Below are 45,236 nucleotides of genomic sequence, written 5' to 3' on the forward strand. Positions count from 1 at the left end.
GATGACGATATCCTGCTTGGCGATGTGCTCGGCGGTCAGGGCCGCCTGCTTCGCTTGGTATTCCTTGGACATTTCCTTGGCATAGCCGCCGGCCGTCTCGGCCTGCTTGAACTCGTCATCCTCGACGGCAATGAACTTGGCGCCCAGAGACTGGACCTGTTCCTTCACGGCGGGACGCACGTCGGTGGCGGTGACCACCGCGCCGAGGCGACGCGCCGTCGCGATGGCCTGCAGGCCGGCAACACCCACACCCATGATGAAGACCTTGGCTGCCGGCACCGTGCCGGCGGCGGTCATCATCATCGGCAGCGCGCGGTCATATTCGCCTGCAGCGTCGATCACGGCCTGATAACCGGCGAGGTTCGCCTGCGACGACAAAACGTCCATCACCTGCGCACGCGTGATGCGCGGCATGAACTCCATCGCAAAGGACGTCACGCCCGCCTTGCCTAGGGCGGCGACCCCGGCATCGTTGCCGTAGGGGTCCATGATGGCGAGGACAGCCGCGCCCTTTTTGTAGTTTTTCAGTTCAGCTTCGGTTGGACGACGAACCTTCAGCACGACATCGGCCTTGGAGATGTCCGCCGCCTTTCCGATCGCGGCTCCGGCCTTGGCGAAATCGGCATCGGGAATGCGGGAGGCGACGCCGGCTCCGGCTTCGACGACAACCTCGAAGCCCAGACCGGCTATGCGTTTCACCGTGTCAGGAGACGCGGCCACGCGCCCCTCGTTCGCATCAATCTCGCGAGGTATGAATACGACTTGTCCCACCGCATGATCCTTTCGGCTGGAACTCTGTTCTTTTGCGAACACCGGCCGAACGGCCGGTGCCGTCCCATGCAGAATGGGAAGATCTTATCGGAGAATGAAACCGCCGACCGCCAGGATGATCACGAACAGGATCGTTCCCGAGAAGAACCCGCCGGCAAAAAAACCGAAGGCCATGGCGATGAGCAGCGCGGCGCAGAAGAGCGATCCATATTTGGCGAGCGCGACGAAGCCTGCGTAGGTTCGCTCGTGCTCTGCATAGTCCATCTGGGCACCCAGTTCGACAGGACCAGTCGGCGCGTGATCAGCCATCAGTATTCCCCTCCGGAAACGTCTAAAGCGCACATAGCGAAAAGCGCCGCCGAGGGCAATGGCGCTGTTGCCGCATGGTGAGCGAGAACAGCGTCAAGATAAAGTTGAAGGCGAGCGGCGATCCGTGCCGTGAATTCGCGTTGCATGGACTAACCGGAAGCGGCTCAGCCGGCCAGGTTCGGAAAGAGCCCGAGCAGTCCTGCGACGATCAGGTAGATCGCGATGATGTAGTTCAACAGCCTGGGCATGATGAGGATCAACACGCCTGCAATCAGTGAGATCAGTGGTGTCAGCGTTATGGCGGAAATGGTCATGGTCTGCCTCCCATCTATCGCAGCATTCAAGATCAAGAGCCTTCGTGTCGGCGGTAAGGCGGATAGTGCATAAATCTCAGGGCATAAATCTCAGGCGGCTTCGCGGAAGTACTTCGCTGTCGGCAGGATCGTCAGTGGCGCGAGTTCGCCGGGCTCAGGTGGTGCAAAGAGCATACGCCGTTCGGCCGCGGTCGAACGAAAGAACGGAAACCGCGCATAGTAGCGATCTCGATTGGCGTAAGCGTCGGTGCGAAACAACACCACACGCCGTTGAATGCCGGGGTAGGAGCGCAGTTCGCTGATCTGTTCGGAATAGTAGACGCGCCTGTAGAAGCCGGCATGGTCTTCGCGCACGGTCGAAAGGCCGTAAGGGGCCTGGAAATAAAAGCAGGCCATTCCTGCCAGGCGCAAAGTCACATAGGCAAGCTGCGGATAGACGCGGGTCCAATCTGGATCCGAGGCGAAACGACTCATGCAGACGAACGTGTCGCCCGCTTCAAGCATGGGGTAGATAATATCTCCAAACGCCTTGGTCGAAGGAGACAGCGGCGTTTCAAGAGTGACGTGATGGATGCGCATCGTACCGACGAGGCGCTGCTCGACGTAGACACCGAAACGATAGACGTTCGGCACTTCATCCAGCTCATCGCTGATCGTGTGGCTGATGTTGTCCGAAACCATATCGCTGGATCGGAAGGCTTTGTATCTGAGGCGATAGATATCCTCTAGGTCTTCGCCTTTGTCGCAGCGCCGGTATTCGGACTTGCTGAGGAGCTCGAATACCTTCTCGCTTAAGCTCGTCCCGCTAAAGGCAACAGCCTTTGACCCACCGGCGCCGCCGCCCGGTTCGTCCTGCGTACTCATAGCACTACCCCGTACACCCACCGCGGTCGGGAGCCTATGCAACAGCGCTAACATGTAAAGTTCAAAATGCGCGCGATTCCATTTACCGTTTGTTAACCTTAACGCCGCACCTCGGCTCGGATTGAACAGCCTGTGACGTCGGCCAAATATCAGTTCGCGCCCACCTTTGAACGCGCTGCATCCACATTCGGCCGCTTGCGCGGCTGAGGGACAACCTCGACAAAGGGCCAGATCGTGCTCGACATCGTCTCGATGCCCGAGGCGCTCAACGCGGAGCCGAACAGGAAGCCCTGCACGAGATCCGGTTCGATCTGCTGCGACAGGATCTTGAGTTGCTCGAAGGTTTCGACACCTTCGATGGTCACGCTCAATCCCAGCGAACGCGACAGGCTGACGATGCCCTTCAACAACTCCAGTGAACGTGGGCTCTGCGCCACATCCATCAGGAACGATCGGTCTATCTTGACCTTGTCGAGCGGCAGTTTGTGCAGATAGCTCAAGCTCGAATAGCCGGTGCCAAAATCGTCGAGAGCGATACGCACGCCGAGCTTCTTGATTTCCTGGATCAGTTCGCGCGTCTGTGCCTTGTCGTCGAGAAGCGCGGTTTCGGTCACCTCGATCTCGAGGCGATTCGGCGCGAGCTTTGCAGCTTCGGTTGCAACCCGCACCCGCTCGACAACATCGCTGTCACGAAAGTCCTTGGCGGAAAGATTGACCGAAACCGAAATCTGCTCCGGCCATTTCGCGCATTCGGCGCAGGCGGCTGTCAGCACAAGCTCACTGATTTGCGAAATGATGCCCATCTCTTCCGCCAGGGGAATAAAGATGGCCGGCGAAATCGGACCCAGGTCAGGATGATCCCAGCGGCAGAGCGCCTCGCAACTGACGATGCGCATCGTCTCCATCGCAACGATCGGCTGATAGACGATGCGTAGCGCGTTGGCCTCGACGGCTGAGCGCAGATCGGCCTTCATCAGCTGCCGGTTGCGGAATGCGGCATCCATGGAGGCTTCGAACAATCGCCAGCCGTTTTTACCGAGTTCCTTCGCCTTGTAGAGCGCAAGATCCGACTTCACGATCATTTCGTCGACTGTGGTGCTGTCGACACGAGAGAGAACAGAACCGGCACTCGCCTGGACGCGCAGCGCATGCCCAGCCACGTCCACTTCGCCCTGCAATCCGGCGAAGATGCGTTCAACCAGGTCGGACAGACAGCTCTCATCCTCGACCCGGTCGAAATACAACATGAATTCGTCACCACCAAAGCGGCTGATGATGACGCCTGGCGCCGAAAACACCGATAGTCGTTCTGCAGCGGCATAGATCAAACCATCACCAACCGGATGGCCGAGCGTATCGTTGATACTCTTGAAATCGTCGAGATCGATCACGACCAGTCCGCACTGTCGGCTGCGATCTCCTCCCGACATCGCCTCGCTGACCAGTTCGTGAAAATACGCCCGGTTCATCAGCCCGGTCAGGCTGTCATAACGTGCCATGAAACGGATGCGCTCTTCGGCAGCGACGCGTTGCGTGACGTCCTCGAAGGTAATGACACCGAGTTCCTGCGAGCCTTCGCGCGCCGAGAATTCGTAATGTTGCCCGTTGGTCAGGGAGACAAGCACCTTCCTGTCGCGCCCTTCGCGCAACGCGCGGGTCAGCTGGGCCTCGACATAGCGGCAGTCCTTTGCAGCCAGCAGGCCGCCCGCTACGCCGCGCATCAGCAAAGAGTGGATCGAACGCCCAAGAAGTTGATCCGCCGATTTGAGCGACATGAGATGAGCCGCTTCGGCATTGGCAACCACCACCTTGCCCGCGGGGTCAAGCATGACCAGGCCATGCGACATCGTATTGAGTGCACGACCAAAACGCTGAAAGAGGCGGGTAGCCTTTTTTTCCTCGGTTATCGCAGTAAAGAGCACAGCACGCATCGCGCGAGCGAGCTTGCTGATGGCGAACATGAACGGAATGATGAAGAGGCCGAGAACGACGTTGTAGAAGTCTCCCTTCATGATCAGGCCGATTGCGATCGGCGCAACGATCGAGAGCGTCAGGATAGCGACCATCTTGATCGAACCGAAGTTGCGACCGGCGATGGTAACGGTGGTCGCCAGCACCATCGAGATGGCAGCGATCTCGCCGAACATATCGGGCACGACATGAACGGCGACGAAAGCGAACAATCCGATGGCAAGCCCATGCGCCGTGCCCGCAATCACATAGTAACGCTCCCATTCGAGCGCGGAGCGGTAGGTCTCGATCGTGGTCGGATCAACCCGGCGAATAGCCAGATAGCGACCGAGGCTGACTGCAGTCATCAAGAACGCGAGCGCGACATAGATCGGCGCGCCGGTTTTTAGATAGACAAGGAGAGCAACCGCGCCTTGCGTGAAGGCGCCAACGATCAGCAGGCTGGCGTCGTGAAAAAGCGAACGGACGAAGCCAACGTAGACGTCTTCAGAGATGTCGTCGGGTCGATCTACATTCATGGCCTAGGCGCCGCACCAGCCAACCTCTTGCCACAGCCGCCTTAAGAAAGGCTTAGAATACCTAAAGTTAGCTGTGTCGTCGTCGGCATGCAAACGCCATTATTCCACTTCTGATCCAGCGGATCATTTTTCGGATCGTGACATCTCATTCGGCGGCTTGCAACCGGGCTTCTTCAGCGCCCGTCAATCGCTCGATCAGCCTTGCCCGTTCGCCCGCCGTCTTCTCCATCGCGGCATGCCTGACATGGCCATAACCGCGCACCAGCGACGGCACCGAAGCGAGTGCCACCGCGGCCTCGATCCTGCCGGGTGTGAGTGAACGGGCGATCAGGTCGAGATCATCTTCGAACTGCTTCAGCAACCGCCGTTCGCGACGGCGCTCGATCGTGTAGCCGAAGAGATCCAAGGCAGTCCCTCTCACACCTCTTAGCGCTGCCAGGATGCGAAACCCCTTCATCATCCATGGACCGAAGCTCGACTTTCTCGGCCTCCCGTCGGCATCGCGGCGGCCCAGGATCGGCGGCGCCAAATGAAATTCCAGCCTGTCGTGGCTCTCGAACTGCTGGGACAGCGAACGCATGAAGGAACCGTCCGTGTAGAGCCGCGCGACCTCGTACTCATCCTTGATCGCCATCAGTTTGAACAGATTGCGCGCTGCGGCTTCCGTCACGACGGTTGAGCCTGGAACCATCCTGTTTTCATGCGCCCGCAGTGCGGCGACGCGATCGGCATAACGCTTGCCGTAGGCAGCGTTCTGGTAAGCCGTGAGGAATGTCGTGCGTCGAGCGATGACCTCATCCAGAGTTTCGGCAACCGGTTGCGTCGCCCTGCCCTGCCGCTCGACCTGACTGCGCACGAAATCAGGATCGTGTGCCGCGCGCCGGCCCCAGCGGAAGGCAGCCACATTCATCGCCACCGCTTCGCCATTCAGGTCGATCGCCTTTTCGACCGCCTCGGCCGACAACGGCAACCCGCCATGCTGAAAGGCGAAACCCAGCATGAACATGTTGGCGCCAAGCGAATTGCCGAACAGCGCCGTCGCCGTCCGGGTCGCGTCGAAGAAATGCGCCTTGTCCTCACCTGCGGCCCGGCGGATCGCCTTCTTCAGCCGCTCTGTCGGAAGCGAGAAATCCGCCGTACGTGCGAATTCACCCGGCATGATCTCAGCTGTGTTGGCAACGAAAATCGTATGCCCTTCCCGCGCCGCCGCCAGCACCTTCTTGGCGCCAGAGACAACCAGATCGCATCCCAGGATAAGATCGGCCTTGCCGGCCGAAACGCGGATGGCGTGGATATCGTCCGGTGTGCTGGCGACACGCACATGCGTGAACACCGAGCCGCCCTTCTGTGCAAGGCCGGCCATGTCGATCATGCCGCAACCCTTGCCTTCCAGATGCGCCGCCATGCCGAGGATCGCACCGACGGTGACGACGCCCGTACCCCCGACACCATCGATGATGGCCGCCCAGCCATCCTTGCCCAGCGCAAAAGCCGACGGCAAAGGCACGCCTTCGAGAGGATCGGCCTTGCCGGCGATACCGACGGCCTTCCGGATCTTTGCGCCATGCACTGTGACAAAGGACGGGCAGAAGCCGTTCAGGCAGGAAAAATCCTTGTTGCACGACGACTGATCGATCTTGCGCTTGCGGCCGAATTCGGTCTCGACCGGCTGGATCGAGACGCAATTGGACTGCACGCCGCAATCACCGCAACCCTCGCAGACCAGTTCGTTGATGAAGACGCGTTTGTTTGGATCCGGAAACGTGCCGCGCTTGCGCCGGCGGCGCTTCTCGGCGGCGCAGGTCTGGTCATAGAGCAGTACCGAAACGCCTTTCACCGATCGCAACTCGCGCTGGATGCGATCGAGATCGTCCCGATGATCGATGGTCACACCAGTGGGGAATTCAGCACGTCCGGCATATTTGTCCGGTTCGTCGGTGACGACGGCGATCCGGTCGACACCCTCCGCACGAACCTGGCGCGCGATCATGTCGACGGTCAGCCCGCCTTCGTGCGGTTGGCCACCGGTCATCGCCACCGCATCGTTGTAGAGGATCTTGTAGGTGATGTTGGTACCGGCGGACAGAGCGAAGCGAAGCGCCAGCGTCCCTGAATGGTTGTAGGTGCCGTCGCCGAGATTCTGGAAGATATGGTCGCGTTTGGAAAACGGTGCCTGGCCAATCCATTGCGCACCCTCGCCGCCCATGGCGGTGAAGCCGATGGTTGAACGATCCATCCACAAGGCCATGAAATGGCAGCCGATTCCCGCTGCTGCGATAGAGCCCTCTGGAACCTTGGTCGATGAATTGTGCGGGCAGCCGGAACAGAAGAAGGGTGTGCGCGAACCGATATCCTTGGTGTCGGCCAGCATCGCCTGGAACTGCTTCAGCTTCGAGACACGCTGGGTGATTTCTTCCGACGGGCCGATGGTCTTGAGGATGCGCTCGCCCAGCGCGATGGCGATCTCGTTCGGATCGAGCGCGCCCTTGGCGGGGAACAGCCAATCGCCGCGCTCATCCTTCTTGCCGACGATGACTGGTTGATTCGCGGTGCCGTAGAGGTTCTCGCGCAGCTGAACTTCGATCAGCGAGCGCTTTTCCTCGACCACCACGACCGTTTCCAGCCCGCGCGCGAAATCGGCAATGTGCTCGAGATCGATTGGCCAAGGACAACCCACCTTGAACAGGCGGATGCCGATTCGGTTCGCCATCGCCTCGTCAATGCCGATATCTTCAAGCGCCTGGCGCACGTCGAGATAGCTCTTACCGACGGTGACGATACCCAGCTTTGCCTTTCGCCCACCGGAGTAGATGATCCGGTTCAATCCGTTCAAGCGGATGAAGGCTGCCATGGCCGCCCGCTTGTCCTCATGCAGCCGCGCTTCCTGACCGAGCTGGTCGAGCTCGTTGCGGATGTTGAGACCGCCCGGCGGCATATCGAATTCAGGCAGGACAATGTTCAGGCGCGCCGGCGATGCGTCGACCGATGCCGTCGATTCGATGTTGTCCTTCACGCATTTGATCGCCGTCCAGGTTCCGGCGAAACGCGACATGGCAAAGCCGAGCAGGCCGTAGTCGATCAGTTCCTGCACGCCGGCGGGATTGAGCACCGGGATCATGGCATCCACGAAGGCGAACTCCGTGGCATGCGCATTGGTCGACGATTCGGCGTTGTGGTCGTCGCCCATCAGGGCAAGCACGCCGCCATGTTTGGACGAACCCGCAAGGTTGGCGTGGCGGAAGACGTCGCCGGAACGATCGACGCCGGGCCCCTTGCCGTACCAGACTGAAAAGACCCCGTCATACTTGCCTTCGCCGAGCAGTTCAGCCTGCTGCGAACCCCAGCAGGCTGTGGCGGCAAGTTCTTCGTTGAGGCCGGCCTGGAATACGATGTCGGCATGCGAAAGCTGGTTTTTCGCCCGCCACAGCTGCAGATCCAGCCCGCCGAGCGGAGAGCCGCGATAGCCGGAGACAAAGCCCGCGGTGTTGAGGCCGGCCAGCCGATCGCGATCGCGCTGCATCAAAAGCATGCGCACGACGGCCTGGGCACCCGAGAGGAAAACACGTTCCTTGGAAAGATCGAATTTGTCGTCGAGCGAGACGTCGTGCAGCGTCATTGTACCTTCCCGTGCGAAACCGTCCGGATTCGCTACAGCGACTGGATCGGGGCGCAGTCTTTCCACCTCGACCGGTGACGTCAATTCAATTCAGTTGGATCAGCATCAACTTCGGCGTCCATCCACGACGCCTTCAATCCGCTGAGACACCACTTCACCAGCCCGCGAAACGCTGCGGCCTGAGCCAGCTTTGACGCGGGTTGCCGTCTCCGGAAAGCACCGCATCCACCAGCCAGCGTGCGGTTGCCGGCGCGGCATGCATGCCGATGGAACCCATTCCGCCGTGCAAATAGAGGCCCTCGACCGACGTACGCCCGGCCACCGGCAACCCGTCCGACAACATCGGCCGGTTGCCTGGATAGACATTTTTCACCGCAGGCGAACCCAGCCCCGGGATCATCCGCAGCGCCCGGGCGGCTATGCGGCTGGGCATATCGGTATTGCGCAACAGGTCTCGGAAAGCCGGCTGGACAGACGCGCCAAGGCGAGCGTCGCCTCCACCCATTGGATTGAGGCAGATCGCCTCCACGCCTGGCCTGTCGTCGCTTTGGGCTGCCACATCCGCCAACCCTGCCAGCGACAGGCGACCCAGTTCGTCCTGATCGGGCCAGGTCAACTCTTCGACGATCCAGGGTAACTCGAAATCCAGTTTGCCGAGCTGGATCAGCCATCCGCGCCCTGCTGTGAACGGGAGCCCCGGCAGTGGCCCGTCTCCGACCGTCCGACGCAGCATGTCCGACATCCAAAGACCGTTGGCGATGAACACCATGTCGGCGGCCAGGATACCGTCATCCGTCAGAACCCCTTGCACCTTGCCGCCGCGCGAGACGATCTGCGCCACCCGCAGGCCGGTCCTGAAACGAGCACCCGAAAGACGCGCCGCATGGGCGAAGGCGTGCGTGGCGCCCATCGGCTCCAGCGTCCACGCCCGTTCGACGAAATAGCCGCCGGCCACCCTGAAGCCGAGCCGCGGATGATCGCGCGCCAGCTCAGCCCCGCTCACCTTCTCCATACCGACACCGGCCTCACGGTAACGCCCTGCTACCGCATGCGCTTCTTCGAGACTGGCATCGTCTTCCGAAATCAGCAGATGACCGATCCGCCCGAACTCGAAGGGAACCGGGCCGTCGGCAAGTTCCGCATAGACCTCCACGCTCCGATCGAGCATCTCGACCACGGGGCGCTGCGGTCCCGAGAGAAGCGTTCCGGTGTTTCGCCCGGATGATTCCGCAGCGATGAGGCTCTGCTCGATCACCGTGACGCCAATGCCTCGCATGGCCAGCTCATATGCCAGGGTGCAGCCCGCGATGCCGCCACCAATTACGATCGCTTCCGTCGTTCGTTTTGTCATTCTCTCCTCCATTCGTATTCTCGTATACCGTATACGAAAACTGATTTGACGAACAAGAGGCTTTGCGGCACGACAGGCTTCACATTCCGGGATGGTTGCATGGATAGGCTGGGAAAGATCGGCGAAGGCAGGAGCGTCAGGCCGCAAACGGCGGCGGATGGCGTTACAGCGATCCTGCGCGAGGCCATCGCCACCGGCACTTTGGCGCCTGGCGCCGCTTTGAGACAGGACGAACTGGCCAAGGAGTTTGGCGTCAGCCGGATGCCGGTTCGCGACGCGCTGCGGTACCTCGAAGCCGAAGGCCTTGTTGCCATCCATCCGACCCGCGGCGCGGTGGTGGCGGCAATGAACGCGGTTGACATCACTGAGCTTTATGCGCTGCGTGAATTGCTCGAAGCTCAGGCGTTAAGGCTTTCAATGCAAAAGCAGAATCCTGACAGCCTGCGCCAGGCCGCCGGCGTCATCGAGCAACTCGATCGCGAAACCGATGTCGGCCGCTGGGGCCAACTCAATCGCGAGTTCCACCTGGCGCTCTATCGCGATTGCGGCAACCGGCGCTTGCTGGACCTGATCGAAGCGCAGCATACCGCCTCGGACCGTTACGTTCGTATCGTACTGTCCAACCTCGACTATCGCGAACGGTCGCAGGACGAACATCGCGCCATGCTCTTTTCGTGCATGCAAGGCGACGAGGCAGCGGCGGTCGGCCACCTGATCCGACATTTCCGCGATGCCTGCGCGGCCCTGCTCGACTACATGACATCGCGCGACCGCTAGCGCGTCCTCCCGAAAATCGGCATCGGGGGCATGTGTCAAATCAAAGTGCTGGACCCTAGGCTTTCGGACAGGCGGGTTTTTCTGCGCCCGGCAGCCGGCCGTCCGGGTGACCGGCCAGTTCCGGATTGAGCTCATAAACGGGGCCGGTCACCAGAGGTCGGTCCGGCAGCACGCTCTGGTCCTCTGTCGAGATCAGCGTCGTTTGCAATGTCTGCAGCAGCTTACCGCCGAGGTCTTCGATCCTGATGGAGACGGCATAGGGTTTGTCCTTCACCACACATGTCAGTGCCGGGCTGGTAAGGGTTATGTGCCGCATCTTCGGCCAGACAGGCTGCTTCACGACAAAGGGGGCACCGCCAGCGGGGTTTTCGAAGGTTGCAACCGCCACCTGTCCTTCCTCCATCGGCCGCAATGGATTGAGTGTCACGACATAGGTGGCGCGTGCCAGCCGATAGTTGAATTCGAAAAGACGCCCTGACACCGCGAAGTATTGGCCATCGTCGGACTGACGGCAGGCGCCGAGGACCAGCATGGCAAGCAGCCCTGCCCCCAAGGCGAACATCCGGCCGTTGCTTGCGATTTCTCTAGCCACGATCGGCCTCCCGCGTGTCCTTGCGGCGGTGATAGTGACGGCTGGCTTTACGGCGATTTCCACACACCGCCATGTCGCACCAAAGCCGGCTGGAATTGCGGCTGCGATCCACGAACAACCAGCGGCAATTGGCACAGATCCTCAAACGGCGCATCGTGTCGCCGCCAAGCAACGACAAGGCGGAAACAGCCAGTGCCGCCTCGAAGGCGAGCGGCGTCGCAGGGTCACCGAACGGGCGTTTTTCTCCTCCGATCTTGCCCCGGGCACCGGCAGTGCCTTTGGAGCAGGCCGCCAGGAAATCCGACAAATGATTGCTTTCGAAGGAGCCTTCCAGGACGGCCTCGCGGAACAATCGGTCGGTCGCCTCGCGAATCTCCAGCACCACCGGCGCGATCCGTTCCGGTTCGCGCGCTTCCAGGCGTCGCCCCCCCAGCTCAGCGGCCCTGAATGCACCGGCAGCTTCCGCAAAACGGGCGATCTCGGCCCTGTCCTCGAAACGATCGAAGCCGCGGTATGGGTCACCGCGCAGCACGACCGTGTTGGCCGTGTCGAGTGCGAGCGCGCCACCCGCAAAGCGGTGCTGGATCCAGGAAACCGTCATGCCACCAACCTAACCAGTAATATCGGTTTGACAAGTTAGAATCAGAAGAGCAGCCTAGCGATGCCTCGGATGGTCCGCGGCCGGTGGCTTGGCATGCTCTATTTTGTCCAGCAGGTCCTGAACGGGCTGCATTCAGGCGCGCTCTACGCGCTCCTGGCCTTTGGCTATGCGCTGACCAACGGCATCCTGCACCGGACCAATCTGGCTTATGGCGCGCTGTTTGCCTTCTGCGGGCAGACGATGATCCTGGCTGCCGTGTTCGGCTATCAGATCCTGTGGTTGACGCTGCCCGCCACCATCCTGTTCGCGGCCGCATTGACTTTTGTCTATGCTGCGCTTGCCAGCCATCTGCTGGCACGCTTCCTGTTCGAGCCGCTAGCCGACCGCTCTCCCAATGCGATCGCAGCCGCGACGCTTGGCGTGGCGCTGGTTCTGACCGAGCTTGCCCGCATCTCGGCCAATACTCATGACGTGTGGCTGCAGCCGATGCTCGGCACGCCCGTGGTCTTTGCCGAGGCAAACGGGTTCAAGGCGACACTGACCGTAATTCAGCTCGTGAATTGCGCCGTCGTCGCGCTTTCCCTCGTTGCCGGCTCCTTCGCGCTCGCGCGCACAAGGTTCGGACGACTATGGCGCGCCGTCTCCGACGACCCGCATGCAGCCGCCATATGTGGAACCAACGTCCGTAAGGTTTTTCGCATCGCGGTCGTTGCTGGCGGACTATGCGCGGCACTGGCCGGGATACTTGCGGCTCTCTACTACGGCAATCTTGGCTTCGGTGCCGGCCTGATCTACGGCCTCAAAGTCCTCTTCATCACCGCCGTCGGCGGTTACCTGTCTCCGACCCGAGCAGCGGGGGGAGCCGCTGCCTACGGTTTGGTCGAATCGCTGTGGACTGGATACTTTTCAGTCGAGTGGCGCGACGCTTGGATGTTCCTCTTCCTGGTTGCAATTCTGGTGCTTGTCGGCGCCGGCCGCGACGACCGCCGGACCATCTGATTTCATTAAACTTTCGTCGCATGACGCCGCTCACGCCTTGCGAAAGTTGGGGGCTGGAATAATTCCAGCGCTCCGACGCCTGGTGGTTGTGTTGACCCGCGAGCCAGACGCGGCATACCGTTGGTCCACGCAGGCGCGGCGCAAAAAGGGGAGCGGCACGCCCTGCCCGTCAGGGAGGTTTGTATGGAAGGGCTTCTGGCTCTGTCCCGAGGTATTGATCGCCTCAGCGAATTCATTGGAAAATGGATATCCTGGCTGATCCTGGTGTCGATCCTGGTCAGTGCGGGCAACGCCATTATCCGCAAGGTGTTCAACATCTCGTCCAACGCCTGGCTTGAACTGCAATGGTATCTGTTCGGCGCCGCCTTCATGCTGGCCGCCGCCTATACGCTCAAGCAGAACGAGCACATCCGCATCGACATCGTCTACGGCATGTGGTCGCGCCGTGTGCAGCACTGGATCGACCTGATCGGCCATCTCTTCTTCCTGATGCCGTTCGTGCTTTTGATGGTCTACATGTTCGTGCCGTACACCCTGCATTCCTTCCGGTCGGGCGAGATGTCCACCAATTCCGGCGGCCTCATCATCTGGCCGGCCAAGGCGATCCTGCTGGTCGGCTTCTTGCTTTTGGCGCTCCAGGGCATTTCCGAGATCATCAAGAAGATCGCCATCATGCGCGGCGACATGGAAGACCCCAATCCGTTCGTTTCCGTCCACGAACAGGCCGAACTCGAAGGCAAGGCGCTGGCCGAAGAGGTCCATTCGTGATCGAGTTCATTGCGCAGAACATGGCGCCAATCATGTTCGCTTCGTTGATCGTCTTTCTGCTCTTCGGTTACCCGGTCGCCTTTTCACTGGCGGCAAGCGGGCTTGCCTTTTTTGCCATCGGCGTGGAGCTGGCGCCGTTCTCCGGCGGTTCGATCAATCTTTCCTGGCCGCTGCTGTGGGCTTTGCCGGAGAACTTCTACGGCAACAGGGTGATGTCGAACGATGTGCTGCTGGCCATCCCGTTCTTCACCTTCATGGGCATCGTGCTGGAGCGCTCCGGCATGGCGGAGGATCTGCTCGATACGGTCGGCCAGTTGTTCGGTCCGATCCGCGGCGGTCTCGCCTATGCGGTCATTTTTGTTGGCGCGCTGCTGGCCGCCACCACGGGCGTCGTTGCCGCCTCCGTCATCGCGATGGGCCTGATCTCGCTGCCGATCATGCTGCGCTACGGCTATGACAGGCGTGTTGCATCCGGCGTCATCGCCGCATCGGGCACATTGGCGCAGATCATTCCGCCGTCGCTGGTGCTGATCGTGCTCGCCGACCAGCTCGGCCGCTCCGTCGGCGACATGTATGCCGGTGCGTTGATTCCCGGCCTTGTGCTGACCGGCATCTACATGAGCTACATCCTGGTGATGTCGATCATCCGGCCGAATTCGATGCCGGCACTACCACTGCAGGCTCGTACGCTGGGCCACGGTGTATGGTCGCTCATTGCAGCTCTGCTGGTAGCTGGTGTCATTGGCTACCTCGCCTTCCGCTATCTGGAGCCGACGCAGGGTACGGATGCCGATATCCTCGCCGCGACCATCGCGGTCATCGTGATCTATGTCTTTGCCGTCGCCGACAAGACGATCGGCCTCAACGTGATGTCCAGGCTGGCGCAACAGGTGGTGATCGTACTGATCCCACCGCTGGCGCTCATTTTCCTGGTGCTCGGCACCATCTTCCTCGGCATCGCCACGCCGACGGAAGGCGGCGCGATGGGTGCGGTCGGTGCGCTGATCATGGCCGGCTTCAAAAGGCGATTGACCCTCGATGTCATCAAGCAGGCCCTCGCCTCGACGACCAGGTTGTCGTCCTTCGTGTTGTTCATCCTGATCGGCGCCCGCGTCTTCTCGCTCACCTTCTACGGCGTGAACGGCCATCTCTGGGTCGAGCATCTTCTGGTCTCGCTGCCGGGCGGTGAACTCGGTTTTCTCATCGTCGTCAACATTCTCGTCTTCGTGCTGGCCTTCTTCCTCGACTTCTTCGAGCTGGCTTTCATCATCGTGCCGCTGCTGGCACCGGCCGCCGACAAGCTCGGCATCGATCTCGTCTGGTTCGGGGTGCTGCTGGGCGTCAACATGCAGACGTCCTTCATGCACCCGCCCTTCGGCTTCGCGCTGTTCTACCTGCGTTCGGTGGCGGCCCGCGTGCCTTATCTGGACCGCATCACCGGTAAGCAGATCGCGCCGGTGACGACCGGCCAGATCTATTGGGGAGCGGTGCCTTTCGTCTGCATCCAGGTGCTGATGATCGCCCTGACCATCGCCTTCCCGCAGATGGTCATGCACTACAAGGGCAAAACCGTCGACCCGAGCACGATCGAGATCAAGGTGCCCGAACTCCCGGGCATGGGCTTGCCCCCGCTCGGCTCGCCTCCTGATGCCGGCGCAGGCGCCACACCGGCACAACCCACTGCGCCGGGTACGGATCTGTCGCAACCGCCGAATTTCGGCGGCGATCAGCCGAACCAGCCCGCGCAGCCGGCACCGGATCTTTCGAAGCCACCGAGCTTCAACTGACCCAGCCGAACGAATAGCCGCCCTGCAAAAAAACAAACCCCGGAGCTCGCTCCGGGGTTTGCGTTCAAGGGTGACTGCCGTCAGATCTTGCCGCCACGCTGCTGCAACATCATGAAGGTATCGAAAGTGTATTCCGACACTTGCGCCCACAGATAGGCATCGCGCCGGAACCCGACCTGGCTGTCATGGATTTTCTTGAAAGCCGCATTTGCCGCCGAGATTTCCGCGTAGGTTGCATTTGCCGCATCGAAACAGGCAGCCAGGATATCCTGGCTGAACGGACGCAGTTGCGCGCCTCCGGCCACAAGCCGTTTCAACGCAGCCGGATTCTTCTGATCGTAACTCGCCATCATGTCGCAATTGGCGGCCTGGCAAGCGGAAGTCAGCGCCGCCTGATAAGGTTTCGGCAACTCGTTCCATTTGGCAAGATTGACCAGGAGATTGAGCGTTGGACCGCCCTCCCACCAGCCAGGATAATAGTAATAGGGCGCGACCTTCTGGAACCCGAGTTTCTCGTCGTCATAAGGCCCGACCCATTCGGCCGCATCGATCGTACCTTTTTCCAACGCCGGATAGATATCGCCGCCGGCGATCTGCTGCGGAACCAGACCCAGCCTCTGCAGGACCTTGCCGGCGAAACCGCCGATGCGCATCTTGAGGCCCTTGAAATCCTCGACCGTCTTGATCTCCTTGCGGAACCAGCCCCCCATCTGCGCGCCGGTATTGCCGCAGGGCAACCCATAGAGCCCCTGCGTGGCGTAGAACTCGTTCAGCAGTTCATTGCCCTGATTGTAATACAGCCAGGCATTCATCTGCCGGTCGTTGAACATGAATGGCACTGCGGTTGCCAGGGCATAGGTCGGGTCCTTGCCCCAGTAATAGTAGGATGCCGTATGACAGCATTCGACTGTACCTGCCGCCGCGGCGTCCGCCGCCTGCAAGCCAGGCACCAATTCACCCGAGGCAAAGACCTGGATGTCGAAGTTGCCGTCCGTGGACTCGCGAACATACTTCGCCATCGTCTGCGCGGCGCCGAAGATCGTATCCAGCGCCTTTGGGAACGACGATGTGCATCGCCACGAGAGCTTCGGCAGCGACTGCGCCACCGCCGGCGCAGCAAGGCTTGCCGCGACCCCGATAGCCCCCGCTCCGGTCAGGCCTGCTTTCTTCACGAATGAACGACGATCCATTTCGCTTCCTCCCTCGCCTGGATCCTGGAAGCGCCGAAGGGCTTGTTTTTTAAGTCGCCCAGACGGCGCTGGCCCCATGATGCACGGCACCTGGACCAAGTCCAGCAGCGCGATTGCACCGCACACGAAAAAGGCCCGGAAGCAATGCTCTCCGGGCCCCATTCTTCAACCTGTAGTCAGATCAGAGCTTGTTGCCGCGCTGCTGGATCATCATGAAGGTGTCATAGTTGTATTCGGCCACCTGCGCCCAGAGATAATGCTCCTTGCGGAAGGCCTTAATCGAATCCCAGATCTTCTTGAAGTCGGCATTGCCGGATTCCATCTCGGCATAGACCTCATTCGACTTCTCGAAACAGGCCGCCAGAATCTCCTGGCTGAAGGGCCTCAGCTTGGCGCCCGATGCCACCAGCGATTTCACCGCGCCGGGATTCACATAGTCATACTTCTGCAGCATGTTGGCGTCCGCGGCCTGAGCCGCAGTGTGCACCAGCGACTTGTAGTTTGCCGGCAGTTCTTCGAACTTCGCCTTGTTGAAGAGCAGATGGACGGTCGGTCCGCCTTCCCACCAGCCGGGGTAGTAGTAATAGGGTGCGACCTTCTGGAAACCGAGTTTCTCATCGTCATAGGGACCGACCCACTCGGCGGCATCGATGGTGCCCTTCTCCAGCGCAGGATAGATGTCGCCGCCGGCAATCTGCTGCGGCACGACCCCCAGCTTCTCGACCACCTTGCCGGCGAAGCCGCCGATACGCATCTTGAGACCCTTGAGGTCCGCGACCGTATTGATTTCCTTGCGGAACCAGCCGCCCATCTGCACGCCGGTGTTGCCGCCCGGAAGGCCATAGAGACCCTGCTTGTCGAGGAATTCGTTGAAGAGCGCTATACCACCGCCGTGATAGTGCCAGGCATTCATGCCGCGCGCATTGAGCGCGAACGGCACCGCTGCCCCCAGCGCCCAGGTCGGATTCTTGCCCCAATAATAGTAAGTAACCGTATGGGCGGCCTCGACCGTACCAGCCGCCGTCGCGTCAGCCGCCTGCAGGCCAGGAACGAGCTCGCCGGAAGCGAAGACCTGCACCGTGAAATTGCCATCGGTTGCTTCCGAGAGCATCTTGGAAAACACTTCGGCACCGCCGTAGATCGTATCCAGTGACTTCGGGAAGGACGAGGTCAGGCGCCAGGTCACTTTCGGATTGGATTGGGCGATAGCCGGGGCCGCGAGTGTCGTGGCGACGGCCGCCGCTCCCGCACCGGTGACACCGGCTTTGCGGATGAACGAACGACGATCCATGAAGTTCCTCCCTTTTTTGGATCAACGGGCGAGTATGAAAATAAAGAAATTTCTCGATTTGGCGGGTTGTACCGGGCACGACAATACACGCCGTTCCCACCGTGTCCAGCGAGCGCCAGGGCCTCTGGCGCAGCCTTTTCCAAGCTCTGCGACTATAGTCTAACGGCAGGATCGTGCATGGCTTGCATGTCTTGGCGAGGCCATAAACTTGTCGTGGAAAAGCGTCCCGGCATCGCCTATTTTATAGGCATTCCAGCTTTGGACCCTAACGGAACCCGTACCTAAAATGCAGCAGCCGCTCGTCGCAGTCTCGACCGATGTCCGCCAGTTCGACAACTACACCTGGCACGCAGCACCTCGGCAATATCTGGAAGCGGCAATCGCCGGCGCTGGCGTTTTCCCGGTTCTGGTCCCTTCCTTCGGCGACCGGCTCGATCTCGATGAACTCCTGTCGTCCGTCGATGGCGTGATGATGACCGGCTCGAAGTCGAACGTGCACCCTTCGCTTTATGGTGGCGACGCCAGCGAAGCCAATGGCCCCTACGACCCCGACCGTGACGCGACGACCTTGCCGTTGATCCGCAGGGCGATCGAACGCGGCGTGCCGTTGCTGGCCATCTGCCGAGGCATCCAGGAGATGAACGTCGCCCTTGGCGGCTCGCTCGCCACGGAGATCCAGGAGCGCGAGGGCTCGCTCGACCATCGCGCCCCGGTTTCCGATAATCAGGACGAACGCTTCGCCATCCGCCAGAGCGTCAGCATCAAGCCGGGTTCGTGCCTTGCGGGTGTCTTCGGTGCTGGCGAAGTCATGGTCAATTCCGTGCATCGGCAGGCTGTCGACCGGCTCGGACCGAAGTTGCAGGTCGAGGCAGTGGCGACCGATGGTACCGTCGAGGCTGTTTCGGTGCGTGATTCCCGTTCCTTCGCCGTTGGCGTTCAGTGGCACCCGGAATATTGGGTGAAGAGCGACAGCGTTTCACAGCGCGTCTTCAAGGCTTTCGGCGATGCCGTACGTGCACATGCCGCCGCCAGGGCTGCAACACGCGCTGCCGCTGAATAGACAGCTTTTCATAACAGACGGGCATCGTCGGTGTCGGCTGTGCGCGCCTTGCGGTGCGGCTATACACACATCTCAACGACCGGTTGGCTGAAGCGCGATTTCCATCGCATTCCATTTTTCGGTTCGCTACTGTAGGCCGGGCTTGAGGGTTACCGGGTGGCATTCAGCGCGACCGAAATTGCCGGGCATCCGGCTCTGCATCGCAGCATTCGCAGCCAGGCGAAGGCTCTGCTGGCCGCCCGTGAAAGTTCGCCACGGCTCGCGTCTGTATTCGCCACACAGCAGCGCTGGCTGATGGCGCATGCAGGATTGGCCATTTATTTTCGCCAAGGCGCGTTGACGACCGCGCGTTTCCTCCAACTGGTCGAACAGCATTCCGTGGCCAGCCGAAATACGGCCGACGCCTTCATGAAGGAAATGCTCAAATACAACTATGTCGAGCCTCTGCCGGACAACACCGATCGCCGCTCGATTCCACTGCGCCCAACCGTCCAGACGCTTCAAATCCTGGCGGCCTGGGCAATGATTCATCTCACGACATTGGACGAGCTCGATGGCGGCGGGCGGCTGGCAACTTTTGCTTCCAGATCTGATGCACTCGCCCGGCTGGAACCTCTGATCGCCGATGGCCTGCTCACGTCGGGCCCGGTACGCGCCCCTGAAAAGACCTTCTCGCTGTTCACCTGGCTAAACAATGGTGGCGTCGTCATGGAATGGCTCATCTCGGGTGTGGATCCAAGCCTGGCCGATCGAGACCACATCCCTACCGGAGTCGTTTCAATTGGCGAATTCGCCAATTGGCTGAAGCTTTCGCGTACACATCTGGCGCGCAAACTGCGCGAGGCTGAAGACCTTGGCAGCATTGGTTGGCTGGGCCAGCGCGGCCACTCCGTCATGTGGATGTCGCGCGATTTCTATCGCGAATATATGGACGCGCAGGCGGTGAAGCTGGCTATCATCGATCAGGCATTCGAGCAAAACCTGGCCAGCATGGCAGCGTGATCGACCGAGACCTGGTTGTTTACTTGGCCAACTTCTCGGCATGCCAGTTGAGGTGATCATCCATGAAGGTCGAGATGAAGTTATAGGAGTGGTCGTAGCCGTCCTGCATGCGCAAGGTGAGCGCGATGCCAGCCTTCCCGCAGGCATCTTCCAGCAGCCAGGGACGCAGCCCCTCATCGAGGAAGCCGTCTGTTGTGCCCTGATCGACCAGCAGCTCGGGAAAGCGCTTGCCATCCTCGATCAGCAGCGTTGCGTCACAGGCACGCCAGGCCCTCTCGTCGCTACCGAGATACTTTTCCAACGCCGGCTTCGACCAGCCTGCCGTCGTCGGCTGCACGATCGGCGCGAAGGCCGAGCAACTCCTGAAGCGATCCGCATTCCTGAGTGCGACGGTCAATGCGCCGTGACCACCCATGGAATGGCCGAATATCCCCTGCCGCGCCATGTCTGCCGGGAAGTTTGCGGCAATGAGCGTCGGCAGTTCCTCGGTGAGGTAGGAATACATGCGATAGTTCTTCGCAAACGGCTCCTGCGTGGCATCGACGTAGAAGCCGGCGCCCTGGCCGAACTGCCAGTTGTCCTTCTCGTCCGGCACGGCCTCGCCGCGCGGGCTGGTGTCCGGGCAGACGATCATCAGGCCGAGCTCGGCGGCCAGGCGCCGATATTCGCCCTTGTCCATGACGTTGGCATGAGTGCAGGTGAGGCCTGACAGATACCACAGCACCGGCACCGGGTGATCCTTGGCCTGGGGTGGCACGAATACGGCAAAGGTCATGTCGCAGGCGCAGGCGTCCGACGCATGCGAATAGACGCCCTGGACGCCGCCATGCGACTTCGACGTGGAAACGGTTTTCATCGGTCCTGTCTTCTCAATCCATCTGGTGTTGGGAACGCCTGCGAGCCGCGCCCGACATCAAGCCGGGCGCCCCGACGCAATGCGGCTGTGCGGATCAGTAAACCACCACGCTTCGGATGCTCTTGCCTTCGTGCATGAGATCGAAGCCCTTGTTGATCTCGTCCAGCTTCAGCGTGTGAGTGATCATCGGATCGATCTCGATCTTGCCGTCCATGTACCAGTCGACGATCCTGGGCACATCGGTGCGGCCGCGCGCACCGCCGAAGGCCGTGCCCATCCAGGTACGGCCCGTCACCAGTTGGAACGGGCGCGTCGAGATCTCCTGGCCGGCACCGGCAACCCCGATGACGACCGACTTGCCCCAGCCGCGATGCGCCGCCTCCAGCGCCTGGCGCATCACCTTGGTGTTGCCCGTGCAGTCGAAGGTGTAGTCGGCACCGCCGATCTGGTCGGCGCCGCGCTTGGTCAGGTTGACCAGATAAGGCACGATGTCGCCATCGATCTCCTTCGGATTGACGAAATGCGTCATGCCGAAGCGCTCGCCCCAGGCCTTCTTGTCGTTGTTGAGATCGACGCCGATGATCATGTCGGCACCGGCAAGTCTCAGCCCCTGGATGACGTTGAGGCCAATGCCGCCGAGCCCGAACACCACCGCGGTCGCGCCCTCCTCCACCTTGGCGGTGTTGATGACGGCACCGATGCCGGTGGTGACGCCGCAGCCGATGTAGCAGATCTTGTCGAAGGGTGCGTCCGGGTTGACCTTGGCCAGCGCGATCTCGGGCAGCACCGTGAAGTTCGAGAACGTCGAGCAGCCCATATAGTGGAAGATCTTTTCCCCACCGATCGAGAAGCGCGAGCTGCCGTCCGGCATCAGGCCCTGGCCCTGGGTGGCACGGATCGCCGTGCACAGGTTGGTCTTGCGCGACAGGCACGACGGGCACGAGCGGCATTCGGGCGTATAGAGCGGGATGACATGGTCGCCCTTCTTCAGGCTAGTCACCCCCTTGCCGACATCGACGACGACGCCGGCGCCTTCATGGCCGAGGATCGCCGGGAAGATGCCCTCCGGATCGGCGCCCGACAGCGTGAACTCGTCGGTGTGGCAGATGCCGGTCGCCTTCACCTCAACCAGCACCTCGCCCTCGCGGGGTCCCTCGAGATCAACTTCCATGATCTCAAGCGGCTTGCCGGCTCCTACGGCTACTGCGGCGCGGGTTTTCATGCTTCTTTTCTCCAAACAGACTTTTTGGTCGGGCTTGCGCCCAACGGATTCGCTCACACCGAACGACAGTGCCACTCGGCAGATCCAGGCTCAAGCTAGAGCCACGGTTCACCGAAAGCGGTCGTGTCAGCGACGCATCATCGCACGGATACGAAACGGTCGACCCGCTCTGACGAGCATAGTCGATTGTTAGCGGAGCGTGGACGACAGGACCAGCCCGGCAGACACAGTTGATTGGTGGGGAGCCACCCCACCAACCGACAACCTCGGCAAACTGTTCGGGTCAGGCGGCTGCGCGGTGTTCTGACACCAGCGGCGCGCGGAAGCGCTTCAGCCGCAGCGCATTGCTCAGCACGAAAACGCTAGACAAGGCCATGGCGCCGGCGGCCAGCATCGGCGACAGCAAGGTTCCGTTGACCGGATAAAGCAGCCCCGCCGCCACCGGCACCAGAGCGGCATTGTAGCCGAAAGCCCAGAACAGGTTCTGGCGGATATTGCGGATGGTCGCCTTCGACAGCGCCAGAGCATTGGCAACACCGGCGAGATCACCCGACATCAACACGACATCCGCACTTTCAATGGCAATGTCGGTGCCCGTACCAATGGCGATGCCGACATCGGCGGCGGCCAATGCCGGCGCATCGTTGATGCCGTCACCCACGAAGGCAACCCGGCCGCCATCACGGGCCAGCCGCCGCACCGCCTCGACCTTGCCATCGGGCAGCACCTCGGCGACCACGTCATCGATGCCGATCTGACGGGCGATCGCTTTGGCCGTGTGGCGATTGTCTCCGGTCACCATCACGACCTTCAGACCGAGCGCATGCAGCGCCCGGATGGCGGCAGGCGTCGACGATTTGATGGGATCGGCGACCGCGATGATCGCGGCAAGTTCGTCATCGATGGCGGCGTAGAGAGGGCTCTTGCCCTCGTTAGCCAACCGCTCGACCACAGGAGCGAAGGCGGAGACGTCGAGACCAAGCCGTGCCATCAGCCGATCCGCTCCGATTTCCACCTGGCGATTTCCGATCCAGGCACGCGCGCCGAAGCCGGGTATGGCTTCGAAGTCGCTGGCCGCCACCGGTTTCAGGCCACGCTTTTCAGCAGCCCTTACGATCGCCTCGGCGACCGGATGCTCCGAGCGCGTCTCGACCGCGGCGACGAGGTTGAGCACTTCGGCTTCCTGGAAGCCGTCGGCGACGATGAAGTCGGTGAGTTCCGGCCGTCCCTCCGTCAAGGTGCCGGTCTTGTCCAACGCAATGACCGAGGCGTCGCGCAACGTCTGCAACGCATCGCCCTTGCGGAACAGAACCCCCATCTCGGCTGCGCGCCCCGTGCCGACCATGATCGAAGTCGGCGTCGCCAGCCCCATCGCACATGGACAAGCGATGATCAGCACCGCAACGGCATTGACGAGAGCGAAGGACAACGCCGGATCCGGCCCGAAGAAAAACCAGACGCCGAAAGTGGCGACGGCCGCAGCGATCACCGCTGGCACGAACCAGGCCGTCACCTTGTCGACCAGGGCCTGGATCGGCAGCTTGGCACCTTGTGCGGTCTCGACCATGCGGATGATCTGCGCCAGCAGGGTTTCGGAACCCACCTTGGTTGCGCGGAAGGAAAAACTACCGGTCTTGTTGATGGTTCCACCGACCACCTCCGTGCCGATGCCCTTGGCGACCGGCACCGGCTCGCCGGTGATCATGGCTTCGTCGACGAAAGAAGACCCCTCGACGATCTCGCCATCGACGGCAATCTTTTCACCAGGCCGCACCACCACGATGTCGCCGGCCCGCACCTCCTGCAGCGGCACTTCGACGGCGAGGCCGTCGCGCATCACACGAGCCGTCTTGGCCTGCAGACCAACCAGTTTCTTGATCGCTTCGCCTGTCCGCCCCTTGGCGCGGGCTTCGAGGAAACGTCCAAGCAGGATCAACGTCACGATGACGGCCGCGGCCTCGTAGTAGACATTGGCGGTGCCGGCCGGCAGCACATCTGGCAGAAAGGTCGCAAAGACCGAATACGCCCAGGCCGCACCAGCACCCAGCGCCACCAGCGCATTCATGTCAGGAGCGCCCTTGAGCAACGCCGGTACACCTTTGGCAAAGAAACGCAGGCCGGGACCGAACAGCACCAGCGTGGTCAGCACGAATTGCAGCCGCCAGCTCCAGACACCGAACGTCGCCATCACCCAGTGATGAAACGCAGGCACCAGATGCGAACCCATTTCCAGCACAAAGACCGGCAGGGTCAGGACGAGCGCAATCGCCAAGGCCCGTTGCAGTGAGGCGATTTCCGAAACGCGATGATCGATTTCGCCGCTGTCAGCGGCTTTGGGCACGATCAGTCGCGCTTCATAGCCTGCGGCAAGCACAGCCGCCTCAAGGGAAGATACCTCGACCGCACTGGCTACCGTGATCACGGTCGCCCGTTCAGTCGCAAGGTTGACGTTGGCATTGGAAACGCCGGGCACGGCCTTCAGCGCGCGTTCGATGCGTGCCACGCAGGAGGCGCACGTCATGCCCTTGATCGTGAGCTCGATCGTCTCGCTGCGTGCTTGATAGCCGGCACCTGCAACCGCGGCCAGTACGGGGCCGAGATCCGGCTTGCCTGAAAAGGCTACCTCGGCACGCTCCGTCGCCAGATTGACGTTTGCGGAAGCAACGCCTGGCGTCGCCGCGATGGCTTTCTCGACGCGGCGCACGCAGGAGGCACAGGTCATGCCTTCGATCCCGAGCTGAAAGATTGAACCGGCCTTCGGCGCGGTGACGGGGAACAATTTTTGGGGAACGGCGTTCATGGCTGCAACTCTCTTGCTGAGTGGTTGCCCAGGGAGATAAAGCTTCCAGTCATGGGAAGGTCAAGAGGCTTCGCGACGTGTGACATCGCAGAAGCAGCGCCCTTCGCTGCCTGCAAAAAAAGGCACTTGACCTTACCATGACGGGAAGGTGCAGACCGTAAAGCCTGATTTTTGATGAGGAACAGGCGCGAGATGGCCGCAGAACACGGACAAGTTTCGGTAGCGCGGGGCGACGACAGACCCTGGCGACGTGCCGGGAGATTGCAGGAAGGGCCGTCGACCGATCGATCAGGCCTTGTCGGCCAAACCGCCCACGGTGGCGATGACTTCCTCGGCCATGCGCTTGAAACGGGCACTCGGGCCTTCCTGGCCCTCGCTTTGGCGGCTGATCCGCGCCCCTTCCAGCAAAAGACCCAGCATGTCGGCAGCCAATTCGGGCTGATCGAGGCCCGCGCGGGCACAGAGCTTTGCCAGACAATTGCGGTGGTTCTTCTTGACCTCTTCGATCACTCGTTTGGCAGGATGATCGTCGTCGGCCAGTTCGACGGCGGTGTTGGCCATCTCGCAACCGCGCCAGTCGCCGCTGATGCACTCGGCCGCATTCTCGATCCAGCTGTGCAGCTGCGCTTTGGGATCGCCGGGGTACTGGCGTTCCAGCTCATCCCATTTCAGATAGGATTCCTTGGCGGCGCGCTGCAGGCATTCGACGATGAGATCGTCCTTGGAAGCAAAATGACGATAGAGCGTCATCTTGTTGGTGCCGGCTGCCTCGGTGATCGCTTCGATGCCGACGCCACGCACGCCGTGCTGATGAAACATCTCGCGCGCGGTGGTCACGATACGCTCTCGCGGTCGAGCACTCACACGATCGTTGTGTTCACTATTGTCAGCAGTCTGAAAAATTTGATCGCTCATGGCTTGACGTCGGTGTTACCGGTCAGTAACTATCTGGCTGTTACCGAGCGGTAACATTTCAAATACCCTCCGTCAAGGTCGACCATAGGCCAAGTCGGACAAGATGATGGAACAGGGTGAAGGCCAAAACAAGGTCTTCGCCGAGCGCTCTTTTATTGCCTGGATCAAAGCCGGGAGACGAACAATGGCATTCTATTCCAAGGCCCTGACCATTGACCAGTTGCTGAATGACCCGATGACGCTCGCCGTCATGCGGGCCGATCACGTCGATCCGGCTTCGCTCAAAGCTCTTCTTGTCCACACCGCCGCGCGACTGCGCGAAGCCGACGATCATTCCTCTTTGCCAAGCAGCGATCCCGCCTTCCTCCCCAGGGATCCACTTGCTGTTACCCGAAAAGCCGTTTGAACATGGTCAATTTCTTTCTCCAGCGGCCGATCTTCGCCTCGGCGATCGCCATCATCATGGTGCTCGCCGGGCTGATCGCCTATTATCTTTTGCCGGTTGCACAGTTCCCCAACATCGCGCCACCTCAGGTCGTCGTCAGCGCCAACTATCCGGGCGCCAGCTCGCAGGTTGTCGCCGACACGGTCACGACCCCACTCGAGCAGTCGATCAACGGTGTCGAAGGCATGACCTACATGTCCTCGGCAAGCTCGAATGACGGCTCTTCACGCATCACCGTTACCTTCGATGTCGGCTATCCGCTCGATATCGCGGCGATGGACGTGCAGAACCGCGTTTCGCAGGCCGCCTCCTCCTTGCCGGCAATCGTCAACCAGGCCGGCGTCACCGTCAAAAAGCAGAACCCAAGCTTCGTGCTGATCGTGAACCTGACCTCTCCCGACGGTTCGGTCGATCCGGTCGCGCTCAGCAACTATGCCTATCTGCAGGTGGCGGATCCGCTGAAACGCGTTCCCGGCGTTGGCGACGTGCAGATCTTCGGTGAGCGCCGCTACTCGATGCGAGTCTGGCTAGACCCGGACAAACTGGCCAATCTCGGCATCACGGCCGTCGATGTGCAGAATGCGGTCGCCGAACAGAACGTCCAGGTTGCCGCAGGCAAGATCGGTCAGGCTCCGGCACCGAGTGGCACTGCGTTTGAAATGCAGGTCAATGCCACCGGCCGTCTCTCCGATCCGAAGGAATTCGGCAACATCGTCGTGCGTGCCAATTCGGCCAGTGGCTCACTGGTGCGCCTGAAGGACGTCGCGCGCATAGAACTCGGGTCGCTGCTCTACAATTCATCAACCTATGCCAACGAAAAACCGACCGTTGTCATCGCGACATTCCAGATGCCGGGTTCCAACGCGCTGGAGCTGAAGAAGAACATCGAAGCCAAGATGAAGGAGCTGTCGGCTCGCTTCCCGAAGGGCATCGAATACACGATCTTCTACGACACGACCAAATTCGTCTCGGCTGCCATGGAAGACGTGGTCAAGACCCTGCTCGAAGCACTGGTTTTGGTCGTGGCCGTTGTCTTCATCTTCCTGCAGAACTGGCGCACGACGCTTATTCCCATCATCGCCATCCCAGTATCCCTGATCGCCACCATGGTGGTGATGCTGGCGCTGGGCTTCTCGCTCAACATGCTCTCGCTTCTCGGCATGGTTCTCGCCATCGGCCTCGTCGTCGATGACGCCATCGTCGTGGTCGAAAACGTCGAACGTCAGCTCGAAGCCGGCCATCCCCCGCTCGAAGCAGCTAGATTAGCGATGAAGGAAGTCACAGGCCCGATCATTGCCACCACGGCAGTGCTCATGGCCGTGTTCATTCCGGTCGCCTTCATCCCGGGCGTTACGGGCCAGCTCTACAATCAGTTCGCGCTGACGGTAGCGATCTCGGTCGGCATCTCAGCCTTCAACTCGCTGACGCTGTCGCCTGCTTTGTCGGCAGCCTTCCTGCGCCATCGCCCGCCGTCGACTTTCTTCCTCTATCGCTGGTTTAACGATGGTTTCACCTGGCTGTCGCATGCCTATTCGGCAGCGGTACGTGGCTTCATCAAGCTGCGATGGCTGATGATGGGCGTGTTCGTGGCGCTGATTGCCGCGACCTATCTCGTCTCGACCCGCATCCCTTCGGCCTTCCTTCCGGTCGAGGACCAGGGTTACTTCTTCAACATCGTGCAGTTGCCCGACGGGGCATCGCTCGAACGCACGGACGAGGTCTCAAAGAAGGTGCGTGACAAACTGCTCGCCACGCCCGGTGTCGAGTACGTCATCACCGTCGCAGGTTTCAACTTCCTCACCTTCGCCAATCAATCGAACTCGGCGGCGCTGTTTGCAATCCTGAAGCCGTGGGAGGAGCGCAAGGGACCTGGCCAGAGCGCCACCGACATCGTCAATTCGGTGCGGCCGCAACTGTTCGGCATGCCCGAAGGACTGGTCCTAGCTTTCGAACCGCCTTCCATTCAGGGCCTCGGCACGACAGGCGGCTTCGAATTCCAGGTCGAGGATCTGGCCGGCCATGGCGCCAATGCCGTCAACGAGGCCACCCAGGCATTGCTTGCAGAAGCCCGCAAGCAGCCTGAGCTCAATCCGCAGACGCTGTTCAGCACCTTCTCGACCTCGACGCCGCAGTTCAACTTCGACCTCGATCGCAACAAGGCAAAGCTGCTTGGCCTTGCCCTGCCGGACGTCTTCAACACGCTGCAGATCTATCTGGGGTCGCTCTATGTGAACGACTTCAACATGTTCGGCCGCACCTTCCGTGTCACCATGCAGGCGGACAAGGCGGCGCGTGCGGAAGCGGCCGATCTCAGCAAGCTGTATGTGCGCAACAACACCGGCCAGATGGTGCCTTTGTCGACGCTCGGCACGATGAAATCCATTGTCGGTCCGGAGACGGTAACGCACTACAACAACTACGGTTCTGCCCTCATCAACGGCAGCGCAGCGCCCGGTTTCTCTTCGGGTCAGGCGATCGAGGCGATGCAACGGGCAGCCGCAACGGCGCTGCCGAACGACTTCGCTTTCGAATGGACCGGCATCACCTTCCAGGAATTGAAGGCCGGTTCGGTCGCAATCTTCGTCTTTGCGCTCGCCATCGTCTTCGTCTTCCTGATCCTGGCGGCGCAGTATGAAAGCTGGTCGATGCCGTTCATGGTCATCTTGTCGGTACCGACCGCCTTGTTCGGTGCGTTGCTGGCGATCTGGCTGCGCGGCATGCAGATGGATGTCTACTCGCAGATCGGCTTTGTCATGCTGATCGGCCTGGCGGCCAAGAACGCGATCCTGATCGTCGAGTTCGCCAAGCACCTGCGCGAGCAAGGCATGAGCATCGTGGAGGCGGCGATGGAAGCCGGTCGTCTGCGTCTACGCCCGATCCTGATGACCGCCTTCGCCTTCATCCTCGGCGTCGTGCCGCTGATGCTGGCCACCGGTGCCGGTGCCGCCAGCCGCCAGTCCCTGGGTACCGCCGTGTTCGGCGGCATGCTGGCGGCCACCATCCTGACTCTCGCCTTCGTGCCTGTCTTCTACGCCATCATCGAACAATGGCGGGAGCGGAATGCCGACGCGAAAGCTGAACACTCTGAAACAACCCATGCGCCGCATGGTGGCGAGCAGTCCTCGCCCACCCATGTACCGGCAGCAGAATAACGGAGCCCCTCCATGCGTCCCTGGAAAATCACCACAGCCGTCGTCGTGATTGCCGCGGCAGCGGCCTATGTACACTTCAACGGTGAGCCCGCTTTCCTAAGCGGCCTGATCAGCAAGCCGGCCGATGCGGCTGCACCCGCACAAGCCATGCAGGCCATGCCAGTCCCCGTTGCCACGGTCGTGAAGAAGACTTTGCCGGTCTATCTCGACTACACGGCGCGCGCAGAGGCCATCCGCAGTGTCGCCTTGCAGGCCAAGGTCTCCGGCTACATTCTCGAGCAAGCTGCCAATGACGGCGCCGACGTCAAGAAAGGCGACACCCTGTACCGCATCGATCCGCGCGACTATCAGGTAGCGCTCGACCAGGTGAAGGCACAGGCCCAGCGCAACCAGGCGTCACTCAGCTACACCAAGGCGAGCCTGACCCGCGGCAACGACCTGATCAAGACGGGGTTCCTGTCGAAGGACGGCTTTGACCAGCGCAGCAGCACCATGCAACAGGGCGAAGCGACCGTCGCCGCCGACAATGCGGCGATTCAGGCGGCCGAGATCAATCTCGGCTACACCACGATCCGGGCTCCCTTCGATGGCCGCCTCGGCCGCAACCAGGCACCGGTCGGCACCCTCGTCAACGTCGGCGGCAATTCGCTCAACACGCTGGTCCAGGTCAGCCCGATCTACGTCACCTTCACGCCGAGCGAAGGTGATCTTGCCCTCATCCAGAAGGCAAAGAGCACAGGTTCGATCGCGGCCGAAGTGACGATACCCGGTGACAAGAGCGCTCCGCGCAAGGGTGAGCTCACCTTCATCGACAATAGGATCGATGCCGCCACCGGCACCATCATCGCCCGTGCTACCATCGCCAATGACGATCGATCGCTGCTGCCTGGCCAATACGTGAACATCCGCCTGCTGATCGGCGAAACACCCGACACCTTGCTTGTTCCGCAGGTCGCGCTCGGCTCCAACCAGCTCGGCAAATTCGTCTACGTCGTCGACGAGGGCAACAAGGTCGCCATGCGTCTGGTCGAGCTTGGACAGACGGACGGAGAACTGATCGCCATCACCAAGGGTGTGAAGGAAAGCGACAAGATCATCAGTGGCAATCTTCAAAAGATCGGGCCGGGCATGCCGGTAACCCCCCAAACGGCAAGCCCGACTCCGCCCCCGGCGTCCTGACCATCAGGGCACCGGAACGGTCCAGCCGGCCATCAAGATGGCCGGCTGGACTTTTTTGTTGGGTGGTCGAGAATGCGAAAGCGTGTCGATCGTTTTGCGTCACTCAGATGACGAAGAACCAGTTAGCCAGCAACACCACCGCCAATCCAGCGACAAGCGTCAGATAGGGCAGGATGCCTGCCTTGCGCACCTTCAGGTCTTCCTGCGAAATGCCGAGATCATCGAGCATGTGCTCAGGGAACTTTCCGCCATCCTGGATGTAGTGCCGGAACCAGAACACCGGGATGATCAGCGCCGCGGCGATAAAGCCCGCCCATAGCGCCCAGGGATTCCACACCTTCGCGCCCGCACCCATGAACATGGCATTGACGTAGGAGAGCACGCCGCCAACTGCGATCAACAGCGTCGGTGCTCGCCATGGCCGATGGATATGGCCATTGTCGATGCGGTGGATCCAGCCGGAATTCAGGTTCAGGAAATTGAAGATGATGTAGCCGCAGTTCGACACGGCCAGCACGAAGAAGAAGCTGGTGGCGTCGGCTGCGGCAATGGCCAGCAGGAATACGTTGAAGACCAGGTCTGTCCACATCGCCCGCGTCGGTGCGCCGTGCTCGTTGGTGTGGTTGAGATAGCGCGGCAGCCAGCCATCGACCGAACCCTGGTAGAGTGTGCGCGATGAGCCCGCCATCGCCGTCATGATCGACAGCATCAGCGCCAGGATCATCAGCATCACCATGATCGAAGTGATGAAGCCCGCTCCGCCAACCATATGAGCCATGGCGTCCGCGACACCCGAACCGTCGACGATCGGCGTTGCCAGCATGCCATTGAGGCCCAGTACACCTTGGAAAGTGAACGGCACCAGGGTGTAGAGCGCAAGGCACAACAGGCCTGAGTAGAAGATCGCCCGTACGGTATCGCGTCCGGGATTCTTGAATTCGCTGGTATAGCAGATGGCGGTCTCGAAGGCGTAAGCCGACCAGGCTGCGATGAACATGCCACCCAGCACCAGCGTCCAGCCGGCAACATTCCATGATCCCGGCTCAGGCGCATAGGCGGCAGCCAGCGGCACCAGCGGAGAATAGTTTGCCCAGTTGATCTGGCCGGTGAGGATCGGCACGACACCGACGATCAGCATCGGAATGATGACGACGAGACCGATGAACTTCTGAACATTGGCGGTGCCAAGAATGCCACGATGCTGGATCGCGAAGGTCACCAGCATCAGGATGACACCGATGAAGAAGACTGAGTTGAGCGAGAAGCTCACTGGTCCGAGCGTGCCGTGGAAGAGGGTCCAGTTCCGGATTGCCGGAGTGCCGGCCGCCGTCAGTGCGGCGATGGCATCGGCCGCTGCTTTACCCGCATTGGCCGGGTCGGCCAGCCAGGCCGCGACTTCCGGTGACGTTTCGGTAAAACCGGGGATCGGCGCCAGCGCGTTGAGGATGTAGGCGGCCGCGATGGAACAGCCAAGCGACAGCACCGGGGTCCAGGCGAGCCAGTTGCACCAGACAGACAACGGCGCGATGAACTTCGAATAGCGCAACCAGGCCGTTGCGCCGTACACCGAGGCACCACCCGACTTCGATGGAAACAGGCCGGCGATCTCGGCATAGGTGAAGGACTGGATCAGGCCGAGAATGATGGAGGCCGTCCAGATCAGATAGGCTGGTGTTCCAACCGTGCCGGCGATACCGCCGATCGAGAACAGGACCAGCGCCGGAACGCCGCTGGCGACCCAGAAGGCACCGCGCCAGTCGATGGTGCGATGAAGCTGGCCGTCTCCTGCCTGGGCAGAAGCGGTAGCGGTGGCTGTCGTCGTTGTTGTCATTGTTTCGGCTTCCCCTTCGGCTCCTGGCGCATCGGACCGAAAATCGTATCGATTTTCGGAAAGCACGATGCGCAGATTCAAAGTCTTAGAGCGTCCTTTGCGCGTCCGAAGGGATGCGCGGCGCTCTATGAGCGCTTCCCTGTTTCACGGAGAATCCTGCGTGGCTGCAACAGCCACGCAGGACCAGTGGCCAGTCCGTGATCAGAACACGAAGTACCAGTTGGCAAGCAGCACCACGATCAGCCCGGCGATCAGGGTCAGGTAAGGCAGCATGCCTGCCTTGCGTTCGCGCAGGTTGCTCTCGGTCATGCCGAGATCGTCCAGCATGTGATCCGGGAACTTGCCACCGTCCTGGATGTAATGACGGAAGCAGAACACCGGGATGATGAGGGCGACGGTGGCCAGCCCCGCCCAGAGCGCCATCGGGTTCCACACCTTGGCGCCGGCGCCCATGAAAACGGCGTTGACGAAGGCGAAGATGGTGCCCGCGGCCAGCAGCCAGGTCGGCGCCCGCCACGGCCGCTTGATGTGGCCGTTGTCGATGCGGTGGATCCAGCCGGCATTGAGGTTGAGGAAGTTGAAGATGATGTAACCGCAATTGGCGACGGCCAGGATGAAGAAGAAGCTGGTCGCATCGGCAGAGGCGATCGCCAGCACACCGAGGTTGACGATCAGATCGGTCCACATCGCCCGCGTCGGCGCACCATGTTCGTTGACATGGCTGAGGTAACGCGGCAGCCAGCCATCGACAGCACCCTGGTAGAGCGTGCGCGACGTGCCGGCCATCGCCGTCATGATCGACAACAGCAGGGCCAGGATCATCAGCATGATCAGCAGGGTCTTGATGAGGCCGCCGCCTCCCACCATCGAGGCAAGGGCGTCCGCGACACCGGAGCCGTCGACGATCGGCGTGGCCAGCATGCCGTTCAAGCCCAGAACACCTTGGAATGTGAACGGCACCAGGATGAACAGCAGGATGCAGAGCAGGCCCGAATAGAAGATCGCCTTGAACGTATCCGTTTCGGGGTTCTTGAATTCGCGGGTGTAGCAGACCGCGGTTTCGAAACCATAGGTCGACCAGGCCGCGATGAACATGCCACCCAGAACCAGGGTCCAACCGGCGACATTCCACGAGCCCGGTTCAGGCGCGTAGGCGGCAGCCAGCGGAACGAAGGGCGAGTAGTTTGCCCAGTTCACCTGGCCGGTCACGATCGGCGCGATGCCGACGACCAGCAAGGGGATGATGACCAGTAGGCCGACCACCTTCTGCACATTGGCGGTGCTGAGGATGCCACGATGCTGGATCGCGAATGTGCCGAGCATCAGCAGGGCGCCGATCCAGAAAGTCGCGTTGAGCGAGAAGGAAACTGGACCAAGCGAATGAGTATAGAGCGTCCAGGTGCGGATCGTCGGCGTCGCCGCGGCGGTCACGGCCGTGACCGCGTCAGCAGCACTCGTACCCGCATTCGCGGCGAGATAGGCAACCACCTCCGGCGATGTTTCGGTGAAACCGGGGATCGGCGCCAGCGCGTTGAGAATATAGGCCGCGGCAATCGAGCAGCCGAGCGATAGAACCGGGGTCCAGGCGAACCAGTTGCACCACACGGACAGTGGCGCGATGAACTTCGAGTACCGCAGCCAGGCGGTGGCGCCGTAGACCGAGGCGCCGCCCGATTTGTTGGGGAACAGGCCGGCGATCTCGGCATAAGTGAAGGACTGGATGAAGCCCATCAGGATGGAGACGGTCCAGATGGCGAAGGCGATGTTGCCACCCACGCCGGCAATGCCGCCGATCGAAAACAGCACCAGCGGCGGCACGCCGCTGGCGACCCAGAATGCGCCGCGCCAATCGATGGTTCGGTGCAGGTTCCCACTGGCGTCGGCCACGTAGGTTTCATCCATGGCACTCATGGCTTGGTTCCCCATTGTTGACTGTCTCGTCACGGCTATCGGGACGTTGCAGTGTATATTGCGGCTTTCCGCTTAGGCTTATTTGTTTCCCAATAGTGAAGATCATCGGAATCCCGATCCTCGTCAAGCGATTTTCGAGAAACCGGCAAAACGGCTGTGTTTTCGTGCCGGATCACACAGCAAGCTTCGGAAATTCGCCCTTTCGGCCAATCCGGACACCACCCGAACGGGCGAGGAATCTACCCATCCAGGCGTTTTCAGCGCCGGCGAAAGGAATATCCTAGTTCAATGCACTAGTATGAAAAAAACATTCATGGTAGGAATTAAGTCGCAGTGTTTGTTGAGGAGGCAACGGACATTCTCGGTCTGGCAAAAATCGATGCACGCTCGATGGATGCCCCGGTCACCATCACCGGGGGCGCCAAGCCATTCGACGCTCGCAGTGATGTCCACGAGCTGCTTTTCCGGCTCCTCGTCTCGGTGGTCCGGGAACGCGAGCCCGAGATAGCCGAAATCCTGGTCGGCCGCGGTTCACTGGACAGTTTGGCTCAGGAGCTGCGTATCCCTGCCCTGCAGGCAACCGGCATCTGGTTTCAGCTCACCGCAATCGCCAGCGAACTTCAGGCCATGCGTACCCGGCGCGAGACCGAGCAGGCGGAAAGCCCCGAAGACGTCATCGGCTCCTTCGCCAATGTAATCGGCGAGATCGCCGCCGAGGGTTATTCCGCCGAAGCCGTTCAGGAAGCGATGAACAGCCTCATGGTCGGTCCGACCATGACCGCCCACCCGACCGAAGCCAAACGCGTCACCGTGCTTGAGATCCATCGCCGCATCTATCGCAAGCTGACGGAAATCGGACAGCTGCGCTGGGCTCCCCGGGAGCGCGAGACACTGGTCTGTGACCTCCGCAGCGAAATCGAACTTTTGTGGATGACGGGCGAACTCAGGTTGGAGCGCCCGACGGTGGAGCGCGAGATCGCCTGGGGGCTGCACTTCTTTCGTGAAGTGTTGTTCGAGGCCACACCACAGCTCTACGAATTGGTCGATGGGGCGTTGAAACGCCATTTCCCCAACTATGCCCTTACCGTCCCGTCCTTCATGCGCTTCGCGTCCTGGATCGGCGGCGACCGCGATGGGAACCCGAACGTTACCGCCCACACGACCGCCTATGCGCTGGCTGAAAACCGTAGCGTCGCCATCCGCTTGTATCTCACCCAGGTGCGCCGCCTGGTAACCCTGCTCAGCGTCAGCACCAATGTCGTCGACATGCCGGCCGATTTCGAACCGGCCCTGGCGAAGGCGTTGCGGGCGAGCGGCTGTGGCGACGCAATCACCCGCCGCAATGTCGACGAGCCCCTGCGACAGTTCTCTTCGGCGATGCTCTGCAGGCTCGAAGCGATGATCGGCAAGGGCAGCGGCGTACCCTACCCTACCCCTGACGAATTCCGGGCGGATCTGAATTGCCTGGCCGACACGCTCGATGTCCTTGGCGGCAAGATGATGGCGCAGCGTCTTGTGCGGCCGCTGCTGCAACAGATCGACAGTTTCGGCTTCCACACCGTCGCCCTCGACATCCGCCAGAACTCAACCGTGGTGAACCGGGTTCTGGCCGAACTGTTTGCCAAGATGGACCCGCAGAGCGAGCCGGTTTCACCCGGTTCGCCGCAATGGTCCGCCCGTATCCGCGACGCGATCCGCAAGGGCGATCGCATCGCGTCTGACCTGAGCGCACTGTCGGACGAGACCCGCGAACTGCTCAGCCTGTTCGATGTGATCCGCGAGGCGTCCGCTGAAAAGAGTGGTGCGATAGGCGCCTTCATTCTGTCGATGACGCAATCCGCCGACGATATCCTGGCTGTCTATCTGCTCGGCCAATTCTGCGGGCTGGCGACAGCATCGGACGGCTCTGGAACGATCAACCTCAGAGTGGTGCCGCTGTTCGAAACCATCGCCGACCTGCGTGCAGCCCCCGCCATCCTGGAACAGCTTCTTGGCCTTTCCATCGTGCGCCGTTCCATCCGCGATTTCGGCAACCGCCAGGAAATCATGCTGGGCTATTCCGACTCCAACAAGGACGGCGGCTTCCTGGCCGCGAACTGGGAGCTCAGCAAGGCGCAGAAGCAGCTGACGAAGCTGGGCCACAAGCACAAGGTGCGGATCTCCTTCTTTCACGGCCGGGGCGGTTCGGTGAGCCGCGGCGGTGCGCCTACCGGCCGCGCCATTGCCGCACAGCCCGCCGGCACGGTCGACGGTTCGATGCGTGTCACCGAACAGGGTGAAGTCGTCTCGTCCAAATTCGCCAATCGCGGCACCGGCCTGCATCAGCTCGAGATCCTTGCAGCCAGCGTCTTCGCGCACAGCGTCAAATCACCGAACGAAGCCGAACTGAAGGACATTCCCGAATTCGACGAGGCGCTGGAAGCACTCACGGGCATGTCGTTGGCTGCCTATGCCAGCCTGATCGGCGAGCCGGGTTTCATCGACTATTTCAACCAGGCGAGCCCGGTCGAGGAACTCGCTTTGCTGAAGATCGGCTCGCGGCCCGCGCGCCGCTTCGGCGCCCGCGACATCGCCGACCTGCGGGCCATACCCTGGGTTTTCGCCTGGAGCCAGAACCGCCACCTGCTCACAGGCTGGTACGGCATCGGCAGCGCCATCAACTCCTTCGTCACGGTGCGCGGCGACGCCGGTCGCGATCTGCTGCGGCAGATGTTCGAGCGCTCGCGCTTCTTCCGGCTCATCATCGACGAGGTCGACAAGACACTCTACCAGGCCGACATGGATATCGGCCGGCTCTATGCCGGGCTCGTCTCCGACAGCAACACCGGCGAACGCATCTTCCAAAAGATTGAAGCCGAATATGCGCTGACCAGCAAGATGGTGCGGGCAATCGTGGGTGACACCGATTTTTCCACTCGCTTCCCGGCTTTCAAGCGTAATTTCGACCGCATAAGGCCGGAAATGGACAGCATCCACACATTGCAGGTGAAATTGTTGCGGGAAGTGCGCGACCAGGCCGCGAATGCTTCGGCGTCGAAGCGACCGGTCAACGCGCTCCTGCTTTCGATCAACTGCATTTCCGCCGGTCTCGGCTGGACAGGTTGAAGACAGGATCGGCGCTCGGCGCCAGAAAGGATTGGACGCATGAACATCCCGGCGCGACCCGGCCTCGGCGGCCTTAGCCAGTTCTTCCATAGCGGCGTCGCCGCCACCGATCCGGCCGTCAGTGCCGCCATGGCGCGCGAACTTGGCAGGCAGCGCGACGAAATCGAACTCATCGCTTCCGAGAACATCGTCTCAAAGGCGGTCCTGGAAGCACAGGGTTCGGTGCTGACCAACAAATATGCCGAGGGCTATCCGGGACGCCGCTACTATGGTGGCTGCCAGTATGTCGACGAGGTCGAGGAACTGGCGCGCGAGCGCGCCCGGCAATTGTTCAGCTGCACTTTCGTCAATGTGCAGCCGCATTCCGGCAGTCAGGCCAACCAGTCGGTGTTCATGTCGCTGATGCAGCCGGGCGACACGTTCATGGGACTCAACCTTGCGGCTGGCGGTCATCTCACCCATGGCTCGCCCGTCAATCAGTCCGGCAAATGGTTCAATGTCGTTTCTTACGGCGTGCGCCAGCAAGACCAGCGCATCGATCTCGATGAGGTGCGCGATCTTGCCCGTCAGCACCGACCGAAAGTGCTATTGGCCGGCGGCTCGGCCTATCCGCGCTTCATTGACTTCAAGGCGTTCCGCGAGATTGCCGACGAGGTTGGCGCCAAGCTGTTCGTCGACATGGCGCATTTCGCCGGCCTGGTCGCCGGCGGCGTCCATCCCAACCCGCTTGAGCACGCTCATGTCGTGACGACCACGACGCACAAGACGTTGCGGGGACCGCGCGGCGGCATGGTGCTGTCGAATGACGAGGAGATCGGCAAGAAGATCAATTCGAGCGTCTTCCCGGGATTGCAGGGCGGACCGCTGATGCACGTCATCGCCGCCAAGGCGGTGGCTTTCGGCGAAGCGCTGACACCCGAGTTCAAGACCTATGCGGCCCAGGTCGTCGAAAACGCCAAGGTGCTCGCCGAAACCCTGACATCCGGCGGCGTCGACATCGTCTCCGGCGGCACCGACACGCATCTGATGCTGGTCGATCTCAGGCGCAAGGACCTCACAGGCAAAGCGGTCGAGGCAGCGCTCGGCCGTGCCCACATCACCTGCAACAAGAACGGCATCCCCTTCGATCCGCAGGGGCCGGCGGTGACCTCCGGCGTCAGGCTGGGCACGCCGGCCTGCACCACGCGCGGGTTCCGCACCGAGGAGTTCCGCTTGGTCGGCCAACTGACCATGCAGGTGATCGACGGGCTTGCCGCCAATGGAGAAGACGCCAACGGCGAGATCGAGAACGAGGTGCGCGAGGAAGTCGAGGCATTGGTGCGTCGCTTCCCGATCTACGACTAGTTGAGGTCGCCCTGGAGCCTACGTGAAGCCAATGACCGCTGTATGGAAAGTTCAGCATCCAGGTTGGGAGACCGATGTCACGCCCATGACGGGAGAGAAGAAGTTCAGGGTCCTGATCGCGGAACGCAATCCGCTGGTCGTCGCCGCACTCGGCGACATGATCCACCGCGACAGCCGCTTCGATCTGGTCGGCTCCGTGCAGGCCGGCGAGGCATTCCTCGAAGCGGTTTCCCAGGGAGAACCCGGGTTCGATCTTGCCGTGCTTGGCTGGAAACTTTCCGACATGGACGGAAGCGGCGTGCTTGCCGAGTTGCAGCGCCGCAACCTGCATGCTCGCGTCGTCATTTTCTCAAATGACCACGACATCGCCATTCTCAAGCAATGTGTGCGCCTCGGCGTGCAGGGCTTCTGCTATCAGTTCGATGATCCATCTATTTTGTTCGACACGCTGATCGCGGTCGCCCACGGCCGCATCTGCATCCCCTATGTGGATGTCTCGCGCATCAATGACACACCGCTATCGCGGCTCACGCCGCGCGAACGGGAACTGCTGGCCGTACTGGCCGATGGCTGGACCAACCTGCAGATCGCCACGCGCACCGGCATCTCCGAGAACACGGTGAAATATCACCTGAAAAATCTATACGACAAGCTGGACGTGCGTAACCGTGCGATGGCGGTGGCACTGTTCGCCAGCGAGCGGAACAGGGGCCCTCACATGGGACCGCAATAGGTCCCCGCGGGCCTCACCAACACCTCCCCAATAATTTGTAAGCGTGGCCTTTTGCAGCGCAGCAGCGAACTGATGCGGCGCAACATGCGCTTTTCCTTGACAGTTTGTCGCAGTTTCTAAATATTCCCTGTGGGCAAATAGTTTTCTGCAAAATCAACAACGATGCCCCGCAGTCGCGCAACCTCAAGGGAGGGGAACATGGATGCGACGTCAACCCAACACACGGGTTCGAACACCTTGGACGAACGGATTGACAGGATGCATGGGCGTGACCGTCTCGGCGCGATCGCGTTCGTGGCGGCCATCTGGCTCACCATCCTGTTCGCCCTTTTCACGGTCTGGCCCTACATCGAAGTGCCCGGCATCCGAGTGATCCTGGCGGTCGCCGCAGCTCTCGTTCTCGGCCTGAACACAGCCGCCATTGTGGCGATGCTGCGCCACTACAGCGACGACAAGCACTTCATCTACGGTCTCGACCTGAAGCATCTCGACGAGATGCGCAGACGCCGCGGCTAGAGCGTTTCCGTTTTTTACGGAAACGCTCTAACTCTTTGTTTTCACGCAATTTCGAACGGAAAACCGTCACACGCTTTTCCTGGAATTGCTCTTAGGAGAAACAAATGGCTTACAAACCTCCAACACAGAGCCTTACCGGACAGATCTTCGACGTTTTCGTGCTTCTCGTTTTGACTGTCGGCGCGCTCTACATCCCGCTCTACATGGGTCTGGCCGGCGCAGCCAAGACACCGCAGCCGATTGCCAACCCGACCTGGGAAGCACTCGGCCAGAACGCCACCGAACAGCAGCAATGGGCAGCACTCGGCATCACCGACCCCGCCGCTGCCAACGACATCATCACCGCCCGCTTCGACTACTCCTTCAGCTGGATCGCGCTGATCGTGATGGCCGTCTTCGTCATCGGCTATTTCGTCATGGTGGTGCGCCTGTCCGACAGGGAATACCGCGAAGTCATCGAAGAACGCTTCGGCCCGAAACGATAGGTGCGCGCGATGGATATCTGGAACATCCTCGAATACGCCGCCTGGGCGCTGTCTGTGCTGTTCGGCGCCTTGATGTTGATCGACCTGGTCAAGGTCGACACCACTTTCGACAACGACCTGCTGACCTCCTCGCGTGAAGGCGAGATCGAGGCCACGGCCGAGCGTCACACGATCTAAGGAAAACGGCGATGGCAAATGTGACTTCTACTGCCGCGCCGGAGCGGCTCCAACTGCTGCGCGTTCTGGGTCCAGCCCATGTCTGGGCGCTGGGCGTCGGCATCGTGCTCGTCGGTGAATACATGGGCTGGAACTTCTCGGTCGGCAAAGGCGGCATGATCGCCGGCCTCGTCGCCTGCTGGGTGGCCGGCCTGCTCTATACCTGCGTGGCCATGATCGATTCCGAAGTGACGTCGACGGTCGCAGCCGCCGGCGGCCAATATGCCCAGGCCAAGCACATTGTCGGTCCGCTGATGGCCTTCAACGTCGGCCTGTTCCTGGTCATGGCCTACACCATGCTGGAGGCAGCCAATGCCATCACCGTCGGCTTCCTGCTCGACACGGTGGCGGGCATGCTCGGCCATTCCGGCCTCAACCAGAAGCCTTTCATCATCCTCGCCGTCATGTTCCTGGCCTGGTTGAACTACCGCGGCGTGCTGGCGACGCTGACCTTCAACCTCGTCATCACGGCGATCGCCTTCGTCTCCATCATCGTACTGTTCCTTTCCGTGCAGTTCGGCGGTTCCGCTGTGCCGCTCGACTTCTCGGCCATTACCAGCGACCCGCTGCCCTATGGCTGGGTCGGCATCGTCGCGGCTTTGCATTTCGGGCTGTGGTACTATCTCGGCATCGAGGGGACCTGTCAGGCTGCCGAAGAGGTCCGCTCGCCGGCCCGTTCGCTGCCCTATGGCACGATGGCCGGCATCATGACGCTGCTCATTGCCGCGACACTGACCTGGTATGTCTGCTCTGGCCTGGTGCCGTGGGAATATCTCGGCCAGGCGGGTACGCCGCTGTTCGATGCGGCGCGTGTCACTGGCTCGACCGGCCTGATGATGCTGCTCTTCGTCGGCACGACCTTCGCGACGCTCGCCTCGGCCAATGGCTGTATCAACGACGCGTCGCGCGCCTGGTTCTCGATGGGCCGCGACCGCTATCTGCCGAGCTGGTTCGGCGCCGTGCACCCGACCTACCGCACGCCCTACCGGTCGATCGTCTTCCTGGTTCCGATCGCACTTATCTTCGCGCTCGGCGCTCCGCTCGACCAGGTGGTGACCTTCTCGATCCTGTCCGGCCTGCTGGGATACACTTTCATGACCTTCAACATGGTGATGTTCCGCAAGAAGTGGCCGCTGGACACCATCAAGCGCGGTTATGTGCATCCGTTCCACCCGATCCCGGCATTGCTGCTCCTGATCCTTTGCGCCACCGCCTATGTCGCCGTCTTCCTCGGCTACGGCACGCAGCTCATCGCCATGATGTGCTTCTACATCATCGCCTCGCTGTGGTTCCATTTCTGGCGCTATCGCTTCGTCAAGCGTGGCGACCAGTTCACCATGCCGTGGCCACGCCCCAACGGCTATTGAGATAAGACCGCGCGCCGGCCACACCGGCGCGCGGCTTTTGGATCATCATGATGATCACCAACCTCGCCCTTGCCCTGTTTGCCGCAGCTGCCGTCGCTGTCTTGGCGGCTGTCGCCATACGAGACCAGCGCAAGCTGACTGGACAGCGCCGCAGCCTTCTCGATCACGCCGCCGGCATTCTCGACAACAGCCGGATCCGCCTGGCACGCGACGGATTTCCCATGCTCGATGGGGATCTCTCGGACGGCCGGCGGCTCCGCATCGAACTGATCGCCGACACACTCGTCTGCCGTCGGCTGCCCCAACTCTGGCTGAAGCTGACGCTGACCGAGCACTCGCTCCAGAACCGACCATCGATCGGCGCGCTGGCGCGCCCGACCGGCGCCGAATTCTATTCGCTCGTGCACGATCTGCCGGAATGGGTGCCACCTCCGCAAACCGACACGTCCCTCCTGATGCGCAGCGATGGCACGGCGACGGCAGCCGAGATCGAACGAAGTGGTTCCATCTTCTCGGCCCTGCTCCGCAATCCGGCGGTCAAGGAAGCCGTCGTCACAGCTCGGGGCGTGCGTTTGATCCGCCAGGTCGCTGAAGGCGATCGGGGCGCTCACCTGTTGTTGCGCCAGGTCCGTTTTCCCGTCGAGGCAATTCCACTCGATCTCCTGCGGACGGCCATCGCCGAAGTGCAACTGCTATCGGAAGCACTCGTGGACACCGACAGGAAAATTCCAGAGCCTATGGAAGCGGGAGAATGAGGAAAGCGATCAACCCCTATCTGGTCCTGGCGCTGGCGGTCATCCTGCCGGGAGCCGGCCATGTCGTCATCCGCGAGGCGCCGCGCGGGCTGGTGTTCGCGTTCTTCGTACTGTTCTTTTCCGTGCTCACTTACATGACCACGACGCCGGACCAATCCTTCATCGGACGCCACGCGGGCGGGCTGTTTGTCTGGGCGCTCTCCATCCCTGATGCCTATCGCCGAGCACGCATGAAATATGCGACAGCCAATCGGATAGCCGGGATATCTGGCGGCCGATAAGCCTGCCACGTTTACCCGTCAAAAAAGCCCGCCGCGATGTGCGACGGGCTTTTTTGACGTACATGGCTGCCCACGCAGCAACCGTTCCTGCCTTCACTCCGCGGCGACAGGCGAGGCCGTGCGCAGATACGATTCGAGCGAGTCGTCGAGCGCATCCTTCCACGGCGTATGATGCGCCGGCGCCATCGTGCCGGTGATCACCGAGCGGTAGGAATGGTTGCGGAACTCCATGATGCCGTGCTTCTTGTGCTCCTTCCACTCAAAGAAGGCCTCGTTGGCACCGTCCACATCGAAGCTTGGATAGTCGGTTTCCGCGATCAGTTCCTTGACGTAGTCGCCCTGGTATTCGATCGCATCGTGGGCGTCCTTGCCGGCATCCTCGCGCGCGACGCGGTCCTCGACGTCGGCGATCATCTCCTGTTTGGCCGAAGGCAGCTTGATGCGACCGAGGATCACATCACGCGTCCACCAGGCCTGCGCATCGAACATGTTGAAGGTGAACCACTGATCCTGCATGCCGATATAGAACAGCGCCGGATTGTGGACATAGGCGACGCCCTTGTAGAGATCGGCAGTCGCCAGCCGGTTGGCGGTCCTCAGGCGCAGGTCATCCGGCAGGAACGGGAAGTGGTGCTTGTAGCCGGTGCACAGGATGATCGCGTCGATGCGTTTCGTCGACCCGTCCTTGAAGGTGGCCGTATTGATCTCGACCTTTTCCAGCAGTGGCTTCTCTTCCCAATTGTCCGGCCATTCGAAGCCCATTGGCGCGGTGCGGTAGCAGTTGGTGATCGACTTGGCACCGTATTTCCAGCACTGCGAGCCAATATCTTCGGCCGAATAGCTGGTGCCGACGATCAGGATGTCCTTGCCGACGAATTCGCGGGCGTCGCGGAAGTCGTGGGCGTGGAGGATGCGGCCGTTGAAGCGGTCGAAGCCCGGGAATTCGGGGACATTCGGGGTCGAAAAATGACCCGAGGCGACGATGACGTTGTCGAATTCCTCGGAATAGCAATGATCTTTCGGCAGATCCTGCACGGTGACGGTGAATTTCCTGGTCTGCTCGTTCCAGGTGACCATGCGCACGACCGTCTCGAAGCGGATCCATTTGCGAACCCCGGCCTTCTTCACCCGGCCCTCGATATAGTCGAAGAGTACGGCGCGCGGCGGATAGGAGGCGATCTGCTTGCCGAAATGTTCCTCGAAGGAATAGTCGGCGAACTCCAGACCCTCCTTAGGGCCGTTCGACCACAGATAGCGGTACATCGAACCATGGACAGGCTCGCCATATTGGTCGAGACCGGTACGCCAGGTGTAGTTCCACAGACCACCCCAATTGGCCTGCTTCTCGAAGCAGACAATTTCGGGGATATCGGCGCCTTTCTCCGCGGCGGATTGAAATGCTCTCAGCTGTGCAAGGCCCGAAGGACCGGCTCCGATCACGGCGACACGCGCTTTCATACGGAAACACCTCCCAGTTGATTTCCATAGCGAAAAAATTTTCACTGTGATGATAATAACGTGATTTCGTGGCTGTCAATAAGCTTCGTGCTCAACAACCCCGGCAAAGCTTGCCGCGCTTGGTATTCATGCTCGAGAGTGGACGAAAGGAGGAGACGCCAAATGCAGCACTTCGCATACCTTGGTGAAAACCGAGGCTTGCGTGAAAGGGCGAAACGAGTATTCTCTACATTGAAATTATTTTACACACGGGCAAATTCGTGTGAGGTGGGTCATGCAGCAAACAGCCTATCCCCCCGTTGTATCCGGTCCGCCGCGTCCGAGCCTGATCTTCCAGCCCGGACTGCTTCTGCCGGGCAGCGAGCGCTATCATGTGCCGGGCGGCGGTGCCGTCGTCATCGACATGGAGGTCGGCGACAGGATCAGCATCCGCAACGCGGAGGGCGGCCAGCCCTGCGAACTCGTTGCCTTCGATCAATCCGGCCGCGCCGACACGGGCATCATCGGAGCCAAGAGCAACAGCAACGCAGCCGGCCTCAAGGCCCTGCTGCTAGGCGGTGATGACAGCCTGCGCGCCTTGCGCAACGGGCTGGAACGCCGCAAGCTGCAGCTTGCCAATGCCGAGGCGCTGCGCATCTTTTCCGGCACCACGCCGGCGGGCACCGAGGAAAGCTTCACCGCGACGCGCGACGGCTCGCTTGTCGTTGCCGCTCCCGGCGGTCCCATGGCGGTGGATGACCACGATACGGCCACGCCGCTGGTGGTGATGGTGCGGCGCACGACGATCCTCGCCAGGAGAAAGTCCGAACTGCCCGATCCGCTTGCCGATCCGGTGCTCGATCTCAGGGTGAAGTCGCGCACGGCCGAAGCCTATTTCGTCAAGG

At 61.1% G+C, this 45,236-nt stretch carries 36 protein-coding genes and 1 pseudogene (1 of these 37 running past the window's edge); 19 read left to right on the forward strand and 18 right to left on the reverse strand.

The features are described from left to right. From ACFWXH_RS28130 to ACFWXH_RS28160, 7 genes are all read right to left on the reverse strand, one after another. A protein-coding gene (locus tag ACFWXH_RS28130; protein WP_379124730.1) for a Re/Si-specific NAD(P)(+) transhydrogenase subunit alpha crosses the window boundary here: on the reverse strand, nt 1–771 show its 5' portion. 495 nt of this gene lie to the left of the window's left edge; only the first 771 of its 1,266 coding nucleotides appear in the window; the start codon lies at nt 769–771; the stop codon falls past the left edge of the window. 84 nt (nt 772–855) lie between these two features. Next, the gene (locus ACFWXH_RS28135; RefSeq protein WP_379124731.1) at nt 856–1,080 is read right to left on the reverse strand and encodes an aa3-type cytochrome c oxidase subunit IV; all 225 of its coding nucleotides are present in this window, start codon (nt 1,078–1,080) and stop codon (nt 856–858) included. Nucleotides 1,081–1,244: 164 nt separating this feature from the next. After that, nucleotides 1,245–1,394 carry a DUF3096 domain-containing protein gene (locus ACFWXH_RS28140; RefSeq protein ID WP_082407421.1) on the reverse strand — a complete coding sequence of 50 codons (150 nt, stop codon included), beginning with the start codon at nt 1,392–1,394 and terminating at the stop codon, nt 1,245–1,247. 90 nt (nt 1,395–1,484) lie between these two features. After that, nucleotides 1,485–2,312, reverse strand: a complete 828-nt coding sequence (locus ACFWXH_RS28145) for a hypothetical protein (RefSeq protein WP_379124732.1) — start codon at nt 2,310–2,312, stop codon at nt 1,485–1,487. Nucleotides 2,313–2,407: 95 nt separating this feature from the next. Continuing rightward, nucleotides 2,408–4,747 (reverse strand): putative bifunctional diguanylate cyclase/phosphodiesterase, encoded by a 2,340-nt coding sequence (locus ACFWXH_RS28150; RefSeq protein WP_379124733.1) that lies wholly within the window; start codon nt 4,745–4,747, stop codon nt 2,408–2,410. A gap of 145 nt (nt 4,748–4,892) precedes the next feature. After that, nucleotides 4,893–8,363, reverse strand: a complete 3,471-nt coding sequence (locus ACFWXH_RS28155; protein ID WP_379124734.1) for an indolepyruvate ferredoxin oxidoreductase family protein — start codon at nt 8,361–8,363, stop codon at nt 4,893–4,895. A gap of 154 nt (nt 8,364–8,517) precedes the next feature. Further along, nucleotides 8,518–9,714 carry an NAD(P)/FAD-dependent oxidoreductase gene (locus ACFWXH_RS28160; protein ID WP_379124735.1) on the reverse strand — a complete coding sequence of 399 codons (1,197 nt, stop codon included), beginning with the start codon at nt 9,712–9,714 and terminating at the stop codon, nt 8,518–8,520. A gap of 99 nt (nt 9,715–9,813) precedes the next feature. Between ACFWXH_RS28160 and ACFWXH_RS28165 the strand changes: the two genes are divergently transcribed. Beyond that, complete coding sequence (locus ACFWXH_RS28165) at nt 9,814–10,491, forward strand: GntR family transcriptional regulator (protein WP_379124736.1); 678 nt, start codon at nt 9,814–9,816, stop codon at nt 10,489–10,491. Nucleotides 10,492–10,546: 55 nt separating this feature from the next. Here the strand turns inward: ACFWXH_RS28165 and ACFWXH_RS28170 are convergent, their stop codons facing one another. Beyond that, nucleotides 10,547–11,053 (reverse strand): hypothetical protein, encoded by a 507-nt coding sequence (locus ACFWXH_RS28170; RefSeq protein ID WP_379124770.1) that lies wholly within the window; start codon nt 11,051–11,053, stop codon nt 10,547–10,549. 22 nt (nt 11,054–11,075) lie between these two features. After that, nucleotides 11,076–11,684 (reverse strand): CGNR zinc finger domain-containing protein, encoded by a 609-nt coding sequence (locus ACFWXH_RS28175; protein WP_379124737.1) that lies wholly within the window; start codon nt 11,682–11,684, stop codon nt 11,076–11,078. 93 nt (nt 11,685–11,777) lie between these two features. On the opposite strand from ACFWXH_RS28175, the gene ACFWXH_RS28180 reads away from it, so the two are divergent. The 3 genes from ACFWXH_RS28180 to ACFWXH_RS28190 all read left to right on the forward strand — a co-directional run bounded on the left by ACFWXH_RS28180 (nt 11,778) and on the right by ACFWXH_RS28190 (nt 15,238). After that, nucleotides 11,778–12,683, forward strand: a complete 906-nt coding sequence (locus ACFWXH_RS28180) for a branched-chain amino acid ABC transporter permease (protein WP_379124738.1) — start codon at nt 11,778–11,780, stop codon at nt 12,681–12,683. A gap of 183 nt (nt 12,684–12,866) precedes the next feature. Then, nucleotides 12,867–13,451 (forward strand): TRAP transporter small permease subunit, encoded by a 585-nt coding sequence (locus ACFWXH_RS28185; protein WP_379124739.1) that lies wholly within the window; start codon nt 12,867–12,869, stop codon nt 13,449–13,451. After that, on the forward strand, nt 13,448–15,238 hold the full coding sequence (locus ACFWXH_RS28190; RefSeq protein WP_379124740.1) for a TRAP transporter large permease subunit: 1,791 nt from the start codon (nt 13,448–13,450) through the stop codon (nt 15,236–15,238). Before ACFWXH_RS28185 ends, ACFWXH_RS28190 begins: the two co-directional genes overlap by 4 nt. Nucleotides 15,239–15,318: 80 nt before the next feature. Here the strand turns inward: ACFWXH_RS28190 and ACFWXH_RS28195 are convergent, their stop codons facing one another. After that, nucleotides 15,319–16,428 carry a TRAP transporter substrate-binding protein gene (locus ACFWXH_RS28195; protein ID WP_379124741.1) on the reverse strand — a complete coding sequence of 370 codons (1,110 nt, stop codon included), beginning with the start codon at nt 16,426–16,428 and terminating at the stop codon, nt 15,319–15,321. A 181-nt stretch (nt 16,429–16,609) separates the two neighbouring features. Further along, the gene (locus tag ACFWXH_RS28200; RefSeq protein ID WP_379124742.1) at nt 16,610–17,719 is read right to left on the reverse strand and encodes a TRAP transporter substrate-binding protein; all 1,110 of its coding nucleotides are present in this window, start codon (nt 17,717–17,719) and stop codon (nt 16,610–16,612) included. Between the two features lie 286 nt (nt 17,720–18,005). Here ACFWXH_RS28200 and ACFWXH_RS28205 point away from each other — a divergent pair, with 286 nt between their 5' ends. Both ACFWXH_RS28205 and ACFWXH_RS28210 read left to right on the forward strand, forming a co-directional pair. Then, nucleotides 18,006–18,779, forward strand: coding sequence for a gamma-glutamyl-gamma-aminobutyrate hydrolase family protein (locus ACFWXH_RS28205; RefSeq protein ID WP_379124743.1), 774 nt, complete (start codon nt 18,006–18,008; stop codon nt 18,777–18,779). A 156-nt stretch (nt 18,780–18,935) separates the two neighbouring features. Continuing rightward, entirely contained in the window at nt 18,936–19,781 is an 846-nt protein-coding gene (locus tag ACFWXH_RS28210) for a hypothetical protein (RefSeq protein WP_379124744.1), read from the forward strand. Between the two features lie 19 nt (nt 19,782–19,800). On the opposite strand, the gene fghA is transcribed toward ACFWXH_RS28210, so the two are convergent. The 4 genes from fghA to ACFWXH_RS28230 all read right to left on the reverse strand — a co-directional run bounded on the left by fghA (nt 19,801) and on the right by ACFWXH_RS28230 (nt 25,574). After that, nucleotides 19,801–20,637 carry an S-formylglutathione hydrolase gene (gene fghA / locus ACFWXH_RS28215; RefSeq protein WP_379124746.1) on the reverse strand — a complete coding sequence of 279 codons (837 nt, stop codon included), beginning with the start codon at nt 20,635–20,637 and terminating at the stop codon, nt 19,801–19,803. Between the two features lie 94 nt (nt 20,638–20,731). Next, complete coding sequence (locus ACFWXH_RS28220) at nt 20,732–21,859, reverse strand: S-(hydroxymethyl)glutathione dehydrogenase/class III alcohol dehydrogenase (protein WP_379124747.1); 1,128 nt, start codon at nt 21,857–21,859, stop codon at nt 20,732–20,734. A gap of 283 nt (nt 21,860–22,142) precedes the next feature. Beyond that, entirely contained in the window at nt 22,143–24,581 is a 2,439-nt protein-coding gene (locus ACFWXH_RS28225) for a heavy metal translocating P-type ATPase (RefSeq protein WP_379124771.1), read from the reverse strand. 366 nt (nt 24,582–24,947) lie between these two features. After that, nucleotides 24,948–25,574: a TetR/AcrR family transcriptional regulator gene (locus ACFWXH_RS28230; RefSeq protein ID WP_379124748.1), complete on the reverse strand. Its 627-nt coding sequence runs from the start codon at nt 25,572–25,574 to the stop codon at nt 24,948–24,950. Between the two features lie 106 nt (nt 25,575–25,680). On the opposite strand from ACFWXH_RS28230, the gene ACFWXH_RS28235 reads away from it, so the two are divergent. From ACFWXH_RS28235 to ACFWXH_RS28245, 3 genes are read left to right on the forward strand one after another with little or no spacing between them, the layout of a single operon-like run. After that, entirely contained in the window at nt 25,681–25,980 is a 300-nt protein-coding gene (locus ACFWXH_RS28235; RefSeq protein ID WP_152979806.1) for a hypothetical protein, read from the forward strand. Between the two features lie 2 nt (nt 25,981–25,982). Continuing rightward, nucleotides 25,983–29,171 carry an efflux RND transporter permease subunit gene (locus tag ACFWXH_RS28240; RefSeq protein WP_379124772.1) on the forward strand — a complete coding sequence of 1,063 codons (3,189 nt, stop codon included), beginning with the start codon at nt 25,983–25,985 and terminating at the stop codon, nt 29,169–29,171. Between the two features lie 12 nt (nt 29,172–29,183). Then, the gene (locus ACFWXH_RS28245; protein ID WP_379124749.1) at nt 29,184–30,350 is read left to right on the forward strand and encodes an efflux RND transporter periplasmic adaptor subunit; all 1,167 of its coding nucleotides are present in this window, start codon (nt 29,184–29,186) and stop codon (nt 30,348–30,350) included. 103 nt (nt 30,351–30,453) lie between these two features. On the opposite strand, the gene ACFWXH_RS28250 is transcribed toward ACFWXH_RS28245, so the two are convergent. Then, the gene (locus tag ACFWXH_RS28250; protein WP_379124750.1) at nt 30,454–32,181 is read right to left on the reverse strand and encodes an APC family permease; all 1,728 of its coding nucleotides are present in this window, start codon (nt 32,179–32,181) and stop codon (nt 30,454–30,456) included. Between the two features lie 201 nt (nt 32,182–32,382). Next, entirely contained in the window at nt 32,383–34,092 is a 1,710-nt protein-coding gene (locus ACFWXH_RS28255; protein WP_379124751.1) for an APC family permease, read from the reverse strand. A 333-nt stretch (nt 34,093–34,425) separates the two neighbouring features. Here ACFWXH_RS28255 and ACFWXH_RS28260 point away from each other — a divergent pair, with 333 nt between their 5' ends. From ACFWXH_RS28260 to ACFWXH_RS28300, 9 genes are all read left to right on the forward strand, one after another. Continuing rightward, a complete protein-coding gene (locus ACFWXH_RS28260) occupies nt 34,426–37,197 on the forward strand; it encodes a phosphoenolpyruvate carboxylase (RefSeq protein ID WP_379124752.1) in 2,772 nt (923 codons plus the stop codon). A 39-nt stretch (nt 37,198–37,236) separates the two neighbouring features. Continuing rightward, nucleotides 37,237–38,541, forward strand: a complete 1,305-nt coding sequence (gene glyA / locus ACFWXH_RS28265; protein WP_379124753.1) for a serine hydroxymethyltransferase — start codon at nt 37,237–37,239, stop codon at nt 38,539–38,541. Nucleotides 38,542–38,626: 85 nt separating this feature from the next. Further along, nucleotides 38,627–39,274 (forward strand): response regulator transcription factor, encoded by a 648-nt coding sequence (locus ACFWXH_RS28270; protein WP_054310141.1) that lies wholly within the window; start codon nt 38,627–38,629, stop codon nt 39,272–39,274. Between the two features lie 198 nt (nt 39,275–39,472). Then, entirely contained in the window at nt 39,473–39,790 is a 318-nt protein-coding gene (locus ACFWXH_RS28275; protein ID WP_379124754.1) for a hypothetical protein, read from the forward strand. Between the two features lie 104 nt (nt 39,791–39,894). Next, nucleotides 39,895–40,275: a hypothetical protein gene (locus tag ACFWXH_RS28280; RefSeq protein ID WP_054310143.1), complete on the forward strand. Its 381-nt coding sequence runs from the start codon at nt 39,895–39,897 to the stop codon at nt 40,273–40,275. Between the two features lie 9 nt (nt 40,276–40,284). Next, nucleotides 40,285–40,452, forward strand: a complete 168-nt coding sequence (locus tag ACFWXH_RS28285) for a hypothetical protein (protein ID WP_379124773.1) — start codon at nt 40,285–40,287, stop codon at nt 40,450–40,452. An 11-nt stretch (nt 40,453–40,463) separates the two neighbouring features. Beyond that, nucleotides 40,464–41,858 carry an APC family permease gene (locus ACFWXH_RS28290; protein WP_054310144.1) on the forward strand — a complete coding sequence of 465 codons (1,395 nt, stop codon included), beginning with the start codon at nt 40,464–40,466 and terminating at the stop codon, nt 41,856–41,858. Between the two features lie 47 nt (nt 41,859–41,905). Continuing rightward, nucleotides 41,906–42,613 carry a hypothetical protein gene (locus ACFWXH_RS28295; protein WP_379124755.1) on the forward strand — a complete coding sequence of 236 codons (708 nt, stop codon included), beginning with the start codon at nt 41,906–41,908 and terminating at the stop codon, nt 42,611–42,613. Further along, nucleotides 42,610–42,894: a hypothetical protein gene (locus ACFWXH_RS28300; RefSeq protein WP_379124756.1), complete on the forward strand. Its 285-nt coding sequence runs from the start codon at nt 42,610–42,612 to the stop codon at nt 42,892–42,894. The genes ACFWXH_RS28295 and ACFWXH_RS28300 overlap by 4 nt, the downstream gene beginning before the upstream one ends. A 93-nt stretch (nt 42,895–42,987) precedes the next feature. On the opposite strand, the gene ACFWXH_RS28305 is transcribed toward ACFWXH_RS28300, so the two are convergent. Then, nucleotides 42,988–44,352 carry an NAD(P)-binding domain-containing protein gene (locus ACFWXH_RS28305; protein ID WP_379124757.1) on the reverse strand — a complete coding sequence of 455 codons (1,365 nt, stop codon included), beginning with the start codon at nt 44,350–44,352 and terminating at the stop codon, nt 42,988–42,990. 274 nt (nt 44,353–44,626) lie between these two features. Here ACFWXH_RS28305 and ACFWXH_RS28310 point away from each other — a divergent pair. Then, nucleotides 44,627–45,236 (forward strand): annotated as a pseudogene (locus tag ACFWXH_RS28310) (aminomethyltransferase); the annotation flags it as partial.

Source organism: Mesorhizobium sp. NPDC059054, assembly GCF_042739215.1.
Classification (GTDB): domain Bacteria; phylum Pseudomonadota; class Alphaproteobacteria; order Rhizobiales; family Rhizobiaceae; genus Mesorhizobium.

Excerpts from the sequence above, each read along its gene's own strand:
- ACFWXH_RS28135 (WP_379124731.1), bottom strand. The coding sequence starts at position 1,080 with ATGGCTGATCACGCGCCGACTGGTCCTGTCGAACTGGGTGCCCAGATG.
- ACFWXH_RS28140 (WP_082407421.1), bottom strand. The coding sequence starts at position 1,394 with ATGACCATTTCCGCCATAACGCTGACACCACTGATCTCACTGATTGCA.
- ACFWXH_RS28145 (WP_379124732.1), bottom strand. The coding sequence starts at position 2,312 with ATGTTAGCGCTGTTGCATAGGCTCCCGACCGCGGTGGGTGTACGGGGT.
- ACFWXH_RS28150 (WP_379124733.1), bottom strand. The coding sequence starts at position 4,747 with ATGAATGTAGATCGACCCGACGACATCTCTGAAGACGTCTACGTTGGC.
- ACFWXH_RS28155 (WP_379124734.1), bottom strand. The coding sequence starts at position 8,363 with ATGACGCTGCACGACGTCTCGCTCGACGACAAATTCGATCTTTCCAAG.
- ACFWXH_RS28160 (WP_379124735.1), bottom strand. The coding sequence starts at position 9,714 with ATGACAAAACGAACGACGGAAGCGATCGTAATTGGTGGCGGCATCGCG.
- ACFWXH_RS28165 (WP_379124736.1), top strand. The coding sequence starts at position 9,814 with ATGGATAGGCTGGGAAAGATCGGCGAAGGCAGGAGCGTCAGGCCGCAA.
- ACFWXH_RS28170 (WP_379124770.1), bottom strand. The coding sequence starts at position 11,053 with ATGTTCGCCTTGGGGGCAGGGCTGCTTGCCATGCTGGTCCTCGGCGCC.
- ACFWXH_RS28175 (WP_379124737.1), bottom strand. The coding sequence starts at position 11,684 with ATGACGGTTTCCTGGATCCAGCACCGCTTTGCGGGTGGCGCGCTCGCA.
- ACFWXH_RS28180 (WP_379124738.1), top strand. The coding sequence starts at position 11,778 with ATGCTCTATTTTGTCCAGCAGGTCCTGAACGGGCTGCATTCAGGCGCG.
- ACFWXH_RS28185 (WP_379124739.1), top strand. The coding sequence starts at position 12,867 with ATGGAAGGGCTTCTGGCTCTGTCCCGAGGTATTGATCGCCTCAGCGAA.
- ACFWXH_RS28195 (WP_379124741.1), bottom strand. The coding sequence starts at position 16,428 with ATGGATCGTCGTTCATTCGTGAAGAAAGCAGGCCTGACCGGAGCGGGG.
- ACFWXH_RS28200 (WP_379124742.1), bottom strand. The coding sequence starts at position 17,719 with ATGGATCGTCGTTCGTTCATCCGCAAAGCCGGTGTCACCGGTGCGGGA.
- ACFWXH_RS28205 (WP_379124743.1), top strand. The coding sequence starts at position 18,006 with ATGCAGCAGCCGCTCGTCGCAGTCTCGACCGATGTCCGCCAGTTCGAC.
- fghA (WP_379124746.1), bottom strand. The coding sequence starts at position 20,637 with ATGAAAACCGTTTCCACGTCGAAGTCGCATGGCGGCGTCCAGGGCGTC.
- ACFWXH_RS28220 (WP_379124747.1), bottom strand. The coding sequence starts at position 21,859 with ATGAAAACCCGCGCCGCAGTAGCCGTAGGAGCCGGCAAGCCGCTTGAG.
- ACFWXH_RS28225 (WP_379124771.1), bottom strand. The coding sequence starts at position 24,581 with ATGACCTGTGCCTCCTGCGTGCGCCGCGTCGAGAAAGCCATCGCGGCG.
- ACFWXH_RS28230 (WP_379124748.1), bottom strand. The coding sequence starts at position 25,574 with ATGAGCGATCAAATTTTTCAGACTGCTGACAATAGTGAACACAACGAT.
- ACFWXH_RS28235 (WP_152979806.1), top strand. The coding sequence starts at position 25,681 with ATGGAACAGGGTGAAGGCCAAAACAAGGTCTTCGCCGAGCGCTCTTTT.
- ACFWXH_RS28240 (WP_379124772.1), top strand. The coding sequence starts at position 25,983 with ATGGTCAATTTCTTTCTCCAGCGGCCGATCTTCGCCTCGGCGATCGCC.
- ACFWXH_RS28245 (WP_379124749.1), top strand. The coding sequence starts at position 29,184 with ATGCGTCCCTGGAAAATCACCACAGCCGTCGTCGTGATTGCCGCGGCA.
- ACFWXH_RS28250 (WP_379124750.1), bottom strand. The coding sequence starts at position 32,181 with ATGACAACAACGACGACAGCCACCGCTACCGCTTCTGCCCAGGCAGGA.
- ACFWXH_RS28255 (WP_379124751.1), bottom strand. The coding sequence starts at position 34,092 with ATGAGTGCCATGGATGAAACCTACGTGGCCGACGCCAGTGGGAACCTG.
- glyA (WP_379124753.1), top strand. The coding sequence starts at position 37,237 with ATGAACATCCCGGCGCGACCCGGCCTCGGCGGCCTTAGCCAGTTCTTC.
- ACFWXH_RS28270 (WP_054310141.1), top strand. The coding sequence starts at position 38,627 with ATGACGGGAGAGAAGAAGTTCAGGGTCCTGATCGCGGAACGCAATCCG.
- ACFWXH_RS28275 (WP_379124754.1), top strand. The coding sequence starts at position 39,473 with ATGGATGCGACGTCAACCCAACACACGGGTTCGAACACCTTGGACGAA.
- ACFWXH_RS28280 (WP_054310143.1), top strand. The coding sequence starts at position 39,895 with ATGGCTTACAAACCTCCAACACAGAGCCTTACCGGACAGATCTTCGAC.
- ACFWXH_RS28285 (WP_379124773.1), top strand. The coding sequence starts at position 40,285 with ATGGATATCTGGAACATCCTCGAATACGCCGCCTGGGCGCTGTCTGTG.
- ACFWXH_RS28290 (WP_054310144.1), top strand. The coding sequence starts at position 40,464 with ATGGCAAATGTGACTTCTACTGCCGCGCCGGAGCGGCTCCAACTGCTG.
- ACFWXH_RS28295 (WP_379124755.1), top strand. The coding sequence starts at position 41,906 with ATGATGATCACCAACCTCGCCCTTGCCCTGTTTGCCGCAGCTGCCGTC.
- ACFWXH_RS28300 (WP_379124756.1), top strand. The coding sequence starts at position 42,610 with ATGAGGAAAGCGATCAACCCCTATCTGGTCCTGGCGCTGGCGGTCATC.
- ACFWXH_RS28305 (WP_379124757.1), bottom strand. The coding sequence starts at position 44,352 with ATGAAAGCGCGTGTCGCCGTGATCGGAGCCGGTCCTTCGGGCCTTGCA.